Here is a 55,734-nt window from a genome sequence, read left to right as displayed (position 1 = left end):
CCGTCGTCATAGAGGGCGACCGCGTCGTCTGGACCGGTGAATCAAGCAAAGCACCCGCCACTGACAATCGGGTCGACGCAGGTGGCAGGGCCGTCCTCCCGGGCTTTGTCGACTCCCACTCCCACCTCGTCTTCGCGGGCGACCGGACCCAGGAGTTCAACGCCCGCATGTCGGGGCGCGGCTACACGGCCGGGGGTATCCGCACCACCGTCGCCGCCACCCGCGCCGCCACGGACGCGGACCTGGAGGCCAACCTCACCCGTTACCTCCGCGAGGCCCTCCACCAGGGCACGACCACCTTCGAGACCAAGTCGGGGTACGGCCTGACCGTCGAGGACGAGGCCCGCGCCCTGCGCATCGCCGCCGCCCACACCGACGAGGTCACCTACCTCGGCGCCCACATCGTGTCCCCGGACTACGCCGACGACCCGGCCGCCTATGTCGCCCTGGTCACCGGCGAGATGCTCGACGCCTGTGCCCCGTACGCCCGTTGGGTCGACGTCTTCTGCGAGAAGGGCGCCTTCGACGGCGACCAGGCGCGCGCGATCCTCACGGCCGGCAAGGCGAAGGGGCTGCATCCGCGTGTCCACGCCAACCAGCTCTCGTACGGCCCCGGGGTGCAGCTCGCCGTCGAACTCGACGCCGCCAGCGCCGACCACTGCACCCACCTCACCGACGCCGACGTGGACGCCCTCGCGAACGGCGACACGGTCGCGACCCTCCTGCCCGGCGCCGAGTTCTCCACCCGCGCCCAGTGGCCGGACGCCCGCCGTCTCCTCGACGCGGGCGTCACGGTCGCGCTCTCCACGGACTGCAACCCGGGGTCGTCCTTCACCTCCTCCGTGCCCTTCTGTGTCGCGCTGGCGGTACGGGACATGGGCATGACCCCGGACGAGGCGGTCTGGTCGGCCACGGCGGGGGGCGCGCGGGCCCTCCGCCGCACCGACATCGGCCGCCTCACGCCCGGGGCGTACGCCGACCTGACCCTTCTGGACGCCCCGAGCCACGTGCACCTGGCCTACCGGCCGGGCGTTCCGCTGGTCAGCGGGGTGTGGAAGCGGGGCGTGCGGGTCCTCTGAACCGAATCGTCGGATCAGAGGCCGTAGCGGTTCTTCAGGTGGCGCCAGAAGTCACGGAACATCCACTTGTCGAAGTCCGTGATCTGCGTGGCGCTGCCCGCGTTCATGAGGAAGCAGCACTGGCCGGTCGGGGTCCAGTCGTAGAAGTCATCGAGCCCGAAGGTGTGGCCGACCTCGTGCAGATAGATGTGGATGTTCTCCTGGTCGAGCGTGCTGGTGAAGTACTCCTGGCCGACCCGCTGGCCCCAGTCGCCGCCGGCGCCGCCCTGGAAGCCCTTCGTCAGCCACAGCGACTGGTCGTAGTGGCGGGACGCGCCGCCCGGGCACCTGGAGTAGTTGCCGTCCTGGTGGAAGAAGCGGCCGCAGTCGGGAGCGCACTGCGGGGCGCCGCCGCCGTCGAGGTTTCCGGCGTAGACGTCGACGGAGTTGTCGGTCCACTGGAGGGTCGAGCGGTTCCTCACCGCCCAGCCGACGATGTTGACGGGCACACTGGTGTACGGCCAGGCGTTGTGCCCCTTGCCGTTGTCGACCATGGCCGCCATCCACTTGCCGAACTGCTTCTTCAGCGCGGTGTGGATCCGGTCGCGCAGGGCGGTGCTCACGGGTGCGTCCGACTCCCAGCGGACGCAGTAGTTGACGCTTCCCCGATTGGCCATGACCTGGTCCCAGCCGTAGTTGCGGAAGCCGTAGAGGTCCGGGTAGGTCGACGAGACGTGGTTCCAGACCTCGTTCAGTGGCTGTACGAGGTTCGCGGGCGGGTTCCAGTCCTCGGCGGCCCGCGCCTGTGCCGCCGTCACGGCCGGAGCGGCGAACGCAGCCGGCAGACCGGGGGCGGCGATCAGCGCGGCCAGTGCCGCGAGGACGGCCAGCAGACGTGCGATGTGCTTGCGCATCGGTGAACTCCCTTTGTGGGGAACGGGATTCACCCTTCGGGTCGGCACCGGCCGCGCACGGGGTTGCCGACGCGTCCCCGGCGGCATTTCACTCCCGCCTCGTCCGGTCTCGTCCGGGCGAGTGAAACGCTCCTCCGGCGCGGGAGGTTGGCGGACACGGACTTTTCAGCTAGCGCCCGCCCGCCACCGCTGCTCCGACCCGCCCGTCAGTGGTTCGAGGGTCAGGCCGCCGTCGCCGGCCGGGGTGAGTGCCGTCGCGATGGCGATCGCCGGGCGGATCACACCGTCGTCGTCCACGGTGAAGCGCAGGTTGTCGCCGTTCTCGTCGTCGCCCGCCGAGGCGCACTCCCAGATGCCCACGCCCTTGTCCACATCACCCCGGCTGTCCAGGCACAGGTCGCTGTCCGCGGACGAGCGCAGCAGCGCCGAGCCGGCGTCCACCTGCCAGCGTTGGGTCGCGGCCGACGCGGAGCAGGGCGCCGTGACGACGTCCGTGCCCTTCTCCAGCACACCGCCCCGGATGTCCAGGCAGCGTCCCGAGGCGACGTTCACCACCTGGGCGAACGAGGCACCCGGCGCCCGGAACGCGGGCGTGGGCGTCGGTGTAGGGGTCGGCTCGGGAGTCGGAGTCGGAGAGGGGGTCGGAGTGGTCGGCGGTCGTGAAGTCGGCGGCGGGGAAGGGGAGTCGGCGGCAGCCGGTGACGAGGGGAACGTCGTCCCGGGGACGCTCGGTACCGCGGTGACCGGGAGGGTGCCCGCCGCGCCCTGTGGATCGGGCGATCCGCCGCCCCGCGAGAGCAGCACGATCAGCAGCGGGACCAGCGTCACGCCCAGCACCGCCGAGGCCAGCACGAACCGCCGGCGGGACGGCCGGGCCGGAGTCCAGGGCCAGCTTCCCTCCGGCTGTGGGGTGTTGGCGCGGGTGACCGTCGGTGCGTCCCTCGCGTACGACAGGCCGCTCCACGGCAGCAGGCCCTCCCCCAGCGCCGTGCGCGGGTTGTCGCGCAGGGCGGAGAGTTCCTCGTAGGCCACCGAGCAGTGCGGGCAGATGACCATGTGGGAGTTCAGGTCCGTGCTGTGGCGCGGGTTGACGGGGCGGACCGACTCCTCGATCAGCCGGCGGAAGTCCTGGCAGCGCGGATCGTCGGAGACGGCCAGCCGGAACCGCAGACAGGCCTGTGCCAGGACCTGGAGGGCCGAGTCCGTCTCGTGCGTCACGTCCTCGCGCGTCAGCCCGAGGAGAGCGGCGGTCCGGTCCTCGGGTTCGCGCTCCACGATGCCGTACCAGATGAGGCCCTGAATGCGGGACGGCAGCGACTGGAACGGGCCCAGCATGGGCGGGGGCGGGATCAGTCCGACGCCGCCCGCCGCGCTCCGCGCGCTCCCGGTATGCGTCGGGCCGAGGGTGTTCAGGACGAGGAGCAGGCTCGGGTCGAGACCCGCAGCACGTTCGTCCGTCGCCCAGGTGGCCGCCAGATCGGCTGTCAGCAACAGGAGTTGGTGGCGCCACGGGACGCTCGGCTCGGTACCGCGTGCCGTGTCCCGGGCCGCCGCCGTGAACGCCTGGGCCGCCAACTGCCCTGCCGTGGAGTCGCTCGTCGTGCACAGCCGGGCGTAGGCGAGGACGGACGCGCGGTGGCGGGCCCGGAGTTCCTGCAACGCGAGGTACGCGGTGGGGGAGTTGGTGCGCAGCAACTCGGTGAGGTGTGCGTCGGACGTGCCGACGTACACCCCGTCCACCCCACCGTGGTCGGTGTCCTGGGACATCCGTCCGCCTCCTCGCACCCCCGGCCTCGCCCCGTCCTGACGTACCAGCCAGTCTGAAGGCGGTCCGGGTGACGCAGGGGGCCTTTGGGAAAAGAGGGGAGGGGTTTCCGTAGGTAACCGGAAACCGTTCAGGCCGCTGGGGGGACACAGCCCCGCGCGACCTGGCCGGGTTGGGTACGGCCGGAGGTGACGGGGAGGCCCTGCGCCATCCGCTGGTGGAGCAGGGGCCCCGACGGCCGGGCCCTGACCGTCACTCCTCGACGGTCAGACCCTTTCGCAGTCGCTGCAACGTCCGTGACAGCAGCCGCGACACATGCATCTGGGAGATGCCCAGCTCCTCGCCGATCTCCGACTGGGTCAGGTTGGCGACGAACCGCAGCGAGAGGATCTGCCGGTCCCGGGGCGGGAGTCCGGCGATCAGCGGCTTCAGGGACTCGATGTACTCGATGCCCTCGATGCCGTGGTCCTCGTAACCGATGCGGTCCGAGAGCGCGCCCTCGGAGTCGTCCTCGTCGGCCTGTGCGTCGAGTGAGCTGGCGGTGTAGGCGTTCGAGGCCGCCATGCCCTCGACGACCTCCTCCTTCGAGAGGCCGAGGCGTTCGGCCAGCTCGGCCACGGTGGGGGCGCGGTCGAGCCGCTGGGCCAGTTCGTCGCCGGCGCGTGCCAGGTCCAGCCTGAGCTCCTGGAGCCGGCGCGGCACGCGGACGGCCCACGACGTGTCACGGAAGAAGCGCTTGATCTCGCCGACGATGGTCGGCATGGCGAACGTCGGGAACTCCACGCCGCGGCTCAGCTCGAAGCGGTCGATCGCCTTGATCAGGCCGATCGTGCCGACCTGGATGATGTCCTCCATGGGTTCGCTGCGCGAACGGAAGCGGGAGGCTGCGAACTTGACCAGCGCGAGGTTGAGCTCGACGAGGGTGTTCCGGACGTACGAGTAGTCGTGGGTGCCTTCTTCGAGGGACTCCAGTCGCGCGAAGAGGGTCTTGGACAGGGCGCGGGCGTCGACCGCCCCCACCTTGTCGAACGGCGGGATCTCGGGGAGCCCGTCCAGGGCGTCCGGAACGTGTGCACCCGGGAGGTGCTGGTCCAACTGTTGGGAGTCCGTGTGTTCCGGAGGGGGTGTCGACGTCGCCACGTGGGTATGCGATGCGTCGAGCCGGGGTGACATGGTGTCCTCCATGGTTCTCGGCACAAGGCTGCCGAAGCCGGTGTGTGCGGTGCGGTGTGCGGCGCCTCCAATGCCGGCCGTGTCGGGTGTTTGTCTCGGCCGGCTCACTACGGGAACTGGCTCACTACTAGCCCTACCCGCTTTCCCGAGCCCACCGCAAGTGCATTGTATTCCTGTATGTCCATATATGGGTATTAGTTCAGGTGTCGGAGAGTGTGAGGAAGGCGTAGTGTTCGTGGACGTCAGTTGGGCGCGAGAGCGCCGGTAATGCAGACACGAGCTCGGGAGAGAGACGGCATGGACCGCGAGACGGTCGGCAGCGCACAGTCTGGCCGGCTTCTGGTGGAGGTGCGCCACGAAGGCTCCAGCGCCGTCGTGACGCCGACGGGTGAGTTGGATCACCACACCGCCGACCTGTTGCGTGAACCACTTGAGGACTGCCTCGCGAAGGGCATCTCGCGGCTGGTCGTCGACTGCGCGGGGCTGGAGTTCTGTGACTCCACCGGCCTCAACGTGCTGCTCGGCGCCCGCCTGAAGGCAGAGGAGGCGGGTGGCGGCGTGCATCTCGCCGCGATGCAGCCGGTTGTCGCACGGGTGTTCGAGATTACGGGCGCGGACGCCGTTTTCACCGTCCACGAGTCGCTTGCCGACGCCCTGGCCGATGAGCCTCCAGCGTCTCCTGGGGCCCTTGAATCCTCCTAGCCTTTTTTGGCCGAGTCTCCTCGGTCGGTCGGGCAGGTTGTCGAGCGCGCTCTTTTTGGGGGGTGTTCTGTCCGTTACGCCGGGCAGGAGACATCCTGAATGCGCACACAATGACGTGCGTAGGGAACTGTGGTGAATGAAGTCCGTGTACGTGAACTGGTGAATCGGTGAGGTGAAGCGCTGATGAGCACCACCCGGCCCGACTCGCCGGGCTCTCCGGAGTCCTCGCCGGACTCCTCGGAGTCCGCCGAGTCAAGCGGCGCTTCCGTGGGCCGTCAGACCCGCAGCCTGAGTCTCGCGGGCGAGAGCGGTGTCGTTCCGCTCGCCCGCGACTTCGCCCGCCAGGCGTTGTACGCGTGGGGCTGGCTGCCCGCCGAGACCGCCGACCGGCGGGCCGCCGCCGAGGACGTGCTGCTCGTCGTCTCCGAGCTCGTCACCAACGCCTGCCTGCACGCCGAGGGCCCGGACGAGATGTGGATCACCTGTGACAACAAGGTGATCCGGGTGGAGATCTCGGACAGTGGCGCGGGCCAGCCGGCTCCGCGCACCCCGCACCGGGCCGGGCGCCCCGGTGGCCACGGAATGTTCATCGTGCAACGCCTGTGCCTGGACTGGGGAGTCGTACGGACCCCCGGCATCGCGGGCAAGAAGGTGTGGGCGGAGCTGGGCGCTCCGGCGTAGTTCCCGCCCTTCCGGCGCGTGAGCACCACTCGAATCAGGCCGAAATCCCGGCGATCCGGTGTGTGCTGTGTCTTCCAAGTGCTGGTCCTCCGGCGTACCTTGACGGCCGATCCGCGATCTGATGTGCCGTCAGAAACGCCACCAGGGCCGCCAGGAATGACCGCCAGGAATGGGGGACGACGATGTCGTACCACCGGACATGCCGCCGAACGCACCCGAAACGAAGCGCCGCGCTCGCGTCCGCCGCGGCCCTGGCCGGATCGGCGGTACTGCTGGCCGCCCCCGCCGCCCGGGCCGAGGTCGTGGACGTCAACTACCGGTGCGACACGCCGATCGGCATCAAGAGCGCCCTCTCGTCCATCGACATCAAGGCGGTCGGGAGCGGCGGCTCCTACAAGGTCACGATGTCCTGGCAGAAGGGTGTCTCGTCCAGCCCGGTGGAACTGGGCAAGGGTGCGATGAGCCCGAGCGCCACGATCAAGCTGGGCGGCGCGGACAGCGGCACCCTGAACGTCACCGGGCCCGCGAACGAGGCCGCGCTCCCCGCCAACACCCCCATAAAGATCAACGACCTGAGCGGTACGTACAAGCCGTCGAAGAACGGCAAGGTCACCTTCACGGCCGGCATCCTGACGATCAAGGCCGCCGGTACGACGACCACGTGCACGCCCACCAACAGCCCCAAGCCGTCCCTGACGCTCGACGTCACGGGGGCCTCGGGCGGCGGTACCACCGGCGGCACGAGCAGCACCGGCGGCAGCGGCGACACCGGCGCCGACCTCCCGCAGACCGGCCCCGAGGACTCCTTCGTCGCGCTGGGCACGCTCGGCGGGACGGTGCTGCTCGCGGGCGCGGCGGGCACGCTGTGGCTGACGCGCAGGAACCAGACCGGGACGACGGTACGACGGCAGCCGACGGCACGCCGCTGAGGACCGTACGAGACCCGTACGACTTCCGGGAGCCGCCGATGCGTGTCCTCTGCCCCAGCCTCAGCCACCTCCGTCACCTGCGCCTCCTCGGACTCGTCGCGCTGCTGTCCGCGGGGACGCCGGCCGTGGCCGACGAGGGCTGGTCCGTGACGCCCCTGGGCACCGGCCGGCCGTACTTCTACGCCGAGGGCACCCCGGGAACGGTTCTCCAGGACACGCTGTCCGTCCGCAACCCGACGGCGCGGATCCTGAACGTGCGGCTGACCGGCGGCAGTTGGCTCACCCTGGCCGCGCCCGAGGTCGGCGTCCCCGCCCGGACCCGCGCCGACGTGCCCTTCACGGCGCGCATCCCCGAGGGCACGCCTCCCGGTGACCGCACCGCCACGATCACCGTCCGGGCCTCGGGCCGGAGTGCGACGGTGCGGGTCCGACTACGGGTCAGGGGACCCCGGTTGCCCGCGCTGACCGTCGAGCACGTGCGGGTGAGCGGTGACCGCATCGCGTACGAGCTGGTCAACCGCGGCACCACCGACCTGACCCCGACGCTCGCCGTCCACGCGGACGGTGTCCTCGGCCCCGTCCTCGACCGGGCCCCGCGCACGCTGCCCGTACGCCTGTCCCCGGGCCGGCGTGTCGCCCTCACCGAACCCTGGTCGGGGCGGCCGGAGTTCGACGCGGTCGACGTACGCCTGACGGTCACGGCGGCGGGCGGGACGGTGCGCGACGAGGCGGGCGCGTCGGCGCGGTTCGTGCCGTGGGGCGGGGTGGTGGGGGGCGCGGGGGTGCTGTCGGCGGGCGGCGCCCTCGTGGTCGTACGACGGATGGGGCGCCGTAGGCGCGATGAACGGCCGGGCGGACGCCCGGAGTTGGTGGCGAAGTCGGATGAGCTGACGGGGGCGATGACGTGATGCGGCGGATTACCGCACTGGTGGCGGTGCTGGCGATCGCTCTCCTGATGGCGCCCGTGACCACCGCGGCGGCCGCCGCCGGGCCGACCGTCAAGGTCTCCAGGTCCCAGGCGGGGACCGGTGACTCGATCGTGGTGACAGGGACGGGCTGGCAGCCGAGGACGCTGCTGATGATGCTGATCTGCGGCCGGTCCACGCCGGGCCGGGGAGTGCTCGGCGGCACCAACTCCTGTGCCAACGCGGACGCGAGAGCCGTCACCACGGACACCCTGGGCGGCTTCAGCAAGAGCCTGCCGGTGGTCGAACCGCCGGTGCCGTGTCCGTGCGTGGTGCATGTGGCGACGGTGACGGGAGGGTCGCAGGCGGCGGCCGACGCGGTGTTCCAGGTGGCGGGGCACCCGGTCGAACCGCTGCCCGCGCAGACCGGCACGGGCCGTCTCTCGGTCCTCACGGACCCGCTGCTCGACGGTTCGAGCGGGCTGCTGACCTGGTTCGGGGCGCCGCCCACCCGGACCCTGGTGGTCACCGTCGGCAACCTCGGTACGGCGGCGGTCAAGGACCCGGTCTTCCAGGTCGGCACCTCCCACGGGGTGTTCGCCCCGCAGTGGGAGGAGCAGCAGTGGCGCGGCACGATCCGGCCGGGCGGGAAGGCACGCGTCGAGGTGCCGGTCGGGCTGGTGAGCGGGGCGCACGGTGACTACACGGTCTCGCTGAGGTACGACGGCAAGACGCTCGCGGAGCAGCCGTGGGGCGTGGGCCGGCCGTGGGGCGTGACCCTGTTCTGGGTCCTGGCCGGTGTTGTCGTACCGGCGGCGCTGTTCCGCGTCGGCATGGCCGTGGTGGACCGGGTACGGCCCCGCGGAGCGGGCGGCGGGCGGCCGTCGCCGCGTCATGGCAGAGCGCTGCGGATGCCCGAACTGACGCTGCGTATGCCGAGGGTGGGCGCGCGGGAGGGCCGCGAGGAGCCCCGGCCGACGACCGCTTCCACCACCCTGCCGTGGTTCACCCCCGACGCCGGCCCGGGAGCGGGCGCGGGCGAGGGCGCGGGCGAGGGCGCGGCCACCGGCTTCGACACAGGCGCGGGCGCTGCGACGACCAACACGACGAAGACGAAGGGGAACACGTGAGAACGCAACGGAGACGGAGCGTGGGTGCGGCAGGGGCCCTGTTGCTGCTCGGCGGAGCGGGCGGTGTCCTGCTGGGCCTGGCCGCGGCGGGGCCCGCCCAGGCCGCCGAGGTGTCGTACGCGACCAAGTGCGTACCGCCGGCGGCCTCCGGCCTCGACCCGGTCAACGGCACGACCAAGGTGGAGATCACCGCGCCCGCGACGGCGAAGGTCGGCGACGAGGTGGACGTGGTCTGGAAGTTCACACAGGCCGCGTCCAAGAACCCGGACCTGATCGACCTCCCGGCCAACTCGGTCCAGCCGAGCGGGGTGTTGAAGGCGGCCGGGGCACAGACCGCCGACATCGCGATGGTGGGCCCGCGGGAGAACCCGGCGATCCCCAAGGGCGGGGCGATGGTCCTGTCCGACATGAAGGGCAAGGTGAAACTGACGACGGCGGGAGACGTGACGCTGACGCCGGACGCGTACACGATCAACGTGTACGGGACGGACACGAAGTGCGCGCCGACCGAGACGGTGCGGTCGGCGGCGACGATCAAGGTGACAGAGGGGGGCGGCGGTTCACCGTCGACCTCGGCGTCACCGTCCACGTCGACCTCACCCACACCCACGCCCACACCCACGCCGACGCCGACGGATTCCGCGTCCCCGACCGCGACCGACTCGCCGAGCAGCACACCGAGTGCGACGGACGGCGGCCAGACGGACTTCACCGGGAAACTCGTGCAGGTCCCGTACAAGTGCGACACGCCCCTCGGCGACAAGGACGTGACGTCCCCCATCCAGATCAACGCCAGTAAAAACGGCGGGAGTTACGACATCACGGTCCAGTTCAAGGGCTCGGTGATGAACAGTCCGGCGGACCTACCGGCAGGCGTGGTGAAGCCGTCCATGGAGGTCGTCCTGGGCGGATCCGACACGGGCACGGTCCATGTCGAGGGCCCGGGCAACGCGGAGGCCATCAAGACGGGCGACGCGATGACGATCTCCGACATGACCGGCACGTACAAGCCGGGCGCGACCGGTGAATCGACCCTGTCACCAGGCGTGTTGACGGTGAACGCCCTCGGCACGACGACCGTCTGCACCCCGGCCGAGTCGATGGTCTCCCTGACCCTGGACACGGAGGAACAGGCGAGCGGAGCGTCCGGCGGCTCGTCGACCACGACGTCCGGCGGTACGTCGACCAGCGGCGGCCTGGCCAACACGGGCGCCGAGAACAACGGCGCCCTGAAGGCGCTGGGACTGGTGGCCGGAACGGTGATCCTGGCCGGCGTGGCGGTGTTCACGTTCATGCCGGGACGGCGGCGCCTGCGCTGAACGGTGAACGGATACGTCAGGACCCCGCCCCGGAGTGTGTTGCCGCGGGCGGGGTCCGGCGTTCTCCGCTGCCTCGGACGTACTGCTCACGCGCGGCTCACGTGCCGCTGTGGGCGTCCAGCGGATGGGCCCGGAGCCGTACGTTCGCGTCGCTGACCGCGCTGTGGTCGAAGGCGGCCTGCGCGGCGCTCCGGCATGCGGCGAGTCCCTGACAGGCCTCACAGCCGTCCATCGGTGGGGGAGGGCGGTACTCCCCGTAGGAGGGGTAGAGCGGCGGGCTCGGTGGGCGCGGTGTCATGGCGCACACCCCCGTCCGTGTCTGCCGTGCTCCCGCAACTCCCGCTCGCAGTCGCCGACTTCGCCCGTACGCCCGGCCTCCCGGGCCGCGTCCCGCTGTGCGGCCAGCGCCTCGCACACGTCACAGGGCGGTGCCTGGGCCGTCGTGGGGGGCGTGGCTGCCGTGTTCTTCACACCGACCACCGTGCGAGCGCCGCCTCCAGGGAGCGCAGGACCTCGGGGGTCGGCGCCGCCCAGGCACCGGACGGAGCCCAGGCGGGAGCGGGGGTGGCGCGCTGGACGGTGGTGCGGGGACGCCGGGGGAGACGGGGGAGGGAGGTCGTCGTCATCGGGTCACTCCTCGGGTGGAGGTTCCGGCGTAAGCCTGTGCTGTGCGCGGTCGCCGGATTACGGTGCGTGTTCAGGTACGACGAGCATGCCGCCTCAATAGGGCGGAAACGTCGTGGACAGGGCCGGATGCCCACGTTCGGCGGGGGCTATTTCCACTACGCCCGACGGCAACCCACAGTCACCGCACGAGGGGAACGAGATGTCGCAACGACGCACCGTGACGAGCCTCAGCCAGCAGCCGCGCGCCCGGTTCGCGGAGGAGCTGAAGGCGTTGCGGGAGGCGAACGGGGACAGCCTGCGGCAACTGGGCGAGAAGGTCGGCTGGGACTTCTCACTGTTCGGGAAGATGGAGAACGGCCACACGCTGGGCAGCGCGGATGTGGTGGTGGCGCTCGACCGGTACTTCGGTACGGGGAAGCTCCTGGTGACGTTGTGGGAGCTGGCGCTGGCGGACAAGAGCGAGTTCAAGGAGCAGTACCGCGCGTACATGGAGTTCGAGGCCGAGGCGCTCAGCCTGTGGCACTTCGGTCTGAGCAGCATCCCTGGCCTGTTGCAGACACAGGGGTATGCGACCGAGGTGCTCGCGGCGGGCGGCAACCGGGGTGAGGAGCTGGCCCGTCAGGTCGAGGCACGCGTCAGCCGTGGCGTGATGCTGCTGGCGGAGGACGCGCCGCGATTCCGCACGATCCTGTGCGAGTCGGTGCTGCGATTGGTTCTGCGTGACCAGGAGTCATGGGTGGAGCAGTTGGACCATCTCGTGGCCATGTCCGAGCGCCCGAACGTGACCGTGCAGGTACTGCCGTTCAGCGCCGGACCGTTCGGCTTGATGAACGGTCTCGTGATGTTCCTGCAGCTCGCGGATGGCCGCGTTGTGGCTTACACGGAGAATGACCTCCATGGTGAACTCATCCAGGACGGGAGCCAGATCGAGCGTCTGCAGGCTGCATACGATGCGATGCGCGACCGGGCGTCGTCCCCCGCCGAGTCGCGGAAGTTCATCGGGGAGATGCTGGAGGAAGCACGATGCGATCCATCGATCTGAGCTCGGTCACGTGGCGTAAGAGCAGCTACAGCAACACCGATGGTGGCGAGTGCGTCGAGGTGTCCGACAATGCCCGGGCTGTCGTCCCCGTCCGCGACTCCAAGACCCCCGACGCCCCCACCCTCATACTCCGGGCCGCCGCCTGGACCTCCTTCGTCACGGCCGTACGCCGCGACGAACTCCCGGCCTGCTGAGGGACGTACGACCGTCACGCGCCGAGGCGGGCCTCCCGGCTCGCCAGATCCCAGCGCTGCGCCCCCGCCCACTCCGCGAAGCTCTGCCACCCCACCTCCGGGTGGTCGCGTCGCAGGCCCTCGACGTCCACGTCGAGGCCGGTCGCGGCGAAGTAGCGGAACATGGCGGCCAGATCGGCGTCGTGTTCCTCGATCCGGGCCAGGGGTACCGGCGTGAACCCGATCGGACGGCCGCAGACGACGGAGAGGGTCTCGGCGATCTCCGTGCACGTCAGGTGGTCCGACGCGATGTCGATGCGGCGCCCGGCGAACTCCTCGGGGTGCCGCAGGGCGAGCGCCGCGAACGCGCCGATGTCGGCGGCCGGGATGAACGGCAGTCGCAGGTCGGCGGGCAGGGGCAGGGCGAACCGGCCCTCGCGCAGGCCGCTCAGTGTCCACTCGCTGGTGTAGTTGTCCATGAAGACGCCCGGCGCGATGACCGTCCAGGGGATGCCCAGGCTCCGTAGGTGGAGTTCGACGCGGTGCTTGGTCTCGAAGTGGGGGACACCGGTGCCGCGGTCCGCGTTGGCGGCCGAGGTGAACACGATGTGCCGGACGGTTCCGCTCGCGGCGGCGGCGTCGAGCAGCGAGACCGCCTGCCGTACTTCGGCGTCGGCGTCGCCGCCGTTGCGCGTGGACATCGTGAACAGCGCGTCGGCGCCGGTGAGTGCGGCATCCAGGCCGGCTCGGTCGTCGAAGTCGGCGTACGCCACCTCCGCGCCGAGTCCGCGCAACTCCTCGGCCGCCGTGGACGACGGGTCACGGGTCAGCGCGCGGACCCGTGACCCGTGACGGAGCAGAGCCCGGGCGGTGGCGCCGCCCTGGGCGCCGGTCGCGCCAGTGACAGCGATGACGGGCCGGGTGGGCCGGGTGGGCCGGGTGGGCTGATAAATTGTCTGCGTCATGCAGTAAACCTACATGCATTGTCTGCGTCGCGCAGATATTAAGGGGGGGGGTCGTGCCCCGAGACGACCGGACGAGCGGCCTGGAACTGGACTCCCGGCGGTACGTGGCCTCCTATGTGCTGTTCAACCAGGCGGTCGCCGACCATCTGGGGATGCATCCGACGGACGTGCAGTGCCTCAGCCTGCTCGGCATCGAGCCGGGCCCCTTCACGACCGGCCGGATCGCCGAGCTGACCGGCCTCACCAGCGGCTCGGCGACCCGGCTCGTCGACCGCCTGGAGAAGGCCGGCTACGTCACCCGGCGGCGGGACGAGGCGGACCGGCGACGGGTGCTGGTCGTGCCGGTGGCCGCGGCCATGCGTCGCCTCGGTGAGTTCTGGGACTCGCTCGCCGAGGGCTGGCTGGCGACGTTCGAGGGCTACACCGAAGAGGAACTGGCCCTGCTCGGCCGCCACATGCGCCGGACGACCGAACTGGCCCAGCGCCAGATCGAGCACCTGCGCGCCCTGCCCACGGAACCGAGGTGAGCCCGCCCGGCTTCCCGGTCGCGCCGTGTGAAAAGGACCTTCGACGGAAACTTCTCAAAGGCGTCATGGTGTTGTTAAGGGTGTTCTTTCTCCGTGTATCAGTTCACTTTCATAAATGGCATGACTTGAGGCTCTAATCACAGGTGATGGGTCGACGTCAATCGCTCATTCGAAGGTAAGAGACGGGATCTGCTTGCGGAGACGCAGGCTCGGGCTCCGGAGTGCGGGCGGGTACCGGTCCCGCCGTCCCGGACGCTCTCGTCGTACCGTCCGAAGGTAAGAATCAAGAACGCCTGGTCACACCCCGGACGACGTCCAGGGCGGTCTACCATCAGCTCATGACCCGTGTACTGCTCGCTGAGGACGACGCGTCCATCTCGGAGCCACTGGCCCGCGCACTGCGCCGGGAAGGTTACGAGGTCGAGGTGCGCGAGGACGGACCGACCGCGCTCGACGCAGGCATCCAGGGCGGTATCGACCTGGTCGTCCTGGACCTGGGACTGCCCGGCATGGACGGCCTCGAAGTGGCCCGCCGGCTGCGTGCCGAAGGGCTGACCGTCCCGATCCTCATCCTGACCGCGCGCGCCGACGAGGTGGACACCGTCGTCGGCCTCGACGCGGGCGCCGACGACTACGTCACCAAGCCCTTCCGGCTCGCGGAACTCCTCGCCCGCGTCCGGGCCCTGCTCCGGCGCGGCGCCTCCGAGCCGCAGCAGCCGCCCGCCACGCACGGTGTGCGCATCGACGTCGAGTCGCACCGCGCGTGGATGGGTGACGAGGAACTCCAGCTCACCGCCAAGGAGTTCGACCTGCTGCGGGTGCTCGTGCGCGACGCGGGGCGGGTCGTGACCCGCGACCAGCTGATGCGCGAGGTGTGGGACACGACGTGGTGGTCGTCGACCAAGACGCTCGACATGCACATCTCGTGGCTGCGGAAGAAGCTGGGCGACGACGCGGCCAACCCCCGTTACATCGCCACTGTGCGGGGTGTGGGTTTCCGCTTCGAAAAGAGTTAGTCGACTACGCGCGTAACGTCACCTCCGGGGGCTGGTCGCGCCCGCGCGGCGGTAGCCGTACAGGTACGCCCCGCGCCCCTGAGCGGCCCCTGACGGGGCGCTCAGGGTGTCTGTTGTCCTGCCATCGCCCGGAGGGGCCGTGCGTCGTCGTCTTATCCAGTCCACCCTCGCTGTCGTGCTCGTGGTGATCGCCGTGTTCGGTGTGTCGCTCGTCATCGTCGAGACGCGGACGATCAGTACGAGTGCCCAGGACCGGGTGGACTCCGAGGCGGTGCGGCTGGCCAGCATCGTGGACAGCCGCATCCTCGGGGACGAGCAGATCAACGCCAAGGTCCTGCGCGGCCTCGTCACCGGCGACCGGTACGCCGTCGTGCGCATCCCCGGCCGCGCGCCGATCGAGGTCGGGGACCAGCCCGTCGGTGACGTCATCTCCGCCGAGGAGGACGGCGAGGAGGGCGAGAGCGTCCGGGTCGAGGAACCCCGTTCCTCCGTGACCCGCGAGGTCGGCCGCACCCTGCTGATCATCGGCGCCGTCGCGCTGCTCGCCGTCATCGCCGCCGTCCTGCTCGCCGTACGGCAGGCGAACCGGCTCGCCTCGCCGCTCACCGACCTCGCCGAGACCGCCGAACGCCTCGGCTCGGGCGACCCGCGCCCCCGTCACAAGCGGTACGGCGTCCCGGAGCTCGACCGGGTCGCCGATGTGCTGGACAGCTCGGCGGAACGCATCGCCCGGATGCTCACCGCCGAACGCCGGCTGGCCGCGGACGCCTCGCACCAGCTGCGTACGCCCCTGACCGCCCTCTCCATGCGCCTTGAGGAGATCACCCTCACCGACGACCTGGACACGGTGAAGGAGGAGGCCACGATCGCGCTCACGCAGGTCGAACGCCTCACGGACGTCGTCGAACGGCTCCTCACCAACGCCCGCGACCCGCGCACCGGCTCCGCCGTCTCCTTCGACCTCGACGAGGTCATCCAGCAACAGCTCGCCGAATGGCGCCCCGCCTACCGCAGCGAGGGCCGCGCCATCGTCACCTCCGGCAAGCGGCACCTGCAGGCCGTCGGCACGCCGGGCGCGGTCGCCCAGGTGCTGGCCGCCCTGATCGAGAACTCGCTCATGCACGGCGGCGGCACGGTCGCCCTGCGCACCCGCGTCATCGGCAACCAGGCGGTGATCGAGGTCACGGACGAGGGACCCGGCGTTCCCACCGACCTCGGCGCCCGGATCTTCGAGCGCGCGATCAGCGGCCGCAACTCCACGGGCATCGGCCTCGCCGTCGCCCGCGACCTCGCGGAGGCCGACGCGGGCCGCCTGGAGCTGCTCCAGGCCCAGCCGCCGGTCTTCGGGCTCTTCCTGTCCCGTACCCCGCTGAGGAAGCCGCGGAGGGACGAGGAGGAGCGGACGGTCCGGTAGGCGGGCCTGGTCCTGGTCCTGGGGGGCCGGGGGCGGTCAGCCGACGTGCTGGCGGTGGGTCCGGCGCTCGGGAATCGTCCGTCCCTCGGCAAGGGACACCGGGTCCGCCTCTTCGAGGAACGATTCGGCGCTGGCGACCGCCTCACGCGCCGGAAGCGTACGGAACACCCACGTACGGTACGACCAGAAGCGGAACAGGGTCGCGACGCCGATCCCGACGAACTTGAAGACGTTGCTCTGCAGCGGGCTGTCCAGGCCGAAGCCGTACGTCGCCGCGTAGAGCACACCGTTCTCGATGACCAGTCCGACCGCGCTGAACAGCAGGAACAGCGTCAGTTCCTTCGTACGGCCGCTCTTGTCGCGGTCCCGGTACGTGAAGTAGCGGAAGCCGATGTAGTTCGAACAGATCGCGACGACCGTCGCGGTCACACTGGCGCGGACCACCGGCAGGTCGGTCGCGGTGCGCACCAGGTTGAACACCAGCAGGTTGACGAGAAGCCCCGCCGTGCCCACCGCCCCGAACTTCGCCACCTCGGCCGCGAACTGGTCGAATCGTCGGCGCACGGCGCTCCGGGGCGTCGTATGAAGCCCGTCGGAACCACCTTCGGAACCACGTTCCATGGTCTGTCGGCCCCCGTCTGTGGGATCGCAGTGTGGGATTTCGTCAACCCAGCCATGCTAACCACCCCCTCTGGGGCTTGCCTGTGCGCATCGGGTCACAGGCGTGTAATGCGTGAAATCAGGCCGGGATGGCCGACCCGGTACTCGCCGATACTCTTGGAGGGTGACGTTCCCGGTAGTCGGCATGGTCGGCGGGGGGCAGCTCGCTCGTATGACACACGAGGCGGGCATCCCGCTCGGCATCAGGTTCAAGCTTCTCAGTGACACCCCGCAGGATTCCGCGGCGCAGGTGGTCGGTGATGTCGTCATCGGCGACTACCGCGACCTGGAGACGCTGCGCGCCTTCGCGCAGGGGTGCGATGTGATCACTTTCGATCACGAGCACGTCCCGACCGAGCATCTTCGGGCGCTGGAGGCGGACGGTATCCCCGTCCGCCCCGGCCCCGACGCGCTCGTGCACGCCCAGGACAAGGGCGTGATGCGGGCGAAGCTCGACGAGATCGGGGTGCCGTGCCCGCGCCATCGCATCGTCCGCGATGTCGCGGACGTGGTCGCCTTCGCGGCCGAGGGCCTGTCCGAGGGCGCTGAGGGCGACGGCTTCCCGGTCGTCCTCAAAACGGTCCGCGGCGGGTACGACGGCAAGGGCGTGTGGGTCGTCCGGTCCGCGGCGGACGCCGCCGACCCCTTCCGGGCCGGTGTGCCGGTCCTGGCCGAGGAGAAGGTCGACTTCGTACGGGAACTGGCGGCGAACGTCGTCCGCTCCCCGCACGGCCAGGCCGTCGCGTACCCGGTCGTCGAGTCGCAGCAGGTCGACGGCGTGTGCGACACCGTCATCGCCCCGGCGCCCGGCATCGCGGAGGAGCTGACCCTCCAGGCCACGGAACTGGCCCTGCGCATCGCCAAGGAACTCGGCGTGGTCGGCCACCTGGCCGTCGAACTGTTCGAGACCCGGGACGGTCGCATCCTCGTCAACGAACTGGCGATGCGTCCGCACAACTCGGGCCACTGGACCCAGGACGGTGCGATCACCAGCCAGTTCGCCAACCACGTCCGCGCGGTCCTCGACCTCCCCCTCGGCGACCCGCGGCCGCGCGCGAAGTGGACGGTCATGGCGAACGTCCTCGGCGGCGACTTCCCCGACATGTACTCCGCGTACCTGCACTGCATGGCCCGCGACCCCCAGCTGAAGATCCACATGTACGGCAAGGACGTGAAGCCCGGCCGCAAGGTCGGCCACGTCAACACCTACGGCGACGACCTGGACGACGTGCTGGAGCGCGCCCGTCACGCAGCCGGCTATCTGAGAGGCACGATCACCGAATGAGCCCCGTTGCAGAACCCGGTGCAGGCCCCCTCGTGGGCATCGTCATGGGTTCCGACTCCGACTGGCCCGTCATGGAGGCCGCCGCCCAGGCCCTGGACGAGTTCGAGATCGCGTACGAGGTCGACGTCCTGTCCGCGCACCGCATGCCGCGCGAGATGATCACGTACGGCGAGCAGGCCGACGGGCGCGGGCTGAAGGCGATCATCGCGGGCGCGGGCGGCGCGGCCCACCTGCCCGGCATGCTCGCGTCGGTGACCCCGCTCCCGGTGATCGGCGTCCCGGTCCCCCTCAAGTACCTCGACGGCATGGACTCGCTGCTGTCGATCGTGCAGATGCCGGCCGGTGTCCCGGTCGCCACGGTCTCGGTCGGTGGCGCGCGCAACGCGGGCCTGCTGGCGGCCCGCATCCTCGCCACGCACGACGAGGAACTCCTCGGCCGGATGCGGGAGTTCCAGCAGGAGCTGAACGACCAGGCCACCGAGAAGGGCAAGCGGCTGCGCGCCAAGGTCGACAGCGGCGCGGGCGGCGGCAGCGGCTTCGGCTTCGGGAAGTGACGTCCGTGAGCTCCCTGGAGCAGGCCCGGGAACTCCTGCGCGAGTTCCCGGTCGTCGACGGCCACAACGACCTCCCGTGGGCGCTGCGCGAACAGGTCCGCTACGACCTCGACGCCCGCGACATCGCCACCGCCCAGCACGCCCACCTGCACACGGACATCCCGCGCCTTCGGGAGGGCGGGGTCGGCGCGCAGTACTGGTCGGTGTACGTCCGCTCGGACCTGCCCGACCCGGTGCCGGCGACCCTCGAACAGATCGACTGCGTACGTCAGTTGATCGCGCGGTACGGCAACGACCTGCGGCCCGCGCTCACCGCCGCCGACATGGAGGCGGGCCGGCGTGAGGGCCGTATCGCCTCCCTCATGGGCGCCGAGGGCGGTCACTCGATCGCCAACTCCCTCGGCACCCTGCGGGGGTTGTACGAACTGGGCGTGCGCTACCTGACCCTCACCCACAACGACAACGTGGCGTGGGCGGACTCGGCGACGGACGAACCGGGCGTCGGCGGGCTGTCGGAGTTCGGCCGCGAGGTGGTCCGGGAGATGAACCGCCTCGGCATGCTGGTCGACCTCTCGCATGTCGCCGCGACGACGATGCGGCACGCGCTGGACACGTCCGTCGCGCCGGTGATCTTCTCCCACTCCTCCTCGCGCGCGGTGTGCGACCACCCACGCAACATTCCCGACGACGTGCTGGAACGCCTGCCCGGCAACGGCGGGATGGCCATGGTGACGTTCGTACCGAAGTTCGTCCTCCAGGCCGCAGTCGACTGGACGGCCGCCGCGGACGACAACATGCGCGCCCACGGCTTGCACCACCTGGCCACGACCCCCGAGGCGATGAAGGTCCACCGCGCCTTCGAGGAGACGAACCCGCGCCCGGTCGCCACGGTCTCGACGGTCGCCGACCACCTGGACCACATGCGCGAGGTGGCCGGCATCGACCACCTGGGCATCGGCGGCGACTACGACGGCACGGCGTTCACCCCGGACGGCCTCAGCGACGTCTCCGGATACCCGAACCTCATCGCCGAGCTGCTGGACCGGTCCTGGTCGAAGACCGACCTCGCCAAGCTGACCTGGGGCAACGCGGTACGGGTGCTGGGCGCGGCGGAGGACGTGGCCCGGGAGGAGCGGGGGCGGCGGGGGCCCTCCAACGCCACGCCGGCGGACCTGGACGGCTGAGGGGGCGCCGATGTCCCCGGGCCACGGCAGGGCTCAGGTTCTGCCGCCCCGGACCGGCCTGCCCCTCCCCGGTCCCGACGGCGTCGGGGCCGCCGTCGGGGCTGTTCACGCCGTGCCGACGGGCATCGCGCGGATCCATGACGGACGGCGACCACTCCGGCGCCCCGGCTGCCTCGCGTCGAGGCGGACCGTGTCTGTCGCGGATCGGGCTCACCCCGCGCACCCCGGGCCCGGCGTACCCCCGAACGCCCCACCCACCAGGAAGGCCCCCCGCCTCCGTGCGACGGTGACCGTATTGCGATCACGAGGTAGATCACGACGTACGGAGCCCGTCATGGCCGACCTGCAGGACGAACTGCACACCACAGCCGAGGTCGGAAGACTCGACCCGCAGCTGCCTCCGCCCGTTCCCTTGCCGGAGCCCGACGACCACCCCCACGACGACGGGGCGACGGAGCTCGGCTTCTCCGCCCTTTCCGGCCCGGACACCGCCGCCCCCCTCGACCGTGCCCACGCCCTCCTCGCCGAGCACCCCGTCGCCGACGGCTACAGCGGGCTGCCCTGGGCGCTGCGGCACCTCTCCTGGTACGACCTGGAACTCGGTGAGGGCACCGTCGACACCGATGTGCCCCGGATGCGACGCGGCCACGTGGGCGCGCTGTTCTGGGCGCTGCACCTGCCGGAGGGGCTCGCCGGGGACCGGGCCGTCGGCGCCACCCTGGAGCAGCTCGACCTGGTGAAGACGGTCGCTCGGAGCCACCCCGAGGGGCTGCGCCTCGCGGGCACCGCCGGGCAGGTCACCGACGCCCGCAACTGCGGACGGGTCGCTGTCGTCCTCGGGCCCGCCGCCGCGGCCGCGCTCGACGACTCGATCGGCATCCTGCGCGTCCTGCACTCCCTGGGCCTGCGCGTGCTCACCCTCGCCGGTACGTCCTGGGCGAGCGAGGCCGGGCTCACCCGGTTCGGCGAGGAGGTGGTCCGCGAGATGAACCGGCTCGGCGTGCTGGCCGACCTCTCGGGCGCCTCGGCGGCCACCATCAGCCGGGTGGTCACGATCTCCAAGGCGCCGGTCCTGTGCACCCGCTCCGCGGCCCGCGCTCTGCGCCCCCACCCCACCAACCTCCCCGACGAGACGCTCGCCGAGCTGGGCGTGGCCATGGGCCTGTGCCTGGTGCCGCTGACGGCCGAGCAGACCGGGCCTTCCGTCCGTGACGTCGCCGACCACATCGACCACGTCCGTGCGGTCGCGGGCCCGGAGTGCGTCGGCCTGTCCGGCACGTACGACTCCGGCAGCGCCCACCCGCAGGAACTCGGCGACGCCTCCTGCTACCCGAACCTGATCGCCGAACTCCTGCGCCGAGGCTGGACCGAACCCGACATCGGGCTCCTCACCTGGGGAAACGTCCAGCGAGTCCTGCGCAGCGCCGACTTCACGGCCAAGGCGGCCCAGCAACGCCGGGAGCCGTCCACGGCACGGATCGCGGAGCTGGACGGCTGACCCGCCTGTTCAGGGGTGCTCGATCCGGCAGAGGCAGAACGGATGCCCCGCCGGATCGGCGTACACCCTGAAGTCCCGCTTCCCGTCCTGGTCGTCCAGGTCCAGCGGGCGGGCGCCCAGCGCGAGAACCGCCTCCTGGGCCGCGTCCAGCTCCGCCCAGGTGGAGCCGGCGTCCAGGTCGAGGTGGAACTGCTGGGAGCCGTGATCGGCCCGCGGCCACTCGGGCGGGGCGTACCCGGGCGCCTGCTGGAAGGCAAGCCGCGGCCCGCCGGGGACGTGGAGCACGACCCACTCGGGCTCCTCCTCCGCGGGCGTACCGCCGAGGACCCGCGCGTAGAAACGGGCCAGCGCGTGCGGGTCGGGACAGTCGAGGACGACGGTACGGAAACGGGCTACGGGCGTCATGGGTTCCTCCGGTCGTTACGTCTAGCGCATCCGTCGTGCCTGTTCAGCCCGCGCAGAGGCAGAACGGGTGCCCCGCCGGGTCCGCGTAAACCCTGAAGGAGCGGGCCCGGTCCTCCGTGTCCAGCGGCTTCGCGCCCAGCGCGAGCACCTCCCGCTCGGCCGCGTCCAGGTCGGTCACGGTCACGTCCAGATGGAACTGCTGCGAGGCCTCGGGCGACGGCCACTTCGGCGGTACGTAACCCGGGGCGGCCTGGAAGGCCAGGCCCGGCCCGTCCGGGACCCGCAGGTCGACCCAGTCCTCCTGGACCTCGGGGGTGCCGCCCAGCAGCCCGGCGTAGAAGGCGGCGAGGGCGCCGGGGTCGGGGCAGTCCAGGACGACCTGGTCGAACTTGGCGATGGGCATGGGTTCCTCCGTCGATTTCCTGCTCGGTGCTCTCTGTCGCTCTCCGGCGTTCCGGGTACCCCGTTGTTACCGGTTGACCCGGCTCATGAGGTAACGGCTCTTACGTTAACGGTTACCGGATGCCCCTGCATAGGAGGTAACGCGAGGAGGTAATCTCGCCCGTATGAGCGAGAACGCGCCCGGGGGGCTGGCCCTCGTGGAGGCCCTGGTGAACACCAGGGACCTGGAATCGGGCCGGGACGCGCTGGACACGGCCGAGGCGCGTACCGCGTTCGGCATCGCGGAGATCGCCGAAGCGGAACTGGCGGCCGTGAAGGAGCTGCGGGAGTCCCTGCGGGCCGTCTGCCTCGCCCACGCCGGGCATCCACCGCACGACGTCGTCACGCCCCTGGGCCAACTGCTGTCCCGCACCCCGCTGTTGGTGACCGTCGACGAACGGGACGGCTCGGCCCGCCTGACCGCCGCCGAGGAGGGCCCGCTGCTCTCCCGCGTGGCGGCGGCCGTCGCGGAGGCGCTCACCGACGGCACCTGGCTGCGCCTGAAGGCCTGTGAGCTGCCCGAGTGCCACTGGGCCTACTACGACCGCAGCCCGGCCGGGCGCCGCCGCTGGTGCTCCATGTCGGTGTGCGGGGCGCGCGCGAAGATGCGGCGCTATCGCGCGAAGTAGGGGGCCCGCGCGCGGTGGCCGCCCGGGATTTGGGATGCGGGTCCCGAAGGGTGGCCGGGATGTGGAGAATGGGGCAGGCGCCGGTCCGGCCGACTGAGCCTCGGCCGGACCGGCGTCCTTTCCGGGGCCGGACTCCGCCAGCCGTAAGCGGTCCGTCAGCCGTAAGCGGTCCGTCGGGCGGAAGCGGTCCGTCGGGCGGAAGCGGCCCGTCGGGCGGAAGCGGCCCGTCGGCCGGAAGCAGCCGTCAGGCGTAAGCAGCCTGTCAGGCGGTGGGCCGCCCCATCGCCCGATACGTCCAGCCGGCCTTCCGCCACACCTGCGGGTCGAGGGCGTTGCGCCCGTCCAGGACCAGCCGGTGGGCCACCGCCTCGCCCAGCACCGCCGGGTCCAGCTCGCGGAACTCCCGCCACTCCGTCAGGTGGAGTACGGCGTCGGCGCCCCGGACCGCCTCCAGGGCCGTGTCGGCGTACGCGAGGGTCGGGAAGACCTTGCGTGCGTTGGCCATGCCCTTCGGGTCGTAGACCGTCACCTGGCCGCCCTGGAGGTGGATCTGCCCGGCGACGTTGAGGGCCGGCGAGTCGCGGACGTCGTCCGAGTCGGGCTTGAAGGTGGCGCCGAGCACCGCGACCCGCTTCCCGAGGAACGGGCCGCCGCCCAGCGCCTGCCGGGCCAGCTCCACCATCTGGCCGCGCTGGCGCATGTTGATCGAGTCGATCTCGCGCAGGAAGGTCAGCGCCTGGTCCGCGCCCAGCTCACCGGCGCGCGCCATGAACGCCCGGATGTCCTTGGGCAGGCACCCGCCCCCGAAGCCGATCCCGGCCCGCAGGAACTTCTTGCCGATCCGGTCGTCGTACCCGATCGCCTCGGCGAGCTTCGCCACATCCCCGTCGGCGGCCTCGCAGACCTCCGCCATCGCGTTGATGAACGAGATCTTGGTGGCCAGGAACGAGTTCGCGGACGTCTTCACCAGCTCGGCGGTCGGGAAGTCGGTGACGACGAACGGCGTCCCCTCCGCGATCGGCGTGGCGTACACCTCGCGCAGCAGCTTCTCGGCCCGCTCGCTCCGTACGCCGACCACGAGCCGGTCGGGGTGCAGCGTGTCCTGGACGGCGAAGCCCTCACGCAGGAACTCCGGGTTCCAGGCCAGCTCGGCGTCCGCGCCGGCCGGCGCCAGCCCGGAGATCGTCCGGGCCAGCCGGTCCGCCGAACCGACGGGCACGGTGGACTTGCCGACGACGAGGGTGGGTGAGGTGAGGTGCGGGGCGAGGGACTCGATCGCGGCGTCGACGTACGACATGTCGGAGGCGTACTCGCCGTGCTTCTGCGGGGTGTTCACGCAGACGAAGTGGATGTCGCCGAAGGCGGCGACCTCGGTCCAGTCCATGGTGAAGCGCAGCCGCCCGGTGGACCCCTCGATCCCCGCGACATGCTTGCGCAGCAGCTCTTCGAGTCCGGGCTCGTACATGGGGGCCTGCGCGCGCCGCAGCAGGTCGATCTTCTCCTCCACGACATCCAGCGCCAGCACCTCGAAACCGAGCTCGGCCATGGCAGCGGCGTGGGTGGCCCCGAGATATCCGGTGCCGATCACGGTGATCTTGAGAGCCATGGGTGCTCCTGGGGTGTGGCCTGGGGGTGGTCGTGTGTGCGATGGCGAGCATAGTCGTGGGCCTGACGGGGCCGGATGGGGGCTGGCAGGGGCTGTTGCGGTCCTTCACCGGGCAGAATCCCCCCGGAATTCCGCCCTGTCGCCAAGCTCACGTATCACTGGGGTGGGCAGGCCCTTAAAATTTGGATTACCTACTGGGTTACTTAACGGTAGTTAGCGTCAGTCACACAGCGTCTTTGGAGCGTGAGAGACCTTGGCCGGATCGGCTGATTTCGACCTGTACCGCCCGTCGGAGGAGCACGACATGCTCCGTGACGCGATCCGCTCCCTGGCCGAGGCGAAGATCTTGCCGTACGCCGCGGTGGTGGACGAGGAAGCCCGCTTCCCCCGCGAGGCCCATGACGCGCTGGTGGCCAACGACCTGCACGCCGTGCACGTACCGGAGTCGTACGGCGGCGCGGGCGCGGACGCGCTGGCGACCGTGATCGTGATCGAGGAGGTCGCGCGGGTGTGCGCCTCCTCGTCCCTGATCCCGGCGGTGAACAAGCTCGGCTCCCTGCCCGTGATCCTGTCCGGCTCGGAGGAGCTGAAGAAGAAGTACATGACGCCCCTCGCCAAGGGCGAGGGCATGTTCTCGTACTGCCTCTCGGAGCCCGACGCGGGCTCGGACGCGGCCGGCATGAAGACGAGGGCGGTCCGTGACGGCGACTTCTACGTCCTCAACGGCGTGAAGCGCTGGATCACCAACGCGGGCGAGTCCGAGTACTACACGGTGATGGCCGTGACCGACCCCACCAAGCGCAGCAAGGGCATCTCGGCGTTCGTCGTCGAGAAGTCCGACGAGGGAGTCTCCTTCGGCGCCCCGGAGAAGAAGCTCGGCATCAAGGGCAGCCCGACCCGCGAGGTCTACCTCGACAACGTCCGTATCCCGGCCGACCGCATGATCGGCGACGAGGGCACCGGCTTCGCCACCGCGATGCAGACCCTGGACCACACCCGCATCACGATCGCCGCGCAGGCGCTGGGCATCGCGCAGGGCGCCCTCGACTACGCCAAGGGGTACGTCAAGGAGCGCAAGCAGTTCGGCAAGCCGATCGCCGACTTCCAGGGCATCCAGTTCATGCTCGCCGACATGGCGATGAAGATCGAGGCGGCCCGGCAGCTGACGTACGCGGCGGCGGCCAAGTCCCAGCGCGGCGACAAGGACCTCACCTTCCAGGGTGCGGCGGCGAAGTGCTTCGCGTCGGACGTGGCGATGGAGGTCACCACGGACGCGGTCCAGCTGCTGGGCGGCTACGGCTACACCCGCGACTACCCGGTCGAGCGCATGATGCGCGACGCCAAGATCACCCAGATTTATGAAGGCACGAACCAGGTCCAGCGGATCGTGATGGCCCGCAACCTGCCGTAGCCCGGTAGCCCGGCACGAACGCCCGTTCGCCCCTGCCCGATGGATCGGGCAGGGGCGAACGGTTTTGCCGTGGGGCCGGTCGCTGTGCTCAGTTGCCGGAGACGGTGACCGTGTCGTCGTTCTTCAGTTCGGTCACCAGCGTCTTCACCTTCGTCTTGTCCCAGACGAGGTTGCCGCCGGTCGAGCCCGAGATCGGCATGTTCATGGACTTGCCGTCGCCGCCCGTGACGCCCTTCATCGCCCAGAACATGTCGCCCAGGTCGAACAGGCCCATGTCCTTGTCGACGATCAGGGTGTCGAGGCCCGCGCTCATCGTCGGGTACAGCTTGAAGGGGTTCAGGATCGTGCTCGGCGTCGCGGTCTGGCTCGCCAGGGCCGCGAGGAACTTCTGCTGGTTCTTCGTCCGGTCGAGGTCGCTGCCCGCGAGGGCGTACCGGGTACGGACGAAGGCCAGGGCCTGCTCGCCGTTGAGGGTCTGCTTGCCCGCCGTGAAGTTGGCGCCGGACTTCGTGTCCTTCATCCCGCCCTTGGGGATGGTGAGCTCCACCCCGCCGACCGCGTCCACGATGTTCGCGAAGCCGGCGAAGCCGATCTCCACGTAGTGGTCGATACGCAGGCCCGTGTTGAACTCGACGGTACGGACGAGCAGTTCGGGCCCGTCCGTCGCGTACGCCGCGTTCAGCTTGGTGTGCTTGCCGGTGCCCTTGTACGTCTTGCCGGACTCGGAGCCCACGAACGTCGGGATCTCCACATCCGAGTCACGCGGGAGGGAGATCAGCGTCGGGCCGTTGTCGCCGGTGTGCAGGATCATCATCGAGTCGGTGCGCTTGCCCTCGGCGGACCCGGTGTGCAGGGCCTTCTTCTCCTCGGCCGACATGCCCTCACGGCTGTCGGAACCGACGATCAGATAGTTGGTGCCCTTGCCGCCGTCCGGCCGGTCGATGACCTTGGACAGGTCGACCTGGCGGTTCAGCTTGCCGTCGGCCCAGAAGTACGTACCGACGGACACCACGACCAGCAGCGTGACCACCGTGATCGCGGTCCACTTGATCCGCTTGCGCCAGTTCGGGGCGGGACGGGGGCCACTCATCGCGCCGGGCCCGCCGGGTCCGCCGTCCGACCCACCGGTATTCGGGGCGCCGCCGTAGACCTGGCCGGTGTTGTACCCGCTGTCGTAGCCGTTGCCATAAGGGTCCTGTCCCCGTCCCTGTCCCTGGTCACCGGCGTACGGCTGCTGCTGCGGCACCCCGCCGCCGTACGGCGGGGCGGCCGGGTGCTGGCCACCCGGGCCGCCTTGGCCGCGCTGGACCTGCCGCATCACGCGCGCACTCTCGGGCTGTGCGTTCGCGCTGCCGCGTCCGTAGCGGTTGTCGCGGTTGTCGTCGGACCACGCGCCTGGCCAATCGTTCATGCGGACCAGTGTGCAGTGCCGGGCCATGCCCTATACAAGGGTCGTAGGAAATTAGGAGCACTGCTGTTGCCAAGCTGACACAAATCGCCCAGGTGTACGTCCCGCATAGGGTGGACGCCATGACAGACCAGGCCACCGGGGCAGAGGACGCGCCTCCGGGCAAGCCGACCTCCGCCTCCCGGACCACCCTCAGCCACATCATGACGAACGCCGACACCAACCTCCTGGGTACGGTGCACGGCGGCGTGATCATGAAACTGGTCGACGACGCGGCGGGCGCGGTGGCCGGCCGGCACAGCGGCGGGCCCGCGGTCACGGCGTCGATGGACGAGATGGCGTTCCTGGAGCCGGTCAGGGTGGGCGACCTGGTCCATGTGAAGGCTCAGGTCAACTGGACCGGCCGGACCTCGATGGAGGTCGGGGTACGGGTCCTCGCCGAGCGCTGGAACGAGTCGACACCGGCGACACAGGTCGGCTCGGCGTACCTTGTCTTCGCGGCGGTCGACGCCGAGGGCAAGCCGCGTGTCGTCCCGCCGGTCCTCCCGGAGACGGAACGCGACGAGCGCCGCTGTCAGGAGGCCCAGATCCGCCGCACGCACCGGTTGGCGCGGCGGCGAGCGATCATGGAGCTGAGGGAAAGAAGAGCGGCGGAGGGCCTGGACGACTGAGGTCAGGGGTCAGAGATCCACTGTTCGGCGGACCGGAAACGGGTGGCTGGGTGGGAAAACCGACCTGGGCCGCACCGGCCTCGCCGACTCACCGACACCCCACCTCATCCCCCGTGGTCACCCCGAACTCCCCGACCCGGACCTTCCGTACCCCCTGATAATCCGTTCCGACGGTCACCTTCAGCACCGCCCCCTGTCCCCGCACGACCCGCAGCGAACTCCCCGGCAACGCCGCCGCCAGCGACCTCGCGGACCGGTCCCACCGGGGGTCGTACGCGATCACCGTCCGTACCGTCGCCCCTCGCACCCGCGCGTTCACCGGCACCCGGGTCGTCCGGAACCCCGTCGCGGCCAGCGCGCGATCCACCGTCCGCCCCAGCCCCACCGTGCGCGTCCCGTTCTCGACCTGGACGCGGATCTGCTGCGGCGCCACCTCCACCCGCACCGGCGCCCCGCCCTTACCGCCGCCGCCCCCGCCCTTGCGCACCGACAACGGCTCGTCCTCACGCAGCGCCCGGAACAACCGCCCCGCCTTCGCGTCGTCCCACTTCAACGTCGAACCGATGCCCTTCACGGCGTACCCCATCCGCCCGATCGGCACGGTCGTGAACTCGGACGACGACGGGGAGAAGTTCCGCATGGCCCGCCCGAGGTCCAGCAGCTCACCCGTACCGAACTCCTTGTCCGCCCGCACCGACCCGAGGACCGCCCGGGTGATGTCCCGGAACTTCATCGGGTTCAGCAGCACCCCGGACGACGTGGACTGCGCCATCAGCGACCCCATGAAACGTTGCTGCCGCTGCATCCGCCCCAGGTCGGAGGACCCGTCGGCGTGCCGCGAACGCACGTACTGCAACGCCTCCCCACCGTTCAGCTCATGCTCCCCGGACGTCAGGTTCAGCCCGGTGTACAAGTCCTTCAGCGGCTTCGGCGTACAGATCTCGACTCCGCCCAGCACGTCCACCGTCTTCATGAAGCTGGTGAAGTCGATCTCCAGGTAGTGGTCGATCTTCACGTGCGTCATGTGCTCCACCGTCCGCACGGTGAGGTTCGGGCCGCCCTCCGCGTACGCCGCGTTCAGCTTGATGACGTGTCCGCCGTGCCGGTTCCCGGTGATCTGGTCGGTGTGCGGGGGCGTCACGGCGTACGAGTCGCGGGGCAGGCTGACCACACTCGCCCGCTCCCGGTCCTCCGAGATGTGCACGATCATCATCGTGTCGGTGCAGTGGCAGGGCGCGCCGCCGAGCCGGTACTTGCGCCGCTCGGCCTCACTGATCTTCTCCCGGCTGTCGGTGCCGACCAGCAGCACGTTCATACCGTGACCGGCCCGCGGACGGTTCTTCATGTCCTTGAAGGGGTCGACCCGGGCGATGTCGGCGTCGAGGCTGGTGACCACCGCGTGCCCGATCCCGGCCGCGGCGAGCACCACGACGGACAGCGTCGTCACCGCCCGCATGGCCCAACGGGGCTTCTTCCGCCGTACGGGGGGACGCGGGCGCCCGGACGACGGCCGTGGCCGGCGCTGCGGGGAACCGGGGGAGCGAGGGGATGCGGGGGATGCGGGCATGGGGGAACACCTCCGCGAAGGCAGACCGGGGGAGGGGGAGTGGGCCGAACGTGGGATCCGTGAGCACCGTAGGGCCGTACGATCTGCGGCCCGGGTCAGGGAGCGGGCGGCGCGCGTCGGTGTCCCCCGTTCGCGGTAACGTGAGCCCCCTATGAACGCCAAGCCCGACGTGCAGCTGCCCGCCGTGTCCGTGATCATGCCCGTCCTCGACGAGGAGCGGCATCTGCGCGGAGCCGTCCAAGCGATCCTCGCCCAGGAGTACGCCGGTGAGATGGAGGTCGTCATCGCCCTCGGTCCCTCCAAGGACCGCACGGACGAGATCGCCGCCGAACTGGTACGCGAAACGGCCGGCACGAACAAGCGCGTCCACACGGTCCCCAACCCGACCGGCCGTACGCCCGCCGCGCTGAACGCCGCGATCAAGGCCTCCCGCCACCCCGTCGTCGTACGCGTCGACGGGCACGGCATGCTCTCGCCCGACTACATCGCGACCGCCGTACGTCTCCTCGACGAGACCGGCGCGCAGAACGTCGGCGGGATCATGCACGCCGAGGGTGAGAACGCCTGGGAGCACGCGGTGGCCGCCGCGATGACCTCGAAGATCGGGGTCGGCAACGCCGCCTTCCACACGGGAGGCGTGGCCGGGCCCGCCGAGACCGTGTACCTGGGTGTCTTCCGACGGGCCGCTCTCGAGCAACAGGGCGGCTACAACGTGGAGTTCATCCGCGCCCAGGACTGGGAGCTGAACTTCCGCATCCGGGAGGCGGGCGGCCTCATCTGGTTCTCGCCCGAGCTGCGGGTGTCGTACCGGCCCAGGCCCTCCGTGCGCGCGCTGGCCAAGCAGTACAAGGACTACGGCCGCTGGCGCCATGTCGTGGCCCGCTACCACGAGGGCTCCATCAACCTGCGCTACCTCGCCCCGCCCACCGCCGTGGTCGCGATAGCGGCGGGCGTGCTGCTGGGCGCCGTACTGACGCCATGGGCCTTCCTGGTGCCCGGCGGCTACCTCGCGGCCATCGCGGCGGGCTCGGTCCCGGCGGGCAAGGGACTCTCGCTGAAGGCTCGCCTGCAGATCCCCGTCGCCCTCGCCACCATGCACATGTGCTGGGGCTGGGGTTTCCTGACGAGCCCGAAGTCGCTTGCCCGCAAGGTGATCGCGGCCCGTCGGCCGGCGGTACTGGACGGCGCGAACGCGGCCTGAAAGACAATGAGTTGGGGCCTGCCGTCAGTGACTGACAGCAGGCCCCAACTCGTTTTCCCACAACCGGTGCGGCGGCCGTCTACCAGCGGTAGGGCGAGTACACGTCCATGCACGCGCCGGTGTCCGAACCGACCACCTTGTCGGCGGTGGCGGGCAGTTGGCCGGCCTTCGGAGCCTCCTGCTTCGGATACGCGTTGCCCTCGCGCCAGTCGGCGCCCACGGTCACCGTCACACCGGAGACGTCCGTCGACTTCTTCACCGAACTCGCCGGAATCCCCAGGGACTTGGCGACGAGCTGGGCGTCGCCCGCCAGGTCGGCGCTCGGGTAGTGCACGACCGTCTTCTCCACGGAGAGTGAACCGGACGTGTCCGCCGCCGCGTTGGTGAAGCCCTTGGCCGAGAGGATCGCGCTGATCGCGGTCGCCCGACGGCCGACCGCGGCGAGGGTGGCCGTCCGGGTGCCGTTCTGCACGAGCACGCCGATCTTCCCGGGATCGGCCGCCGGGTCCGTCGAGGCCGTGGCCGAGGCCGCGGCCGTCGGAGCCTTCGTCGCCGTGGCGCCGCCCTTGTCGTCGAAGGCGATGTCGTCGCGGAGCATCGTCCACACCTGCTCGGCGTCGTCGCCGGCCGGCACCAGATGGTTCGCGTTCTGCGGGTCCTCGACGGTCGGGATCGTCGTCATCGTGAGGCGGTCGGTCGGCACCGACTTGAGCTGCATGCCCAGGTCGTACAGCTTCTTGACCGTACCGAGCTCCTCGGACACCGTCAGGGACTTGGTGGCCGCCTCGGCCAGACCGGTCAGCCGCCCCGCGTCCGTGAAGACGTTCTGCGCCTTCAGCGTGCGGATCATCGAGTTCATGTACATGTGCTGGGCCTTGGCGCGCCCCAGGTCGCTGTAGAAGGCATGCCGGGTACGCAGCCACTGCAGCGCCTGCTTGCCCTTGACCTTGTGCTTGCCGGCCGTGAGCTTGAGCCCGGAGCCGCCGGACACATCGGGCAGGGGGCGGTCCCACACGCTCTGCCTCACACAGACCTCGACACCGCCGATGGCGTCGGCCATCTTCACCACGCCCGCGAAGTCGATCGTCATCCAGTGGTCGATGTAGACCCCGGTGAGGTTCTGCCAGGTGGCCAGCGTGCAGCCGGCGCCGCCCCGGGCCAGCGAGGTGTTGATGATGTCGTTGGTCGCCGCGAACTTCTCACCGGTGTCGGGGTCCGTGCACTTCGGTATGTCGACGCGGGTGTCGCGCGGGATGCTCACCACGGCCGCGCTCTTGCGGTCGGCCGAGAGGTGGACCAGCATCTGGACGTCGCCCAAGGGCGGGTTGCCGCGGTTGGCCCTGTCACCGCCCAGGGACACGTTGGCGTCGGAGTTACGGCTGTCCGAGCCGATCAGCAGGATGTTCAGCGGAGTCTGCCCGGCCGCGTTCGCCTCGGTCTTCCGCGCCTTGGAGTCGCCGCTGGTGCGCTTGCCCTTCTGGATGTTGCTGTTCAGGTGCTCGTAGTACAGGTATCCGACGCCGGCGGTGGCGAGGATCAGCAGCGAGAGGGTCGCCGCCGACCAGCGCAGCACCTTGCGCTTGCCCGGCCGCCGCTGTCTTTCCGCTGGACCACCGCGACCGCTGCCGGTTCCGCCACTGCTGTCGCCTTCGCCGGAGTCGCTCTCCTGCTCGTGTGAGCCGTCTCTCTGCCCCGGAACCCGAGTGGGCCGGACGCCAGGTCGCGTCCCCTCCCCATGCACACTGCTCTGCGTCATTCCCCTGCCTCCCCACCCTTGCGCCGCCGTTGAACAGGCCTGCCTCGCGTCCGGTAAGACGCAAGGCAGGCCTGTCAGGTCAACCGGCGCACCAAAAACATCTGGCGCAGATGCCCATTGATCAATGCGAAATGCTCAGCTGGCGCACTGCACCTTGTTCGCCGTGGACTGTCCCTCCACGGTCGGTGCCTTCGCCGGCGCGGTGAGCGAGACGCCGGCCCCCTTGAAGTCCTTGCCCACGGTCAGCGTCATGGTGGGCAGCCCCTGGGAGTTCGTCACACTCTTGCCGGGCTTCATCGCCGAACCGGACAGCCCCATGATGGCGGCCAGCCGCCGGGCCTGGTCGGCCTGCTCGGGCGCGTACTCCAACGTCGTCTTCGCGAGCTCCGCCGGAGCGTTGCCCGCGTTCTCGGACTTCGTCACGCCCTCATCATTCTGCAGGTAGTTGAGAACCGCCTGTGCGGAGCCGGAGGGGGCGCCGCCGTTCAGGATCCGCACCCGCACCTCGGAGGCCTCGGACTTGGTGCCCTTGAGGCGGGCGGCGACTGCGGCCGCCTCCTTCGCCTTCTGCTGCTTGACGGCGGTGAACGACACGTCGTTGATGATCGAGTCGAAGACCTGGGGAGCGGTTGTCGGGTTGACGATCACTGTCTTGCGGACTACGCCGTCCGCCGGGTTGTCGATGACCGGCACGGTCAGGAAGGTGATGTTCTTCGTCGGCACCTTCTTCAGCTCCAACGCGACATCCTTGAGCGTGGAGACCTTGCCGAGGCCGGTGTCCACGGTCAGCGCCTTGGTGGCCGCCTCGGCGAGCTTCAGCAGCTTGGCCGGGTCGGTCAGGGTGTCGCTGGAGGCCATCTTGCGCATCAGTGAGCTGAGGAACTGCTGCTGCACCTTGATCCGGTCCAGGTCGCCCTGGTTGCCGAAGCTGTGCCGCGTACGGACGAAGGCGAGGGCCTGCTCTCCCTCGACCGTCGACTTGCCGGCGGGCAGCTTCAGCTTCGAGTCCTTGTCGTTGACGGCCTTGGTCACGCAGACCTCGACGCCGCCCACCGCCGTCGTCAGCGTCTTCACGGCGTTGAAGTCGGCCATCATGAAGTGGTCCGGCGAGATACCGGTGAGCTCCTTCACCGTGCGCATGGTGCAGCCAGGGTCGCGCTCGTCCTGCCCGAGGCTGGTGTTGAAGCGGACGTTCTGGGTGCCGGTGATGATCTTCTCGGACCCGTCCTTCTGCACGGTCGGACAGTCCGGGACGTCGACGATCAGGTCACGCGGAATGCTCAGCGCGGTCGCGTTCGTCCGGTCCTTGGAGACGTGCAGCAGGATCGTCGTGTCCGCGTGCCCGACGCTGCCCGCGTCGCCGTAGGCCTCGTTGCCCGCACCGGTGCGCTTGTCCGTGCCGATGATGAGGATGTTGAAGGCCTCGTCCTTGCTGAAGCCGGCCTTGCCCGCCGTACCGACGTCCGTCGTCTGGACGTTGCCCTCAAGGTGCTTGAGGTAGAAGTAGCCGGCCGTCGTGGCGGCCACCAGGACGAAGGCCATGGTCCCGCCCGTCCAGAGCACCACCTTCTTGGCCTTCGACTTCTTCTTCTCCGGGGCCCGCGAGCGGCGCCGCCCGGGCAGCGGCTCCTCGGGCACACCGCGACGCCGTCTCGGCGGCGGTACCTGCCCGGGCGTACCGGGCACCGCGTGCGTCTCTCGTTCCTGCTCGCGCTCCCGCTCCGGAGCCGCCGAACGCCCGCGTCCCGCACCCGCGTTGGCAGGTGTGGCTCGACGAGGTCCCGGGACCGCTGATTGCGGTGCGGAGGGAGTCAGTCGCAGTTCGTATTCGCCGGTGCTCGGGTTGAGCACCCACTGGTCTGCGGGGTCGATGTCGTCCGCCCGCCCACGGCCTTGCGCGTCCACGGTTCTGCATCCTCCGTCGGGGCCACGCGGCGCCTTTCCCCCTCCAAGGCGCTCGGGTCTCTCGGTCTACCGGTGTGCACACGACACGTGTCCTGACGCACCGGATCGCTCACACTATCCGTCCAGTTGGGCGTCAAGCGACGACGGTGACAAATTCCACGTCCCTACACCTGGGCAATCCACCCATTTTCTTGAACTAAAGACCGCCGACTTGGCAAGCGCTTTACCCGCCAGTACCCGGGCGGCCGTGTTGCCGCGAAAAGTGGGTACGGGGGGCGGGGTGAAGGATCATCCCGAACCGGCTTTTCCGCCGTGACGGCGTCCGGCTCGGCAAGCCGGCCGCGATTTGTGTCGTAGGCGTACGACTCCTGTGGAACAGTCAGGAGCTGCATACGTTCGGCAGGAATGTCATGCATTCCGCGCACCAATGAGCCCTCGATGGTCGTTGGGGGCACGTGCTCCTACGACCATGACGCGTAAGCCGGGCTCGGGGTGGCCGCTGATGGACCGAACGAATGAACGCCGGGGCGGCAGCCGAAGCGCACCCCCTACGCGCGGCGCGTGGCCGTGACCCGCTCATCCTCGATCCGCTTGGCCAACGCGCCCTCGGACACCTGTCCCAGGTGCCGGCACAGGACAACAGACCCTCCGGTGGCGAGCGGCGAGTACAACCCCGCGCTGACCCCGTCCCACGTGTCGTACCCCAGCCCCGACAGCAACCGGGACCCCGGCCCCGTAAGCCCGAACCCCACCGCATCCGCCCCGGCCCGCTCCACGACCTCCGCCCCCGTGAACTCCGCCCCGGCCACGATCAGCGCCGCCGCCTCCGGATCGACGGGCGCGTACGGCGCGAACCGGTCCCCCTGCCCCGGTACCTCCACCGCGTAGTCGGCGAAGCCGGCCGGTGCCTGTGGAAACCGCCCGCCCAACGGCCGCAGCGCGAGAGCGATCCGCTCACCGGAGCACGCGCGCGCGGCGTCCAGCGTGTCGGGCCCGCTGACGACGATGTCGGCAGCGCCGGGCTCGCCCGCCATGTCGGCGACGACACCCGCGGACGAACAAGCCAGCAGCCACACCGCCGTCTGCCAGTGCGCGGGCAAGAGCAGTGCGACGCGGTCGCCGGGCTCGGCGGACAGCTCGCCCTGGAGGAGATTCGCGGTCTTGGCCACCCAATTGGCGAAGGTGGCCACGGACAATTCGACACGTTCACCCGTGGCGTCGTCGTAGAAGGTCACCAGGGGGCGTGCGGGGTCCGCGGCGAGCGCGGAACGCAGCAGGTCGGCAGGGGTGCGATCGGTGGCGTTCACCCGCGCAAGAGTACGCAGGGGTCCGCGTGGCGGTGGGCGCGGGCCGACTGCCGGAGCCACCGGTTCGGGTGAACACGCCAGACGGCCCGTCAGTTCATCGTTGGACAGATATGTATGACTATGTCCAGGATCAGGGGCATGCGTGGATATCTTTCTTCTTCCATCGGCGTCGTATGCGCAACAGCCCTGGCGCTCCCGTTGACCCTGCCCACAACCCAGGCCTCGGCCTCGGCGAGACCCGCCGGGACGAGAGCGGCGAAGGCGGCCCCCGCCGCTTCCGCCGTCCCCGGCAGCACCCAGTCGCTCCCGCTGGCCCCCCGCCCCGGCGACCGCACCCTCGGCCCGGCCGCAGAACAGGGCCTTTACCGTCCGGACGTACGGCACTTCTCCCTGGTCGGTGTCGTCTGGGACAACCCGGACACCGAGCTGTACGGCCAGGTCCAGGTCCGCACCCGGGAGGCGGCCGGCGGTCACTGGTCCGGCTGGCAGGACATCGAGACGCACAACCACGAGCACGCGGCCGACCCCGGCACCGCCGAACGCGTCTCGGGCCGGGTCCGCGGCTCCACGGCGCCGCTGTGGGTGGGCGACTCGGACGGCGTGGAGGTGCGCGTACGGGCGGACGGCGAGGGCGGCGCGCGGGGCACCCGTTCCGCCCTCCCCTCAGGCCTGCGCCTCGAACTGGTGGACCCGGGTACGGCACCCGCGGCACCCGTGCGACAGGGCACTCGCGCGATGGGGGCGGCGGAGACCGAGTACACAACCGGCACCGCCGCCGCGGAGTCGGCGACGGCCAACGCGGACCTCGCCCCCCTCGGCGCCACCGAGATCCCGGCGTTGACCAGACAGCAGACGGAGGAAGAGGCGCTGACGCTGCGACAGCGACAGGAAACGGGAACGAGACCGGAGGAGCGACGGGTGAACCCGTACATCGGCCCGCGCCCGCGGATCGTCACGCGCCGCGGCTGGGGTGCGGACGAGACGCTGCGCGAACCCGGCTTCGTCTACACGAAGAAGGTGAAGGCGGCCTTCGTGCACCACACGGCCTCGGGCAACAAGTACTGGTGCTCGGACGTCCCGTCTCTCATCCGGGGCATCTACCGCTTCCACGTGGAGAGCAGCGGCTGGCGGGACATCGGCTACAACTTCCTCATCGACCGGTGCGGAAACATCTACGAGGGCCGCGCGGGGGGTCTGGCGAAGCCCGTGATGGGCGCGCACACGCTCGGATTCAACACCGACAGCATGGGGATCGCCGTCCTCGGAACGTTCGGCAGCTCCAAGCCGTCCAAATCGGCAGTGGGTGCGATCGCCCGGCTGACCGCCTGGAAGCTGGGCCTGTACGGGGCCAATCCGAACGGGAAGACATACCTGAAGTCGGGTGGTGGCAATCTCTATCAAAAGGGAATGAACGTACGACTGAACGTGATCTCCGGCCACCGGGACGGCTTCGCCACCGAGTGCCCGGGGCGGCTGCTCTACGGGAAGCTCGGCTCGGCGCGCAAGTCGGCGGCCAAATACCAGGGGCGATGAGGACCTGGGCGCGGCAAGGGCACCCGGCTGCGTCCGCTCACCGTGCCCACCCCAAAGCCGATGGTCCCGGCGGCCGGCGCGATCCGCAACGTGGCCTCACGCCTGTACCCCGCCCCCGACGAACTGAGGGAGGGTGTACGGGTGTGGTGCGACGCAAGAATCCCAGCGGGCGCACTCCGCTTCTCGTCGGACCAGTAGGCCGGACGATCTCAGCCTGTCTGGGGGTCCCCCTCTGGGGGGAGTTCGAGGGCGAGGCCCGTTCAGGGCCGAAGGGGGTCTGGGGGCGCAGCCCCCAGGAACGGGATGGGACGGGTAGGGGCGGCGGGGGCGGGAAAACGCCCCCTCACAGCCGCCCGATATCCCCCTTGGGCATACGCGGCCCCCGTCTCCCCGGCGTACGCCCACTCAGCAGAATCAACCGAGCCGCCCGATGCCGCTGCCCCGCATACGGCTCCAGCAACGACAACATCACCTCGTCATCCGCATCCCGATCCCCCGCCAACGCGAACCCGACGATCCCCGGCAGATGCAGATCCCCCACGGTCACCGCGTCCGCCGCCCCATGACTCCGCTGCACGACCTCCGCCGAGGTCCACGGGCCCACCCCGGGAACCACCTCCAACCGAGCCCGCGCCCGCTCAGGATCCAGCGCCACAGCCTCCTCCAGCCGCCCCGCCACCCGAACGGCCCGCAGAATGGTCGACGCCCGCTTGTCGTCGACCCCGGCCCGATGCCACTCCCAGGACGGAATCAGAGCCCAGTCCCGAGCCGCGGGCACCACGAACAACCCCTGGGGCAGACCTGCGGGCCCAGGCGCGGGCTCCCCGAACTTCCGTACGAGCAACCGCCAGGCCCGATAGGCCTCATCGGTCGTGACCTTCTGCTCCAGCACGGACGGAATCAGCGACTCCATGACCAGCCCGGTCCGCGTCAGCCGCAACCCCGGCCGCCGATGCCGGGCAAGGGCGACGATCCTATGCCGAGGCGCGAACACCTCGGGATCGTCGGCCGCCCCCAGCAACTCGGGCAGCCGCTCCAGCAGCCACTCGGCCCCGGGCCCCCACGCCTCCCCCCGGACCACCCCGTCCCGCAGCGCGACCCGCAAGGTCCCCGCCCCGGCAGGCGTACGGCTGGCCCGCCACACGGACCCGTCCGGGGTCGCCCGGAACGTAGGGTCGCCCGGCCCCCGCCGCAGCGGCCCCAGAACCAGCCCGAGGTCGAGCGGCACACCGGGCACCCAGGTCCGCGTCCGCCCCGGCGCGGCAGCCTGCCGGGGCACCCCACCGGGCACGACGACATGCCCACCCCGCACGGTCGTACGAGTGGGCTGGGAAGGCCGAGAAGCGAACCGTCCTGCCACGAACCGTTCCTAGCACGCGAAGAAACCCGGACAGAGAAGAACCCCGGAAGAGAAGAACCCCCAAGGGGGACGGGACCCCCCCTACAACCCTTCACCGCACCTCGATGAACGCCCCCGCATCCCGATCCACCCGAGGCTGCGGCGCCTGAGCCGGATGCCCGACCGCGACCGCCCCCATCGGATCCCACCCCGCCGGCAGCCCCAGCACCTCCCGCACGACATCCCGGCAGAACATCGTCGACGACACCCACGCCGACCCGAGCCGCTCACCGGCGAGCGCGACGAGGAAGTTCTGCACCCCGGCCCCGGCCGCGACCACGAACATCTCCCGCTCGGCCCCGTCCCGCCGGGCGTCCCCGTAGGTGTGCGATCCGTCCATCACCAGACAGGGCACCACGAGATACGGCGCCCCCCGCAGCACATCCCCCCGCCGCACCCGCTTCCCGACGGACGCCTCGCTCTTCCCGTCCCGCCGCAGATCCGCGATCCAGGCGTCCCGCATCGCGTCGAGCAGCTCGGTCCGCGACCGCTGCGACTCCAGCAGTACGAAGCGCCAGGGCGTCGTGTGATGAGGAGCGGGCGCGGTCACCGCGGCGGCCACCGCCCGCCGTACCGCACCGGGGTCGACGGGCTCGTCGGTGAAGGCCCGCACCGTGCGCCGCTGGGTCACCGCCTCCCGTACCGCCTCCGACGTACCGAGCCGGAACATGTCGTCGCGGGCGTCACGCACCAGAGCCCGGGCCCCCGCCACCTCACCGTCGTCATCGCCCTCGACCACCACGTGCGGCAGACCGCGCACGACGGCGACGGGCAGCCCCGAAGCCTTGCCCTTGACCAGATCCCCGGCGGCGGCCAGCTCGTCGGCGGTCGCCACGACCGTCGCGGAGAGCGGATTGCCGTACGCGTCCGTGCCCCCGCGCAGATCGTCGAGCACGCGTACGCCCGCGGCGCCGATCGCCACGTCCGTGAGCCCCGCGCGCCAGGGTCGCCCGAAGGTGTCGGTCACGAGGACCCCGATGTTGACGCCCAGCGCGTCTCCGAGCCCGTCCCGGACCGCACGCGCGGACGCGTCGGGGTCCTCGGGCAGCAACAGCACCGTCCCGGAGGGCGTGTTGGAGGCGTCGACGCCGGCTGCGGCCATCACCAGCCCCTGTCGGTTCTCCACGATCCGCAGCGGCCCGCGCCGGGCGACGACCCGCACCGTCTCGGCGTCGATGGCGGCCTCCCGGTCCGCCGCCTGTACGACGCGTCCCTCGGCCTTGGACACGATCTTCGAGGTGACGAGCAGCACGTCCCCGTCGAGCAGCCCGGGTTCGGCGGCGGCGATGAGCTTCGCGAGATCGTCCCCGGGCTGAACCTCGGGCAGCCCGCTCACGGCCCAGACCCGATACCCGCCACCGGTACCACCATCGATACCACCATCGATACCGCCACCGGTTCCGCCGCCGGTGGCACCCTCACTGGAACGCTCGCCGCTCACGCGCCCCGCACCTCCTCCGCCAGCGCGAGCGCCTCGCGCGCCATCTGCGCCGACGCCTCCACGTCCGTCATCATCAGCGGCACGGCACGGCAGCGGATGCCCGCCGTCCGCACCCGCTCCACCGCACCCGCGTCGACCGTGTCGACGAGCCAGCCGTCCAGCAGCCCCGAGCCGTAGTGCTCGGCGACCGCCGCCGCCGTGGCCTCCACGCCCACCGCCGCGAGCACCTTGTCGGCCATCCCGCGCACGGGCGCGTCCCCGACGATGGGGGAGAGGCCCACCACGGGCACCCCGGCCTCGGCGATCGCCTCGCGGATCCCGGGCACGGCCAGGATCGTGCCGATGGACACCACCGGGTTGGAAGGCGGGAAGAGGATCACGTCGGCGTCGGCGATCGCCTCCAGGACCCCCGGTGCCGGCTTCGCCTGCTCCGCGCCGACCGGCACGATGGCCTCGGCCGGGACGGAGGCCCGCAGCCGCACCCAGTACTCCTGGAAATGGACGGCCTTGCGCTCCCCGTCCACCTCGACGGCGACATGCGTCTCCACGCGGTCGTCGGACATCGGGATGAGCCGCACCCCGGGCTTCCACCGGTCGCACAGCGCCTCGGTGACGGCGCTCAGCGGATAGCCCGCGCCGAGCATCTGCGTCCGCACGATGTGCGTGGCGAAGTCCCGGTCTCCGAGACCGAACCACTCAGGCCCGACGCCGTACGCCGCGAGCTCCTCCTTCAGACGGAAGGTCTCGTCGGTCCGCCCCCAGCCCTGTTCCTCGTTGATGCCGCCGCCGAGGGTGTACATCACCGTGTCGAGATCGGGGCAGACCTTCAGCCCGAACAGGTGAATGTCGTCCCCGGTGTTGCCGATGACGGTGATGTCCGCGTCCGGCACGGCCCGCTGAAGACCGCGCAGGAACCGGGCACCGCCGATGCCGCCTGCCAGAACCACAATGCGCATACGGCCAAGTCTTGCAGGCGGGTACGACAACGCGTCGACCGGTCGCCGGGCCCGGTCCCGAAGACCCGCCGCAGGCCGCTCACGGCCGCTTTCAGCCGGTGACGGCCGCCGACGGCGCGCAGCGCGCCGCGTGCATCGGCATCTCCGTCAGGCCCGGGTAGTAGACGTGCAGGCTCACGGCCGGTTCGAGGCTGTCGTTGACCACCTCGTGGACGTACCCCGGAGCGAACACCCGCTGCGAACCGGCCCGCAACGCGCGCGTGCCGCGCTCCGTCCGCTCGGTCAGCCGCCCGTCAAGGACCGTCAGGACGCCCGACGAACCGCCGTGGTCGTGCAGCCCGCTGCCTTGCCCGGGGACCCAGGACAGCAGCCACACCTCGTAGCCGGGGCCGGTGCGCAGCCGGTGGTACCAGCGTGAGGTCGCGTCGTACTGGACGAGGTGCTCCCACTGGGAGCGGTCCGCGGCGATGGTGCGGGACAGGCCGACGAAGTCGGCGACGGTGGCCGGGTGCTCGCGCGGCGCCTGGAGGAGGTGCGCCACTTCGAGGATGTCGCCGGCGATCTGGAGGTCGCTGTCGCTGTTCATGGAGTGCGGGTCCTCGGCGGGAGAAGTGTGGGGGTTGGCTGGGTGTCGCGTACCGTCCGCCCGGGTCACGGGTGGAAAAGGCATCGCCCTGGTGTGGGCTTCGGGGGAAACAGCAGCCGAGTCGCGGTGGACTCAAAGGCAGCCGGAGCTCGTTGAACTCAACAGCTGGAACAGCGACAACAGCTACAGCGAGCACGGGCAGCACCGAGGGACCGCGCGGGGCGGGTCGAGGTGAATGCCAAGTTCGCGAGCATGCCCACAAGGACATCGGTTCACACCATGACTGTCAACTCGGCGCCCGGTATGTGGGACATGTTTCACCTCATCCGGTTCATCTCCCAGGTGAAAGGTTTGCTCGCCCGACTTCGCGGACACATGGCGACAACCAGGCGCACGGACCTCGGAACGAGATCGAAGTTCTGGGCGTCCTCCCCCGTACAGGCTCTGTGCGGGGGGAGGCGTCCCCCGGGGCCTTCCTCTGCCTGTCAAGGTTTATGCCGATTTGAACACTTTCCGCATGGCCTTGGTTCCGCAGAGTGAATAAGAGGCCCAATAGCAGATCTCGGCTTGACTCGCCCGGATCAGCACACTTGTAATTTCACTCGTGTCGTTCGGCCGATACCGGTCAACGGCAACCTCACGGGGACGCGAAAGACAGACGAGGGGCGCACATGACCGAGACGGTGCAGCAACTGCTGGTCGACGACGCGGACGAGGAACTCGGCTGGCAGGAGCGCGCGCTGTGCGCCCAGACCGACCCCGAGTCCTTCTTTCCCGAGAAGGGCGGCTCGACCCGCGAGGCCAAGAAGGTCTGCCTCGCGTGCGAGGTCCGCTCCGAGTGCCTCGAGTACGCCCTCGCGAACGACGAACGCTTCGGCATCTGGGGCGGGCTGTCCGAACGGGAACGCCGCCGTCTCAAGAAGGCCGCGGTCTGAGGCGTACGGCACCGGGCTCCACGTAACGCAGCACACGGCGAAGCAGCACAACGAACGGCCCGTCGCGGGTGGGGTTGTCCACAGGCGGCGGGCCGCCGTGCTGCCCAGCCGATAGTGTGGCTGTTCGTCCGAGACGCCCCGCCGCTCACAGAGGGCACAGGCGTCCACCACAGTCCACCGAACCGGGGCCCGTACCTCGATGTCCGCGCACAGCCACACCGCAGCCGACTACGGCACTGCCACCACGCCCGAGTTCCCGCGTCACGTGGTGACCGCGGTGCTCGTCTCCCACGACGGCGCCCGCTGGCTGCCCGAGGTGCTCGCCGGGCTGCTCGGGCAGGAGCGCCCGGTGCAGAACGTCATGGGGGCCGACACCGGCAGCGCGGACGACTCCGCCCAGCTGGTCACCGAAGCCCTCGGCGCCGACCGCGTCCTGCACCTCGCCCGCCGCACCGGCTTCGGCCAGGCCGTCGAGGAGGCGAACCGCACCGCGCCCGTCCTCACCCCGGACGAGCTGACGTATCTGAAGCGCCCCAGCGGCTGGGACCCCGTCACCCGCAGCTGGCGCGACGACGCGTACGACATGCCGGAGCTGCCCCACGGGGAGCCGGTGCAGTGGCTCTGGCTGCTGCACGACGACTGCGCCCCCGACCCGGACGCCCTGGCCCAGCTGCTGCGGGTCGTGGAGCACGAGCACGAGTTGGGCCGGGGCGACGACATCGCGGTCGTCGGCCCCAAGCTGCGCGGCTGGTACGACCGCAGACAGCTCCTCGAAGTCGGTGTCACCATCGCCAACTCCGGCCGCCGCTGGACCGGCCTGGACCGCCGCGAGCAGGACCAGGGCCAGCACGACCACGTCCGCCCGGTGCTGTCCGTGTCCACCGCGGGCATGCTCGTACGGCGTGACGTCTTCGACGAACTCGGCGGCTTCGACCGCCGGCTGCCCCTGATGCGCGACGACGTCGACCTGTGCTGGCGCGCCACCGCCGCCGGCCACCGCGTCCTCGTCGCCCCCGAGGCGGTCGTACGGCATGCCGAGGCGTCCTCCCGTGAGCGTCGCACCGTCGACTGCGTGGGCCGCACCTCCGCGTCCCCGCACAAGGTCGACAAGGCCGGCGCCGTCTACACCCTGCTCGTCAACAGCCGTACGGCACAGCTGCCCTGGGTGCTGCTGCGGGTGATCCTCGGCACGTTCGTGCGCACGGTGGCGTATCTGGTCGGCAAGGCCCCCGGACAGGCCGTCGACGAGATCCGCGGCCTCCTGGGCACCCTGCTGCGGCCCGAGCGGATCATCGCCGGGCGCCGCCGACGAGGTGCCGCCCAGGTCGACAAGGGCGAGCTGCGAGCCCTGTTCCCACCGCCCGGCGCGACCGTGCGGGCCACCATCGAACAGGTCGCCGGTGACCTCGGCGGCCGCTCCGACCCCGAGGTCACCTCCGGCGCGGGCCGGCACGGCGGCGCTGTCGAGTCCGGACCCGGCGGTGACGACGCCGACTTCCTGGAGGTCGAGCAGTTCGTCCGCCTCAAGCGCATCGCCCGCAAGCCCGGCCCGGTGCTCTTCCTGGTACTCCTGCTCGTCTCGCTCGTCGCCTGCCGTGCACTGCTCGGCGGCGGTGCCCTCGTGGGTGGCGCGCTGCTGCCCGCTCCGGCCGACTCCGCCGACCTCTGGGCGCGTTATCTGGACGCCTGGCATCCGGTGGGCGTGGGCGACACCTCGTCGGCGCCGCCCTATCTGGCGCTCGTCGCGATGCTCGCCTCCACGCTGTTCGGCTCGGCGGGCCTCGCGGTCACCGTCCTGCTGATCGCCTCGGTGCCGCTGGCCGGCTTCACCGCGTACTTCGCCTCCCGTCCGCTCGTCGAATCGCGGCTCCTGCGCGCGTGGGCGGCCGTCGTCTACGCCTTCCTGCCCGCCACCACCGGCGCCCTGGCGGGCGGCCGGATCGGCACCGCCGTACTCGCCGCCCTCCTGCCGCTGATGGCCCGCGCGGGCATCGCGGCCAGCGGCCTGGCACACGCGTCGGGAGCACGCGGCAGCTGGCGCGCCACCTGGGCGTTCACGCTCCTCCTGACGATCACCACCGCCTTCACACCGATCGTGTGGCCCATCGCGCTGCTGCTCGGTCTCGCGCTCCTCGTCGTGCGGCGCGGTGAGATCACCGCCTACGGGTTGCGCTTCCTGGCCCAGTTCGGCGTGCCCCTGCTGGTTCTCGCCCCCTGGTCGCTGTCCCTGCTCCCGTTCGGCTTCTTCCAGCAAGCCGGTCTGGAGTACGGCTCCGGGTCCGCCGGAGCCCTCGACCTCCTCAGCGCAAGCCCGGGCGGCCCCGGCACGGTCAGCGGGCTGATGCTCATCGGCGTCGTGCTGGCCGCACTGGCCGCCCTGCTGCGCACCGAACGCCAGTTCGGTATCTGGACCGCCTGGGCGGTCGCCCTGGTGGCACTCGTCTTCGCGGTCCTCTCGAACAGTTCGACGTGGGCCGGACCCGCCACCCTCGTCTACGGCCTCGCCCTGCTGGCCGCCGCCGCGCTCGGCGCCGACGGGGCACGCTCGCGCGTGGCCGAGCAGAGCTTCGGCTGGCGTCAGCCGGTCGCCGCGCTGATCGCGTTCGCCGCCGCCGCGGGCCCGCTGCTCCTCGCCGCCGGCTGGATGATCGGCGGCGCCGACGGACCCCTGGAACGACGCGACCCCGTCCAGGTGCCCGCGTTCGTCGCCGAGGAGAGCGGCACCCGCGACCAGGCCCGCACCCTGGTCCTGGCCGGCGACTCCACCGCCCGCGTCGGTTACAGCCTCGTCCGCGGTTCCGGCGCCCGCCTCGGCGACGGCGAACTCGCCGCCCAGAGCGGTGAGAACGAACTCCTCGACAAGGTGGTCGCCAACCTCGTCGCGGGCTCCGGCGCGGACCAGGCCGACGAACTCGGCGGCTTCGCCGTGCGCTACGTCCTCGTCCACAAGGGCGCGCCCCGCCAGGTCGGCCGTGTCCTCGACGCCACACCCGGCCTGACCAGGCTCAGCCAGCAGGACGGCGGCGCACTGTGGCGCGTCGACCGGCAGGTCTCACGCGCCGCCGTCGTCCCGGCCTCCGGCACCGGTGCCCCGCTGCCCGTCGCCGCCGGACCCGTCGACATCCACACCACGATCCCGGCCGGCTCCGGCAGCCGCGTCCTGCGCCTCGCCGACTCCGCCGACGAGGCCTGGACGGCCACGCTGGACGGCAGGCCCCTCACCCCCACCACCCTCGACGGCTGGGCCCAGGGCTTCGAACTCCCCTCCTCCGGAGGGAAGCTGGACGTCATCTTCGACACCCCGGTCGGCCACACCGCCTGGCTGTGGACGCAGGGCGGGCTCGCCGTCGTCCTCGTCGTCATGGCCCTGCCGGGCCGCCGCCGGGACGTCGACGACGACCTTCCCGAGGAGGAGCGCGCCATCCCCGCCCAGGCCACCACCGGCGAGGGCCGCCGTGCTCGCCGCCTGCGCGCCCAGGCGGAGGCCGACCAGACCGAACAGGCCGACGAACACGCCGGGTTCCCCTCCGTCACCCCTCCGCCGGAGGAGGCCCCGGCCGCGATCCCGCAGCAGCAGCCGTACGGCGACGAATGGAACACCGCGGCCTACGCGGGCACCCAGTACGACGGCTACAACGCCGACCAGTACCAGAACACCCAGCAGTACCCGCCGGGCACCTACGACCCGGCGTACCAGGGGGATCCGTACCAGAGCGGCCAGTACGACCCGTACGCCTACGGCGGTTCGCCGCAGACGACGTCGTACGACCAGACGTACACCCAGGGTTACGACCCCGCGTACGACCCGGCGCAGCAGCCACAGCAGCCGCACCCGCAGGATGAGCGCCCCGACGGGAGCCAGCAGTGAACCGCACCACCCTCTCCCTGCTCGCCGGCACGACCGCGCTCGCCGCCGTCACCGGCTTCGCCTCGATCAGCACACCAGACGCGTCCGACGCGGACACGGCCAGGACAGCCGCCCAGCTGCCCGTGGAGCGCACGAGCCTGCTCTGCCCGGCTCCCAGCACCTCCGACCTCGCGGAGACGACATACACCTCCTTCACGCCCGTCACAGCGGGCACCGGGAGTGACGGCAAGGCCGAACTGGCCGCCGCCACCGCGGAGTCGGCCACCGGCGCGAAGGGGAAAGGGAAGGGGAAGGGCGGCGCGAAGGCCACCAAGCCCGTCCTCACCCCCAAGGAGCCCGGCAAGCCCGTCACCGGGGACATCTCGGGCGGTGACGCGCCCGCGCTCGTCGGCACCGCCGAGGGGAAGTTCGCGCCGGGCTGGACCGTGCAGGAGACCACCGAGGTCGCCGCGGGCACCGGACGCGGCCTGCTGGGCGTCAACTGCACCGTCCCGGACACCGAGTTCTGGTTCCCGGGCGCCAGCACCGCCGCCGACCGCACGGACTACGTGCACCTGACCAACCCGGACGACTCCGCCGCGGTCGTCGACATCAAGCTGTACGGCAAGGACGGCAGCCTCAAGTCCGAGGTGGGCGAGGGCATCACGGTCCCGCCGCACGGCAGTGAGCCGATCCTGCTGTCCACGCTCACCGACGGACCTCAGGCCGACCTCACCGTGCACGTGAGCGTGCGCAGCGGCCGGGTCGGCGCCGCCGTCCAGGCCCTGGACGCCAAGACCGGCGGCGACTGGCTGACCGCGTCCACCGAACCGGCGGGCAGCCTGGTCCTTCCGGGCATCCCCAAGGACGCCACCTCCGTGCGCCTGATCGCCTTCACGCCCAGCGACAGCGACGCCGACCTGAACGTGCGCCTCGCCTCCCCGACCGGCCTGATCACCCCGGTCGGCAACGAGACGCTGCACATCAAGGCGGGCATGACGGCCGCCGTCGACCTCGGTGACCTCACCCGCGGCGAGGCGGGCTCCCTGGTGCTCACCCCGACCGACACATCGGTGCCGGTCGTCGCCGCCCTGGAGGTCGTACGCGGCAAGGGCGCCAAACAGGAGACCGCTTTCATCCCGGCCACAGGCCCGGTCTCCGCGCGCGCGACGGTCGTCGACAACACCGCCAAGGGCACCACGCTCTCCCTGACCGCCCCGGGCCGCGCCGCCCAGGTGAAGGTCACGGCGTCCGCGGGCAGCGCGGGCGGTACGGCGGCGACGAAGACGTACACGATCAAGGGCGGCACCACCCAGGACGTCGAACTCCCCGTCCCGGTGGGCCTGAAGGGCACGTACGCGCTGACGGTCGAGCGGGTCTCCGGGGGAGCCGTCTACGCGTCCCGGACCCTCGCGGCCCCGGCGGACGGCATCCCGGCGTTCACCATCCAGACACTGCCGGACGACCGGGGGACGGTGGCGGTACCGGACGCGGAACAGGACCTGTCGGTTCTGCAGAGGTGATCGCCCCGAGAGGCGGTACGGGGTGTCAGTCCGACTCCTCGCCGTACCGAGGATCCACGGTGTCCGGGGTGAGCCCCAGCAGCTCGGCGACCTGCTCGACCACGACCTCGTGGACCAGCGCCGCGCGTTCGTCGCGGCCCTTGGTCCGGATCTCGACCGGACGGCGATAGACCACCACACGCGCGGGGTGACCCTCGCGGGCGGCGATCGTGCCCCCCAGGGGGACTGTTTCGTCGGCCCAGGCCTCGGGAGACCCTTCGAGCTGCGGTACCTCAAGGACGAGGAAGTCGAAGTCCGCGAGCTGCGGCCACCGCCGCTCCAGCCGCTCCACGGAGTCCTGCACCAGATCCGCGAACGCCTCGGCGCGGCTCGCGGAGAGCGGAACCTGCGGCGGTGCCACGGGGCCGCGCATGCCACGGCCGTGGCGATCACGGCGGCGGGGCCCGGGGCCTGCGGCGCGGGGCGGTACGGGGTTGTCCATCACTGACGAAGCGTAGTCCCCGCGACCGCCGCACGGGTGCCGGGCACGCTGCACCCGTGGGCAGCGAGGATGATCATTCCAGCCAAGGTTGGGCTCGATCTCGTATGTCTCCTGGAACGCCGATGACCGTCGTTGTCATGGCAATTGACATGGTTTGTGCCAAGTGGTGATCGGGACCAGGGTTGTTCGGTATCTCGTAACCCGCTGTCGCCCCAGGTCAACGAGGTGTCCCAGAAGACCCGCGTGGGCGGTTTCACACCACGACACGGGAGAGTGGGCTGGTGGGGAGTCGTCGCGGCCCGCTCAAGAGTGCGGTACCGTCCAACGTCGTGAGCCCTGTACGTCGCTGTTCGCGCACCGCTTGCGGCCGTCCGGCCGTCGCGACGCTGACGTACGTCTACGCCGACTCGACCGCGGTCCTCGGCCCTCTCGCGACCTACGCCGAACCCCACTGCTACGACCTGTGCGCCGAGCACTCGGAGCGCCTCACCGCGCCGCGCGGCTGGGAGGTCGTCCGGCTCCTGGACAGCTCCGCTCCCGCACGGCCCAGCGGAGACGATCTGGAAGCGCTTGCCAACGCGGTCCGCGAAGCGGCCCGCCCGCCGGGACGGACGGCCGAGGCCGGCGGACCACGCACGGCGGACCCGCGCGAGGTCGCCCGACGCGGACACCTGAGAGTCCTGCGCTCACCGGACAACTGAGCCACCGGAGCCGTTTTCGGCCTCCTCCCCATCCGCGTGTCCAAAACCTCGTCGTCACCTTCCTGCCACAGGGAGTGTCAGTGAGGGCGGGTAGTTTGGGCCGACCAATGGGACTTTCCGAAGGGTTGGCCGTGTCTGCAGATCTGTCGCAGCTCGTGAAGGCGTACGACGTACGTGGTGTGGTCCCCGACCAGTGGGACGAGCCGCTGGCGGAACTGTTCGGCGCCGCCTTCATCCAGGTGACCGGGGCGGACGCGATCGTCGTCGGACACGACATGCGGCCCTCGTCGCCCGGTCTGTCGCGGGCCTTCGCGCGCGGGGCGGCAGCACGCGGCGTCGACGTGACCGAGATCGGGCTGTGCTCCACGGACCAGCTCTACTTCGCGTCGGGCGCCTTCGACCTGCCCGGCGCCATGTTCACCGCCTCGCACAACCCGGCCCAGTACAACGGCATCAAGATGTGCCGGGCGGGCGCCGCACCGGTCGGCCAGGACACCGGTCTCGCCGACATCCGTGAACTCGTGGAGTCCTGGCTGGACCTGGGCACGCCGGAGCCGAAGCCCGTGACACCGGGAACGATCACGCGGCGGGACACGCTGGAGGAGTACGCGGCACACCTCCGCTCGCTCGTCGACCTGACCTCCGTCCGCCCCCTGAAGGTCGTCGTCGACGCGGGCAACGGCATGGGCGGCCACACGGTCCCGACGGTCTTCGCCGGCCTGCCCCTCACCCTCGTCCCCATGTACTTCGAGCTGGACGGCACGTTCCCGAACCACGAGGCCAACCCGCTCGACCCGGCCAACCTCGTGGACCTCCAGAAGCGGGCCCGCGAGGAGAACGCCGACCTCGGCATCGCCTTCGACGGTGACGCGGACCGCTGCTTCGTGGTCGACGAACACGGCGACCCGGTCTCGCCGTCGGTGATCACGGCCCTGGTGGCCTCCCGCGAGCTGGCCCGCAACGGCGGTTCCGGCACGGTCATCCACAACCTGATCACCTCCTGGTCGGTCCCGGAGGTCGTCCGCGAACAGGGCGGCACACCGGTACGCACGCGCGTGGGTCACTCCTTCATCAAGGCCGAGATGGCACGCACGGGTGCGATCTTCGGCGGCGAGCACTCCGCGCACTACTACTTCAAGGACTTCTGGAACGCGGACACGGGCATGCTGGCCGCCCTGCACGTCCTCGCCGCGCTCGGCGGCCAGGACGGCCCCCTGTCGGCCCTCGTCGCCCAGTACGACCGGTACGCGGGCTCCGGCGAGATCAACTCCACGGTGGCCGACCAGACAGGCCGCCTGGCCGCGATCAGGGCTGCGTACGAGGGTCGAGAAGGCATCGAGCTGGACGAGCTGGACGGCCTGACGGTCACCGCGACGGACTGGTGGTTCAACGTCCGCCCGTCCAACACGGAACCCCTGCTGCGCCTGAACACGGAGGCCCGCGACGAGGCGACGATGGCAAAGGTCCGGGACGAGGTACTGAACCTGATCCGAGGCTGACCGGCACCCCGCAGCCCGTCATGGGGCGCCGTATCCGTTCAGCGGCCCCGCCGCGGGCCCTCCCGGCCCAAGCCCTCACCCCCGCCACGCCCGACACCCCGCCCCCCACGGCGGTACCCTGACCGGGCCACATCAGCGCACCTCGAAGGGACACCACATGCCGCTCGAAGCCGGCCTCCTGGAGATCCTCGCCTGCCCGGCCTGCCACGCTCCCCTCAAGGAGCAGGAGACCGAGCTGATCTGCACCGGCCAGGACTGCGGCCTGGCGTACCCCGTCCGGGACGGAATCCCCGTACTGCTCGTCGACGAGGCCCGCCGCCCCGCGTAAGCCCGCCCCGGCGATCGGAGGTGCCACCCATGCTCGACGAATCGCTGCTCGACGCCCCCGAGGCGTTGACGGACGCAGACCGCCGCGGCCTCCTGCGCGGCGCGGCGGAAGCGGGCGCCCGCGTCCGCACAGCCGCCCGCCACGCGGCAGAGGCGGGCATCAACGACCTGAAACCCGACGGCCGCCCCCGAGCCGTCCTGATCGCGGGCCCCGGCGCCGCCGCGACCTGCGTCGCCGACCTCCTCGGCACCCTCGTCGGCGCGACCAGCCCCGTCATCCGCCTGGCCCCCACAGGCGTCGCCCCCGCGGCAGGCGCTCTGCGCTGGGAGCTGCCGGGCTGGGCGGGTTCCGTGGACCTGCTCCTGATCGCCTCTCCCGACGGCACCGAACCCGGCCTGTCCCTGCTCGCCGAGCAGGCCTACCGCCGCGGCTGCACGGTCGTCGCCGTCGCCCCCGCCGACACCCCGCTCACCGAGACGGTGCAGGGCGCGGCCCATGGCCTGTTCGTACGCATGGCGACGACCCCGAACGAGCAGGAGGAGGCGGACCAGCCGCCCGCCGCGTCCGCCCCCGGGGTCCTGTGGGCGCTGCTCACCCCGCTGCTCGTCCTCCTCGACCGCACCGGCCTGCTCACCGCCCCGCCGGACGCGCTGGAGAAGGTCGCCGACCGCCTCGACCACATCGCCGAACGATGCGGTCCGGCCATAGTGACGTACAGCAATCCGGCCAAGACCCTCGCCGTCGAACTCGCGGACACACTCCCGGTGATCTGGACGGAGGGCACATCGGCCGGGCCCGTGGGCCGCCGGTTCGCCGCCGTCCTCGCCGAACTCGCCGGCCGTCCCGCGCTCGCCGCCGAACTCCCCGAGGCGCTCGCCGCGCACGGCGCCCTGCTCGCGAGCCGGCTCGCCGCGGGCGCCGACCCCGACGACTTCTTCCGCGACCGGGTGAGCGAGGCACCAGCCCTGCACGCGCGCGTGGTCCTGCTCCGCGACCGCCCGGCCGGCGGTCTCACCGCCGCCCCCGCCGCCCGCGAACTCGCCCTCGGCCACGACACGGCGATCAGCGAGCTCGAACCGGAGGACGGCACCGAACTGGAGAGCCTGGCGGAACTGATCGCCACCACGGACTTCGCCGCGGTGTACCTGGCGCTGACCGCCGGGGCCTGACCCGCGAAGAACCGCGTAAAGCAGCGGACAGCCCCTGAACCACCGCATCTCACCCCGCTTCACCCCACCTCACACTTCCTCCAACCCGCACCAGAAAGACCGGTATGGACCGCCTCGACAACACCATCCGCCCCTACGCCTGGGGTTCCACCACCGCCATCGCGGCGCTCCTCGGCACCGAGCCGACCGGTGAACCGCAGGCGGAGATGTGGATGGGCGCCCACCCCGGCGCCCCCTCGCGCACCGGACGCGGCACGCTCGTCGAGGTCATCGACGCGGACCCGCGGGGCGAACTGGGCGCGGCGGCCGTCGCCAAGTTCGGGCCCCGTCTGCCCTTTCTCCTCAAGATCCTCGCGGCCGGCGCCCCCCTCTCCCTCCAGGTGCACCCCAACCTCGCCCAGGCGAAGGAGGGTTACGCGGACGAGGAGAACCGCGGGATCCCGGTGGACGCCGGGCACCGCAACTACAAGGACGCCAACCACAAGCCCGAACTGATCTGCGCCCTCACCGAGTTCGACGGCCTGTGCGGCTTCCGCGACCCGTCGCAGACCGCCGACCTCCTCGCGGGCCTGGAGGTCGACTCCCTCAAGCCGTACGTCGACCTGCTGCGCGCCCACCCCGAGGAGGCCGCGCTGCGCGAGGTCCTGACGGCCGTACTCAGCGCGGACCGCGAGGACATGGCCCGCACGGTCACCGAGGCCGCGACCGCCTGCGCCCGCCTCGGCGGCGACTACGCCCCCTACGCGGACATCGCCCAGCACTACCCCGGCGACCCGGGCGTCATCGCGGCCATGCTCCTCAACCGCGTCCGACTTCAGCCAGGCGAGGCCCTGTTCCTCGGCGCCGGCATCCCGCACGCCTACCTCAACGGCCTCGGCGTCGAGATCATGGCCAACTCGGACAACGTCCTGCGCTGCGGCCTGACCCCCAAGCACGTCGACGTCCCCGAACTCCTGCGCGTCGTCCGCTTCGAGGCGAGCGGCCCGGGCGTACTGCGCCCGGAGGCCGCCGCCGACGGCGAGGAGGTCTACGAGACCCCCATCGACGAGTTCCGCCTCTCCCGGTACGTCCTCCCGGAGAGCACACCCGCCCGCGACCTCACCCTCCCGACCCCGCAGATCCTGCTCTGCACGGCAGGCGCGATCCGTACCGGAGACATCGAACTCGCCCCCGGCCAGTCGGTCTTCGTACCGGCGAACGAAGAGGCCGAGGTGTCCGGCCCCGGCACGGTGTTCCGGGCGACAGTCGTCGTCTGACACCACCCGCGGAGACCCTGAGACTGTTCGGGCACATCCCGGGCACTGGTTGCCAGGGTCTGTGTGGCAGCCTGGCGGGCCGTTGCCGGAGGGGGCTGCAACAATGACCCACCGGCAAAGGGCGGGCAAAGCCCGGGACAGCGAACGTACGAAGGGACAACACGAACACATGAGCGCGTCAGGCGGCACCAGGGCGATCGTGGCGGCACTCGGCGCCAACCTCGCGATCGCGGCAGCGAAGTTCGTGGCGTTCCTCTTCAGCGGTTCGTCGTCGATGCTCGCGGAGTCCGTGCACTCGCTCGCCGACTCCGGCAACCAGGGCCTGCTCCTCCTCGGCGGCAAGAAGGCCCAGCGCGAGGCGACCCCCCAGCATCCCTTCGGCTACGGCCGCGAGCGGTACATCTACGCCTTCCTCGTCTCCATCGTGCTCTTCTCGGTCGGCGGCATGTTCGCGATCTACGAGGGCTTCGAGAAGATCAAGCACCCGCACGAGATCGAACACTGGTACTGGCCGGTGGGCGTGCTCGTCTTCGCGATCATCGCCGAGGGCTTCTCCTTCCGTACGGCCATCAAGGAGTCCAACCCGCTTCGCGGCAACGAGTCCTGGAAGGACTTCGTCCGCCACGCCAAGGCCCCCGAACTGCCCGTCGTCCTCCTGGAGGACCTCGGCGCGCTCGTCGGCCTGGTCCTGGCCCTCGGCGGCGTCGGCCTCGCCCTCGCCACCGGCGACGGCGTCTGGGACGGCATCGGCACCCTCTGCATCGGCATCCTGCTCATCCTGATCGCCCTGGTACTGGCCGTCGAGACCAAGTCCCTGCTGCTGGGCGAGGCCGCGGGCCCGGAAGCGGTCGTGAAGATCGAGAAGGCGATCGTCGACGGCGACACCGTCACCGGCATCATCCACATGCGCACGCTGCACCTCGGCCCCGAGGAACTCCTGGTCGCCGCCAAGATCGCCGTCCAGCACGACGACTCCGCCGCCGAGGTGGCCACCGCGATCAACGCCGCCGAGTCCCGCATCCGCGCCGCCGTCCCGATCGCCCGCGTCATCTACCTGGAACCGGACATCTACAGCGACAAGGACGCCGCCAAGGGCCCCGACCGTGAGGCCACCCCGGGCGGCCCGGCCCAGCCCGCCGCCCACTGAGTTCCCCTCCACCCGGTCTCGATCTGTCCTGATGTGTGCGCAGGCGGACTGGGGACGGCCGGGCGACAGGTGTAGCTTGGGACGGAGCCAGACGTCGCTGCTGATGGCGGTCGGGCGGTCCCACAACGGACCGACCGAGGGAGAGAGGGCCTCCGACGGACTGTGCTGCGCGTACTGGGGCATGCCTGTGCCCTCTTCGGGCACCCCTGTGTCCGCCGCCGCGCAGACCAGCCGTACGTACCCACCTCGCCCCAACCTTCAGGAGCAGCCCGTAATGACGACTGTCGACGCCCGACAGGACTTCAAGGTCGCTGATCTCTCCCTGGCCGAGTTCGGCCGCAAGGAGATCACCCTCGCCGAGCACGAGATGCCCGGTTTGATGTCCATCCGCAGGGAGTTCGCCGCCACTCAGCCGCTGGCCGGGGCCCGCATCATGGGCTCGCTGCACATGACCGTGCAGACCGCCGTCCTGATCGAGACCCTGGTCGCCCTGGGCGCCGAGGTCCGCTGGGTGTCCTGCAACATCTTCTCCACCCAGGACCACGCGGCCGCCGCCATCGCGGTAGGCCCGAACGGTACGCCCGAGAACCCGCAGGGCATCCCGGTCTTCGCCTGGAAGGGCGAGACGCTGGAAGAGTACTGGTGGTGCACGGAGCAGGCCCTGACCTGGCCGAACACCCCCAGCGGCGGCCCGAACATGATCCTGGACGACGGCGGCGACGCCACCATGCTCGTCCACAAGGGCGTCGAGTACGAGAAGGCCGGCAAGGTCCCCTCCGCGGACACCGCCGAGTCCGACGAGCACCGCGTCGTCCTCGAACTCCTCGACCGGACGATCACCGACGGCTCGCAGAAGTGGACCCAGGTCGCCTCGGAGATCCGCGGCGTGACCGAGGAGACCACGACCGGCGTCCACCGCCTGTACGAGATGCAGCGCGACGGCGCCCTCCTGTTCCCGGCGATCAACGTCAACGACGCCGTCACCAAGTCGAAGTTCGACAACAAGTACGGCTGCCGCCACTCCCTGATCGACGGCATCAACCGCGCCACCGACGTCCTCATCGGCGGCAAGACCGCGGTCGTCTTCGGCTACGGCGACGTGGGC

52 protein-coding genes and 1 pseudogene (2 of these 53 running past the window's edge) are annotated in these 55,734 nt (G+C 70.8%); 32 read left to right on the top strand and 21 right to left on the bottom strand.

What is annotated here, in order from left to right; genetic code table 11:
- Positions 1 to 1,079, top strand: partial view of an imidazolonepropionase gene (hutI, locus tag ACW4TU_RS17275; RefSeq protein ID WP_457428708.1) — the 3' portion only. Its footprint begins 178 nt before the window's first position; only the last 1,079 of its 1,257 coding nucleotides appear in the window; its start codon lies beyond the left edge, outside the window; the stop codon is at positions 1,077 to 1,079.
- A 14-nt stretch (positions 1,080 to 1,093) separates the two neighbouring features.
- Here the strand turns inward: hutI and ACW4TU_RS17270 are convergent, their stop codons facing one another.
- The 3 genes from ACW4TU_RS17270 to ACW4TU_RS17260 all read right to left on the bottom strand — a co-directional run bounded on the left by ACW4TU_RS17270 (position 1,094) and on the right by ACW4TU_RS17260 (position 4,910).
- Positions 1,094 to 1,972, bottom strand: coding sequence for a hypothetical protein (locus ACW4TU_RS17270; protein WP_457428707.1), 879 nt, complete (start codon positions 1,970 to 1,972; stop codon positions 1,094 to 1,096).
- Between the two features lie 165 nt (positions 1,973 to 2,137).
- Positions 2,138 to 3,739: a ricin-type beta-trefoil lectin domain protein gene (locus ACW4TU_RS17265; protein WP_457428706.1), complete on the bottom strand. Its 1,602-nt coding sequence runs from the start codon at positions 3,737 to 3,739 to the stop codon at positions 2,138 to 2,140.
- Positions 3,740 to 3,989: 250 nt separating this feature from the next.
- On the bottom strand, positions 3,990 to 4,910 hold the full coding sequence (locus tag ACW4TU_RS17260; RefSeq protein ID WP_457428705.1) for an RNA polymerase sigma factor SigF: 921 nt from the start codon (positions 4,908 to 4,910) through the stop codon (positions 3,990 to 3,992).
- A gap of 297 nt (positions 4,911 to 5,207) precedes the next feature.
- Here ACW4TU_RS17260 and ACW4TU_RS17255 point away from each other — a divergent pair, with 297 nt between their 5' ends.
- The 6 genes from ACW4TU_RS17255 to ACW4TU_RS17230 all read left to right on the top strand — a co-directional run bounded on the left by ACW4TU_RS17255 (position 5,208) and on the right by ACW4TU_RS17230 (position 10,576).
- Positions 5,208 to 5,612 carry an STAS domain-containing protein gene (locus ACW4TU_RS17255; protein WP_457428704.1) on the top strand — a complete coding sequence of 135 codons (405 nt, stop codon included), beginning with the start codon at positions 5,208 to 5,210 and terminating at the stop codon, positions 5,610 to 5,612.
- Positions 5,613 to 5,795: 183 nt separating this feature from the next.
- Positions 5,796 to 6,293, top strand: coding sequence for an ATP-binding protein (locus tag ACW4TU_RS17250; RefSeq protein ID WP_457428703.1), 498 nt, complete (start codon positions 5,796 to 5,798; stop codon positions 6,291 to 6,293).
- Positions 6,294 to 6,475: 182 nt separating this feature from the next.
- Entirely contained in the window at positions 6,476 to 7,222 is a 747-nt protein-coding gene (locus tag ACW4TU_RS17245; RefSeq protein WP_457428702.1) for an LPXTG cell wall anchor domain-containing protein, read from the top strand.
- A gap of 38 nt (positions 7,223 to 7,260) precedes the next feature.
- Positions 7,261 to 8,130: a COG1361 family protein gene (locus ACW4TU_RS17240; RefSeq protein WP_457430171.1), complete on the top strand. Its 870-nt coding sequence runs from the start codon at positions 7,261 to 7,263 to the stop codon at positions 8,128 to 8,130.
- Complete coding sequence (locus ACW4TU_RS17235) at positions 8,130 to 9,257, top strand: hypothetical protein (RefSeq protein ID WP_457428701.1); 1,128 nt, start codon at positions 8,130 to 8,132, stop codon at positions 9,255 to 9,257. Before ACW4TU_RS17240 ends, ACW4TU_RS17235 begins: the two co-directional genes overlap by 1 nt.
- Positions 9,258 to 9,277: 20 nt before the next feature.
- A complete protein-coding gene (locus ACW4TU_RS17230) occupies positions 9,278 to 10,576 on the top strand; it encodes a hypothetical protein (RefSeq protein WP_457428700.1) in 1,299 nt (432 codons plus the stop codon).
- Between the two features lie 97 nt (positions 10,577 to 10,673).
- On the opposite strand, the gene ACW4TU_RS17225 is transcribed toward ACW4TU_RS17230, so the two are convergent.
- Genes ACW4TU_RS17225 through ACW4TU_RS17215 form a run of 3 tightly spaced genes read right to left on the bottom strand, consistent with a single transcriptional unit; the run spans position 10,674 to position 11,202 of the window.
- Entirely contained in the window at positions 10,674 to 10,874 is a 201-nt protein-coding gene (locus ACW4TU_RS17225; RefSeq protein ID WP_457428699.1) for a hypothetical protein, read from the bottom strand.
- Complete coding sequence (locus tag ACW4TU_RS17220; RefSeq protein WP_457428698.1) at positions 10,871 to 11,047, bottom strand: hypothetical protein; 177 nt, start codon at positions 11,045 to 11,047, stop codon at positions 10,871 to 10,873. The genes ACW4TU_RS17225 and ACW4TU_RS17220 overlap by 4 nt, the downstream gene beginning before the upstream one ends.
- Positions 11,044 to 11,202: a hypothetical protein gene (locus ACW4TU_RS17215; protein ID WP_457428697.1), complete on the bottom strand. Its 159-nt coding sequence runs from the start codon at positions 11,200 to 11,202 to the stop codon at positions 11,044 to 11,046. Before ACW4TU_RS17215 ends, ACW4TU_RS17220 begins: the two co-directional genes overlap by 4 nt.
- Before the next feature lie 200 nt (positions 11,203 to 11,402).
- Here ACW4TU_RS17215 and ACW4TU_RS17210 point away from each other — a divergent pair, with 200 nt between their 5' ends.
- Both ACW4TU_RS17210 and ACW4TU_RS17205 read left to right on the top strand, forming a co-directional pair.
- Complete coding sequence (locus tag ACW4TU_RS17210; RefSeq protein ID WP_457428696.1) at positions 11,403 to 12,245, top strand: helix-turn-helix domain-containing protein; 843 nt, start codon at positions 11,403 to 11,405, stop codon at positions 12,243 to 12,245.
- Positions 12,227 to 12,439 (top strand): DUF397 domain-containing protein, encoded by a 213-nt coding sequence (locus ACW4TU_RS17205; RefSeq protein WP_457428695.1) that lies wholly within the window; start codon positions 12,227 to 12,229, stop codon positions 12,437 to 12,439. Before ACW4TU_RS17210 ends, ACW4TU_RS17205 begins: the two co-directional genes overlap by 19 nt.
- Positions 12,440 to 12,453: 14 nt before the next feature.
- Here the strand turns inward: ACW4TU_RS17205 and ACW4TU_RS17200 are convergent, their stop codons facing one another.
- A complete protein-coding gene (locus ACW4TU_RS17200) occupies positions 12,454 to 13,383 on the bottom strand; it encodes an NmrA/HSCARG family protein (protein WP_457428694.1) in 930 nt (309 codons plus the stop codon).
- Between the two features lie 53 nt (positions 13,384 to 13,436).
- On the opposite strand from ACW4TU_RS17200, the gene ACW4TU_RS17195 reads away from it, so the two are divergent.
- The 3 genes from ACW4TU_RS17195 to ACW4TU_RS17185 all read left to right on the top strand — a co-directional run bounded on the left by ACW4TU_RS17195 (position 13,437) and on the right by ACW4TU_RS17185 (position 16,340).
- Entirely contained in the window at positions 13,437 to 13,910 is a 474-nt protein-coding gene (locus tag ACW4TU_RS17195) for a MarR family winged helix-turn-helix transcriptional regulator (protein ID WP_457428693.1), read from the top strand.
- Positions 13,911 to 14,248: 338 nt separating this feature from the next.
- The gene (locus tag ACW4TU_RS17190) at positions 14,249 to 14,926 is read left to right on the top strand and encodes a response regulator transcription factor (RefSeq protein WP_006383781.1); all 678 of its coding nucleotides are present in this window, start codon (positions 14,249 to 14,251) and stop codon (positions 14,924 to 14,926) included.
- A 139-nt stretch (positions 14,927 to 15,065) separates the two neighbouring features.
- Entirely contained in the window at positions 15,066 to 16,340 is a 1,275-nt protein-coding gene (locus ACW4TU_RS17185) for an ATP-binding protein (RefSeq protein WP_457428692.1), read from the top strand.
- A 36-nt stretch (positions 16,341 to 16,376) separates the two neighbouring features.
- Here ACW4TU_RS17185 and ACW4TU_RS17180 read toward each other — a convergent pair whose 3' ends face one another.
- Entirely contained in the window at positions 16,377 to 16,961 is a 585-nt protein-coding gene (locus ACW4TU_RS17180) for a GtrA family protein (protein ID WP_457428691.1), read from the bottom strand.
- A 163-nt stretch (positions 16,962 to 17,124) separates the two neighbouring features.
- Between ACW4TU_RS17180 and ACW4TU_RS17175 the strand changes: the two genes are divergently transcribed.
- The 4 genes from ACW4TU_RS17175 (at position 17,125) to ACW4TU_RS17160 (ending at position 21,521) form a co-directional block, all read left to right on the top strand.
- On the top strand, positions 17,125 to 18,285 hold the full coding sequence (locus ACW4TU_RS17175) for a 5-(carboxyamino)imidazole ribonucleotide synthase (protein WP_457428690.1): 1,161 nt from the start codon (positions 17,125 to 17,127) through the stop codon (positions 18,283 to 18,285).
- Complete coding sequence (gene purE / locus ACW4TU_RS17170) at positions 18,282 to 18,839, top strand: 5-(carboxyamino)imidazole ribonucleotide mutase (RefSeq protein ID WP_457428689.1); 558 nt, start codon at positions 18,282 to 18,284, stop codon at positions 18,837 to 18,839. The genes ACW4TU_RS17175 and purE overlap by 4 nt, the downstream gene beginning before the upstream one ends.
- Positions 18,836 to 20,023, top strand: a complete 1,188-nt coding sequence (locus tag ACW4TU_RS17165) for a dipeptidase (RefSeq protein ID WP_457428688.1) — start codon at positions 18,836 to 18,838, stop codon at positions 20,021 to 20,023. The genes purE and ACW4TU_RS17165 overlap by 4 nt, the downstream gene beginning before the upstream one ends.
- Positions 20,024 to 20,357: 334 nt before the next feature.
- Complete coding sequence (locus ACW4TU_RS17160; protein ID WP_457428687.1) at positions 20,358 to 21,521, top strand: dipeptidase; 1,164 nt, start codon at positions 20,358 to 20,360, stop codon at positions 21,519 to 21,521.
- 9 nt (positions 21,522 to 21,530) lie between these two features.
- Here ACW4TU_RS17160 and ACW4TU_RS17155 read toward each other — a convergent pair whose 3' ends face one another.
- Positions 21,531 to 21,926 carry a VOC family protein gene (locus ACW4TU_RS17155; RefSeq protein WP_457428686.1) on the bottom strand — a complete coding sequence of 132 codons (396 nt, stop codon included), beginning with the start codon at positions 21,924 to 21,926 and terminating at the stop codon, positions 21,531 to 21,533.
- A gap of 43 nt (positions 21,927 to 21,969) precedes the next feature.
- Complete coding sequence (locus ACW4TU_RS17150) at positions 21,970 to 22,329, bottom strand: VOC family protein (RefSeq protein WP_457428685.1); 360 nt, start codon at positions 22,327 to 22,329, stop codon at positions 21,970 to 21,972.
- 163 nt (positions 22,330 to 22,492) lie between these two features.
- Between ACW4TU_RS17150 and ACW4TU_RS17145 the strand changes: the two genes are divergently transcribed.
- The gene (locus ACW4TU_RS17145) at positions 22,493 to 22,996 is read left to right on the top strand and encodes a CGNR zinc finger domain-containing protein (RefSeq protein WP_457428684.1); all 504 of its coding nucleotides are present in this window, start codon (positions 22,493 to 22,495) and stop codon (positions 22,994 to 22,996) included.
- A gap of 262 nt (positions 22,997 to 23,258) precedes the next feature.
- Here the strand turns inward: ACW4TU_RS17145 and ACW4TU_RS17140 are convergent, their stop codons facing one another.
- A complete protein-coding gene (locus ACW4TU_RS17140) occupies positions 23,259 to 24,602 on the bottom strand; it encodes a UDP-glucose dehydrogenase family protein (RefSeq protein ID WP_457428683.1) in 1,344 nt (447 codons plus the stop codon).
- 304 nt (positions 24,603 to 24,906) lie between these two features.
- Between ACW4TU_RS17140 and ACW4TU_RS17135 the strand changes: the two genes are divergently transcribed.
- A complete protein-coding gene (locus tag ACW4TU_RS17135) occupies positions 24,907 to 26,013 on the top strand; it encodes an acyl-CoA dehydrogenase family protein (RefSeq protein WP_457428682.1) in 1,107 nt (368 codons plus the stop codon).
- Between the two features lie 88 nt (positions 26,014 to 26,101).
- Here the strand turns inward: ACW4TU_RS17135 and ACW4TU_RS17130 are convergent, their stop codons facing one another.
- A complete protein-coding gene (locus ACW4TU_RS17130) occupies positions 26,102 to 27,424 on the bottom strand; it encodes an LCP family protein (RefSeq protein ID WP_457428681.1) in 1,323 nt (440 codons plus the stop codon).
- A gap of 119 nt (positions 27,425 to 27,543) precedes the next feature.
- On the opposite strand from ACW4TU_RS17130, the gene ACW4TU_RS17125 reads away from it, so the two are divergent.
- Entirely contained in the window at positions 27,544 to 28,092 is a 549-nt protein-coding gene (locus tag ACW4TU_RS17125; RefSeq protein ID WP_457428680.1) for an acyl-CoA thioesterase, read from the top strand.
- A gap of 88 nt (positions 28,093 to 28,180) precedes the next feature.
- Here ACW4TU_RS17125 and ACW4TU_RS17120 read toward each other — a convergent pair whose 3' ends face one another.
- Positions 28,181 to 29,659: an LCP family protein gene (locus ACW4TU_RS17120; RefSeq protein ID WP_457428679.1), complete on the bottom strand. Its 1,479-nt coding sequence runs from the start codon at positions 29,657 to 29,659 to the stop codon at positions 28,181 to 28,183.
- Positions 29,660 to 29,810: 151 nt separating this feature from the next.
- On the opposite strand from ACW4TU_RS17120, the gene ACW4TU_RS17115 reads away from it, so the two are divergent.
- Positions 29,811 to 30,860 carry a glycosyltransferase family 2 protein gene (locus tag ACW4TU_RS17115; RefSeq protein WP_457428678.1) on the top strand — a complete coding sequence of 350 codons (1,050 nt, stop codon included), beginning with the start codon at positions 29,811 to 29,813 and terminating at the stop codon, positions 30,858 to 30,860.
- A 79-nt stretch (positions 30,861 to 30,939) separates the two neighbouring features.
- On the opposite strand, the gene ACW4TU_RS17110 is transcribed toward ACW4TU_RS17115, so the two are convergent.
- The 3 genes from ACW4TU_RS17110 to ACW4TU_RS17100 all read right to left on the bottom strand — a co-directional run bounded on the left by ACW4TU_RS17110 (position 30,940) and on the right by ACW4TU_RS17100 (position 35,828).
- Positions 30,940 to 32,616 (bottom strand): LCP family protein, encoded by a 1,677-nt coding sequence (locus ACW4TU_RS17110; protein ID WP_457428677.1) that lies wholly within the window; start codon positions 32,614 to 32,616, stop codon positions 30,940 to 30,942.
- A 135-nt stretch (positions 32,617 to 32,751) separates the two neighbouring features.
- The gene (locus ACW4TU_RS17105; protein ID WP_457428676.1) at positions 32,752 to 34,521 is read right to left on the bottom strand and encodes an LCP family protein; all 1,770 of its coding nucleotides are present in this window, start codon (positions 34,519 to 34,521) and stop codon (positions 32,752 to 32,754) included.
- 548 nt (positions 34,522 to 35,069) lie between these two features.
- On the bottom strand, positions 35,070 to 35,828 hold the full coding sequence (locus ACW4TU_RS17100; protein WP_457428675.1) for a TIGR03089 family protein: 759 nt from the start codon (positions 35,826 to 35,828) through the stop codon (positions 35,070 to 35,072).
- Between the two features lie 138 nt (positions 35,829 to 35,966).
- On the opposite strand from ACW4TU_RS17100, the gene ACW4TU_RS17095 reads away from it, so the two are divergent.
- The gene (locus tag ACW4TU_RS17095; protein ID WP_457428674.1) at positions 35,967 to 37,361 is read left to right on the top strand and encodes a peptidoglycan recognition protein family protein; all 1,395 of its coding nucleotides are present in this window, start codon (positions 35,967 to 35,969) and stop codon (positions 37,359 to 37,361) included.
- Positions 37,362 to 37,388: 27 nt separating this feature from the next.
- A pseudogene (locus tag ACW4TU_RS17090) lies at positions 37,389 to 37,439 on the top strand (hypothetical protein); the annotation flags it as partial.
- A gap of 265 nt (positions 37,440 to 37,704) precedes the next feature.
- On the opposite strand, the gene ACW4TU_RS17085 reads toward ACW4TU_RS17090, so the two are convergent.
- The 4 genes from ACW4TU_RS17085 to ACW4TU_RS17070 form a co-directional block, all read right to left on the bottom strand.
- Positions 37,705 to 38,721 carry a DNA-3-methyladenine glycosylase family protein gene (locus ACW4TU_RS17085; RefSeq protein WP_457428673.1) on the bottom strand — a complete coding sequence of 339 codons (1,017 nt, stop codon included), beginning with the start codon at positions 38,719 to 38,721 and terminating at the stop codon, positions 37,705 to 37,707.
- Between the two features lie 91 nt (positions 38,722 to 38,812).
- On the bottom strand, positions 38,813 to 40,147 hold the full coding sequence (locus ACW4TU_RS17080; protein WP_457430169.1) for a coenzyme F420-0:L-glutamate ligase: 1,335 nt from the start codon (positions 40,145 to 40,147) through the stop codon (positions 38,813 to 38,815).
- 50 nt (positions 40,148 to 40,197) lie between these two features.
- On the bottom strand, positions 40,198 to 41,157 hold the full coding sequence (cofD, locus tag ACW4TU_RS17075; RefSeq protein ID WP_457428672.1) for a 2-phospho-L-lactate transferase: 960 nt from the start codon (positions 41,155 to 41,157) through the stop codon (positions 40,198 to 40,200).
- A 91-nt stretch (positions 41,158 to 41,248) separates the two neighbouring features.
- Entirely contained in the window at positions 41,249 to 41,743 is a 495-nt protein-coding gene (locus tag ACW4TU_RS17070) for a cysteine dioxygenase (RefSeq protein WP_457428671.1), read from the bottom strand.
- Positions 41,744 to 42,414: 671 nt separating this feature from the next.
- Between ACW4TU_RS17070 and ACW4TU_RS17065 the strand changes: the two genes are divergently transcribed.
- From ACW4TU_RS17065 to ACW4TU_RS17055, 3 genes are all read left to right on the top strand, one after another.
- Positions 42,415 to 42,678 carry a WhiB family transcriptional regulator gene (locus tag ACW4TU_RS17065; protein WP_010034659.1) on the top strand — a complete coding sequence of 88 codons (264 nt, stop codon included), beginning with the start codon at positions 42,415 to 42,417 and terminating at the stop codon, positions 42,676 to 42,678.
- Positions 42,679 to 42,877: 199 nt separating this feature from the next.
- A complete protein-coding gene (locus ACW4TU_RS17060; RefSeq protein WP_457428670.1) occupies positions 42,878 to 46,546 on the top strand; it encodes a glycosyltransferase in 3,669 nt (1,222 codons plus the stop codon).
- Positions 46,543 to 48,048, top strand: a complete 1,506-nt coding sequence (locus ACW4TU_RS17055; protein ID WP_457428669.1) for a DUF5719 family protein — start codon at positions 46,543 to 46,545, stop codon at positions 48,046 to 48,048. The genes ACW4TU_RS17060 and ACW4TU_RS17055 overlap by 4 nt, the downstream gene beginning before the upstream one ends.
- 25 nt (positions 48,049 to 48,073) lie before the next feature.
- Here the strand turns inward: ACW4TU_RS17055 and ACW4TU_RS17050 are convergent, their stop codons facing one another.
- Complete coding sequence (locus ACW4TU_RS17050) at positions 48,074 to 48,529, bottom strand: metallopeptidase family protein (protein WP_457430167.1); 456 nt, start codon at positions 48,527 to 48,529, stop codon at positions 48,074 to 48,076.
- Positions 48,530 to 48,810: 281 nt separating this feature from the next.
- Between ACW4TU_RS17050 and ACW4TU_RS17045 the strand changes: the two genes are divergently transcribed.
- The 7 genes from ACW4TU_RS17045 to ahcY form a co-directional block, all read left to right on the top strand.
- Positions 48,811 to 49,230, top strand: coding sequence for a DUF3499 domain-containing protein (locus tag ACW4TU_RS17045; protein ID WP_457428668.1), 420 nt, complete (start codon positions 48,811 to 48,813; stop codon positions 49,228 to 49,230).
- Positions 49,231 to 49,361: 131 nt separating this feature from the next.
- Positions 49,362 to 50,729 (top strand): phosphomannomutase/phosphoglucomutase, encoded by a 1,368-nt coding sequence (locus ACW4TU_RS17040; protein WP_457428667.1) that lies wholly within the window; start codon positions 49,362 to 49,364, stop codon positions 50,727 to 50,729.
- A gap of 157 nt (positions 50,730 to 50,886) precedes the next feature.
- Complete coding sequence (locus tag ACW4TU_RS17035; RefSeq protein ID WP_133928598.1) at positions 50,887 to 51,057, top strand: Trm112 family protein; 171 nt, start codon at positions 50,887 to 50,889, stop codon at positions 51,055 to 51,057.
- A 29-nt stretch (positions 51,058 to 51,086) separates the two neighbouring features.
- Positions 51,087 to 52,226 carry an SIS domain-containing protein gene (locus ACW4TU_RS17030; RefSeq protein ID WP_457428666.1) on the top strand — a complete coding sequence of 380 codons (1,140 nt, stop codon included), beginning with the start codon at positions 51,087 to 51,089 and terminating at the stop codon, positions 52,224 to 52,226.
- A 104-nt stretch (positions 52,227 to 52,330) separates the two neighbouring features.
- A complete protein-coding gene (gene manA / locus ACW4TU_RS17025) occupies positions 52,331 to 53,482 on the top strand; it encodes a mannose-6-phosphate isomerase, class I (RefSeq protein ID WP_457428665.1) in 1,152 nt (383 codons plus the stop codon).
- A gap of 169 nt (positions 53,483 to 53,651) precedes the next feature.
- Positions 53,652 to 54,629 (top strand): cation diffusion facilitator family transporter, encoded by a 978-nt coding sequence (locus tag ACW4TU_RS17020; RefSeq protein WP_457428664.1) that lies wholly within the window; start codon positions 53,652 to 53,654, stop codon positions 54,627 to 54,629.
- A gap of 274 nt (positions 54,630 to 54,903) precedes the next feature.
- Positions 54,904 to 55,734 carry the 5' portion of an adenosylhomocysteinase gene (gene ahcY / locus ACW4TU_RS17015; RefSeq protein WP_457428663.1) on the top strand. Its footprint extends 627 nt past the window's final position, so the window shows 831 of its 1,458 coding nt (coding positions 1–831); it begins with the start codon at positions 54,904 to 54,906; its stop codon lies beyond the right edge, outside the window.

Source organism: Streptomyces kryoterrae (assembly GCF_054072135.1).
This window is presented reverse-complemented; position numbering and strand designations above follow the sequence as displayed.

What these genes read in the sequence shown, in the direction of transcription:
- ACW4TU_RS17270 (WP_457428707.1), bottom strand. Translation starts at nt 1,972, where the DNA reads ATGCGCAAGCACATCGCACGTCTGCTGGCCGTCCTCGCGGCACTGGCC.
- ACW4TU_RS17265 (WP_457428706.1), bottom strand. Translation starts at nt 3,739, where the DNA reads ATGTCCCAGGACACCGACCACGGTGGGGTGGACGGGGTGTACGTCGGC.
- ACW4TU_RS17260 (WP_457428705.1), bottom strand. Translation starts at nt 4,910, where the DNA reads ATGTCACCCCGGCTCGACGCATCGCATACCCACGTGGCGACGTCGACA.
- ACW4TU_RS17255 (WP_457428704.1), top strand. Translation starts at nt 5,208, where the DNA reads ATGGACCGCGAGACGGTCGGCAGCGCACAGTCTGGCCGGCTTCTGGTG.
- ACW4TU_RS17250 (WP_457428703.1), top strand. Translation starts at nt 5,796, where the DNA reads ATGAGCACCACCCGGCCCGACTCGCCGGGCTCTCCGGAGTCCTCGCCG.
- ACW4TU_RS17245 (WP_457428702.1), top strand. Translation starts at nt 6,476, where the DNA reads ATGTCGTACCACCGGACATGCCGCCGAACGCACCCGAAACGAAGCGCC.
- ACW4TU_RS17240 (WP_457430171.1), top strand. Translation starts at nt 7,261, where the DNA reads ATGCGTGTCCTCTGCCCCAGCCTCAGCCACCTCCGTCACCTGCGCCTC.
- ACW4TU_RS17235 (WP_457428701.1), top strand. Translation starts at nt 8,130, where the DNA reads ATGCGGCGGATTACCGCACTGGTGGCGGTGCTGGCGATCGCTCTCCTG.
- ACW4TU_RS17225 (WP_457428699.1), bottom strand. Translation starts at nt 10,874, where the DNA reads ATGACACCGCGCCCACCGAGCCCGCCGCTCTACCCCTCCTACGGGGAG.
- ACW4TU_RS17215 (WP_457428697.1), bottom strand. Translation starts at nt 11,202, where the DNA reads ATGACGACGACCTCCCTCCCCCGTCTCCCCCGGCGTCCCCGCACCACC.
- ACW4TU_RS17210 (WP_457428696.1), top strand. Translation starts at nt 11,403, where the DNA reads ATGTCGCAACGACGCACCGTGACGAGCCTCAGCCAGCAGCCGCGCGCC.
- ACW4TU_RS17205 (WP_457428695.1), top strand. Translation starts at nt 12,227, where the DNA reads ATGCGATCCATCGATCTGAGCTCGGTCACGTGGCGTAAGAGCAGCTAC.
- ACW4TU_RS17200 (WP_457428694.1), bottom strand. Translation starts at nt 13,383, where the DNA reads ATGACGCAGACAATTTATCAGCCCACCCGGCCCACCCGGCCCACCCGG.
- ACW4TU_RS17190 (WP_006383781.1), top strand. Translation starts at nt 14,249, where the DNA reads ATGACCCGTGTACTGCTCGCTGAGGACGACGCGTCCATCTCGGAGCCA.
- ACW4TU_RS17180 (WP_457428691.1), bottom strand. Translation starts at nt 16,961, where the DNA reads ATGGAACGTGGTTCCGAAGGTGGTTCCGACGGGCTTCATACGACGCCC.
- purE (WP_457428689.1), top strand. Translation starts at nt 18,282, where the DNA reads ATGAGCCCCGTTGCAGAACCCGGTGCAGGCCCCCTCGTGGGCATCGTC.
- ACW4TU_RS17160 (WP_457428687.1), top strand. Translation starts at nt 20,358, where the DNA reads ATGGCCGACCTGCAGGACGAACTGCACACCACAGCCGAGGTCGGAAGA.
- ACW4TU_RS17155 (WP_457428686.1), bottom strand. Translation starts at nt 21,926, where the DNA reads ATGACGCCCGTAGCCCGTTTCCGTACCGTCGTCCTCGACTGTCCCGAC.
- ACW4TU_RS17150 (WP_457428685.1), bottom strand. Translation starts at nt 22,329, where the DNA reads ATGCCCATCGCCAAGTTCGACCAGGTCGTCCTGGACTGCCCCGACCCC.
- ACW4TU_RS17145 (WP_457428684.1), top strand. Translation starts at nt 22,493, where the DNA reads ATGAGCGAGAACGCGCCCGGGGGGCTGGCCCTCGTGGAGGCCCTGGTG.
- ACW4TU_RS17140 (WP_457428683.1), bottom strand. Translation starts at nt 24,602, where the DNA reads ATGGCTCTCAAGATCACCGTGATCGGCACCGGATATCTCGGGGCCACC.
- ACW4TU_RS17135 (WP_457428682.1), top strand. Translation starts at nt 24,907, where the DNA reads ATGCTCCGTGACGCGATCCGCTCCCTGGCCGAGGCGAAGATCTTGCCG.
- ACW4TU_RS17130 (WP_457428681.1), bottom strand. Translation starts at nt 27,424, where the DNA reads ATGAACGATTGGCCAGGCGCGTGGTCCGACGACAACCGCGACAACCGC.
- ACW4TU_RS17125 (WP_457428680.1), top strand. Translation starts at nt 27,544, where the DNA reads ATGACAGACCAGGCCACCGGGGCAGAGGACGCGCCTCCGGGCAAGCCG.
- ACW4TU_RS17120 (WP_457428679.1), bottom strand. Translation starts at nt 29,659, where the DNA reads ATGCCCGCATCCCCCGCATCCCCTCGCTCCCCCGGTTCCCCGCAGCGC.
- ACW4TU_RS17115 (WP_457428678.1), top strand. Translation starts at nt 29,811, where the DNA reads ATGAACGCCAAGCCCGACGTGCAGCTGCCCGCCGTGTCCGTGATCATG.
- ACW4TU_RS17110 (WP_457428677.1), bottom strand. Translation starts at nt 32,616, where the DNA reads ATGACGCAGAGCAGTGTGCATGGGGAGGGGACGCGACCTGGCGTCCGG.
- ACW4TU_RS17095 (WP_457428674.1), top strand. Translation starts at nt 35,967, where the DNA reads ATGCGTGGATATCTTTCTTCTTCCATCGGCGTCGTATGCGCAACAGCC.
- cofD (WP_457428672.1), bottom strand. Translation starts at nt 41,157, where the DNA reads ATGCGCATTGTGGTTCTGGCAGGCGGCATCGGCGGTGCCCGGTTCCTG.
- ACW4TU_RS17070 (WP_457428671.1), bottom strand. Translation starts at nt 41,743, where the DNA reads ATGAACAGCGACAGCGACCTCCAGATCGCCGGCGACATCCTCGAAGTG.
- ACW4TU_RS17065 (WP_010034659.1), top strand. Translation starts at nt 42,415, where the DNA reads ATGACCGAGACGGTGCAGCAACTGCTGGTCGACGACGCGGACGAGGAA.
- ACW4TU_RS17060 (WP_457428670.1), top strand. Translation starts at nt 42,878, where the DNA reads ATGTCCGCGCACAGCCACACCGCAGCCGACTACGGCACTGCCACCACG.
- ACW4TU_RS17050 (WP_457430167.1), bottom strand. Translation starts at nt 48,529, where the DNA reads ATGGACAACCCCGTACCGCCCCGCGCCGCAGGCCCCGGGCCCCGCCGC.
- ACW4TU_RS17035 (WP_133928598.1), top strand. Translation starts at nt 50,887, where the DNA reads ATGCCGCTCGAAGCCGGCCTCCTGGAGATCCTCGCCTGCCCGGCCTGC.
- ACW4TU_RS17030 (WP_457428666.1), top strand. Translation starts at nt 51,087, where the DNA reads ATGCTCGACGAATCGCTGCTCGACGCCCCCGAGGCGTTGACGGACGCA.
- manA (WP_457428665.1), top strand. Translation starts at nt 52,331, where the DNA reads ATGGACCGCCTCGACAACACCATCCGCCCCTACGCCTGGGGTTCCACC.
- ACW4TU_RS17020 (WP_457428664.1), top strand. Translation starts at nt 53,652, where the DNA reads ATGAGCGCGTCAGGCGGCACCAGGGCGATCGTGGCGGCACTCGGCGCC.